The organism is Rhodococcus sp. BP-332 (assembly GCF_019836065.1).
Classification (GTDB): domain Bacteria; phylum Actinomycetota; class Actinomycetes; order Mycobacteriales; family Mycobacteriaceae; genus Rhodococcoides.
Genome location: NZ_JABUEC010000003.1, coordinates 453,497 through 510,588 on the forward strand (window position 1 = coordinate 453,497; position 57,092 = coordinate 510,588).

Annotated in this window: 53 protein-coding genes and 1 pseudogene (1 of these 54 cut by a window edge); 41 read left to right on the plus strand and 13 right to left on the minus strand. The window is 70.5% G+C overall.

From position 1 onward, the window contains the following. The first annotated feature begins 20 nt into the window (after window positions 1-20). Window positions 21-860 (plus strand): tRNA pseudouridine(38-40) synthase TruA, encoded by an 840-nt coding sequence (gene truA / locus HQ314_RS13375; RefSeq protein WP_222650508.1) that lies wholly within the window; start codon window positions 21-23, stop codon window positions 858-860. Between the two features lie 11 nt (window positions 861-871). Continuing rightward, entirely contained in the window at window positions 872-1,414 is a 543-nt protein-coding gene (locus HQ314_RS13380; RefSeq protein WP_222650297.1) for an NADPH-dependent FMN reductase, read from the plus strand. On the opposite strand, the gene HQ314_RS13385 is transcribed toward HQ314_RS13380, so the two are convergent. Then, a complete protein-coding gene (locus tag HQ314_RS13385; protein WP_222650298.1) occupies window positions 1,379-3,025 on the minus strand; it encodes a type VII secretion protein EccE in 1,647 nt (548 codons plus the stop codon). The two genes, HQ314_RS13380 and HQ314_RS13385, sit on opposite strands and share 36 nt — an antisense overlap. Before the next feature lie 116 nt (window positions 3,026-3,141). On the opposite strand from HQ314_RS13385, the gene eccB reads away from it, so the two are divergent. Next, complete coding sequence (gene eccB / locus HQ314_RS13390; protein WP_222627348.1) at window positions 3,142-4,530, plus strand: type VII secretion protein EccB; 1,389 nt, start codon at window positions 3,142-3,144, stop codon at window positions 4,528-4,530. On the opposite strand, the gene mycP is transcribed toward eccB, so the two are convergent. Both mycP and eccD read right to left on the minus strand, forming a co-directional pair. After that, window positions 4,515-5,834: a type VII secretion-associated serine protease mycosin gene (mycP, locus tag HQ314_RS13395; protein ID WP_222650299.1), complete on the minus strand. Its 1,320-nt coding sequence runs from the start codon at window positions 5,832-5,834 to the stop codon at window positions 4,515-4,517. The two genes, eccB and mycP, sit on opposite strands and share 16 nt — an antisense overlap. A 44-nt stretch (window positions 5,835-5,878) precedes the next feature. Then, window positions 5,879-7,357, minus strand: coding sequence for a type VII secretion integral membrane protein EccD (gene eccD / locus HQ314_RS13400; protein WP_222650300.1), 1,479 nt, complete (start codon window positions 7,355-7,357; stop codon window positions 5,879-5,881). Window positions 7,358-7,670: 313 nt separating this feature from the next. Between eccD and eccCa the strand changes: the two genes are divergently transcribed. The 8 genes from eccCa to glmM all read left to right on the plus strand — a co-directional run bounded on the left by eccCa (window position 7,671) and on the right by glmM (window position 16,869). Further along, window positions 7,671-11,585, plus strand: coding sequence for a type VII secretion protein EccCa (gene eccCa / locus HQ314_RS13405; protein WP_222650509.1), 3,915 nt, complete (start codon window positions 7,671-7,673; stop codon window positions 11,583-11,585). After that, complete coding sequence (locus HQ314_RS21760; protein ID WP_222650301.1) at window positions 11,582-13,018, plus strand: type VII secretion-associated protein; 1,437 nt, start codon at window positions 11,582-11,584, stop codon at window positions 13,016-13,018. The genes eccCa and HQ314_RS21760 overlap by 4 nt, the downstream gene beginning before the upstream one ends. A gap of 114 nt (window positions 13,019-13,132) precedes the next feature. Beyond that, window positions 13,133-13,435 (plus strand): WXG100 family type VII secretion target, encoded by a 303-nt coding sequence (locus HQ314_RS13415; protein WP_162246747.1) that lies wholly within the window; start codon window positions 13,133-13,135, stop codon window positions 13,433-13,435. Between the two features lie 51 nt (window positions 13,436-13,486). After that, entirely contained in the window at window positions 13,487-13,765 is a 279-nt protein-coding gene (locus HQ314_RS13420; RefSeq protein ID WP_027503812.1) for a WXG100 family type VII secretion target, read from the plus strand. 102 nt (window positions 13,766-13,867) lie between these two features. Further along, window positions 13,868-14,266 (plus strand): TraR/DksA C4-type zinc finger protein, encoded by a 399-nt coding sequence (locus HQ314_RS13425; RefSeq protein ID WP_222650302.1) that lies wholly within the window; start codon window positions 13,868-13,870, stop codon window positions 14,264-14,266. Window positions 14,267-14,438: 172 nt separating this feature from the next. Next, window positions 14,439-14,882, plus strand: a complete 444-nt coding sequence (rplM, locus tag HQ314_RS13430) for a 50S ribosomal protein L13 (protein WP_027503810.1) — start codon at window positions 14,439-14,441, stop codon at window positions 14,880-14,882. A gap of 50 nt (window positions 14,883-14,932) precedes the next feature. Further along, window positions 14,933-15,418, plus strand: a complete 486-nt coding sequence (gene rpsI / locus HQ314_RS13435) for a 30S ribosomal protein S9 (RefSeq protein ID WP_371831715.1) — start codon at window positions 14,933-14,935, stop codon at window positions 15,416-15,418. A gap of 113 nt (window positions 15,419-15,531) precedes the next feature. Then, the gene (gene glmM / locus HQ314_RS13440) at window positions 15,532-16,869 is read left to right on the plus strand and encodes a phosphoglucosamine mutase (protein ID WP_222650303.1); all 1,338 of its coding nucleotides are present in this window, start codon (window positions 15,532-15,534) and stop codon (window positions 16,867-16,869) included. 12 nt (window positions 16,870-16,881) lie between these two features. On the opposite strand, the gene HQ314_RS13445 is transcribed toward glmM, so the two are convergent. Next, entirely contained in the window at window positions 16,882-17,922 is a 1,041-nt protein-coding gene (locus HQ314_RS13445; RefSeq protein ID WP_222650304.1) for an LLM class F420-dependent oxidoreductase, read from the minus strand. 170 nt (window positions 17,923-18,092) lie between these two features. Between HQ314_RS13445 and HQ314_RS13450 the strand changes: the two genes are divergently transcribed. The 3 genes from HQ314_RS13450 to HQ314_RS13460 are packed head-to-tail and all read left to right on the plus strand — an operon-like array spanning window position 18,093 to window position 20,217. Continuing rightward, window positions 18,093-18,437, plus strand: coding sequence for a hypothetical protein (locus HQ314_RS13450; protein WP_204866875.1), 345 nt, complete (start codon window positions 18,093-18,095; stop codon window positions 18,435-18,437). After that, window positions 18,434-19,984: a hypothetical protein gene (locus HQ314_RS13455; protein WP_222650305.1), complete on the plus strand. Its 1,551-nt coding sequence runs from the start codon at window positions 18,434-18,436 to the stop codon at window positions 19,982-19,984. The genes HQ314_RS13450 and HQ314_RS13455 overlap by 4 nt, the downstream gene beginning before the upstream one ends. Continuing rightward, window positions 19,981-20,217 (plus strand): hypothetical protein, encoded by a 237-nt coding sequence (locus HQ314_RS13460; protein ID WP_222650306.1) that lies wholly within the window; start codon window positions 19,981-19,983, stop codon window positions 20,215-20,217. The genes HQ314_RS13455 and HQ314_RS13460 overlap by 4 nt, the downstream gene beginning before the upstream one ends. Here HQ314_RS13460 and HQ314_RS13465 read toward each other — a convergent pair. Then, the gene (locus tag HQ314_RS13465; RefSeq protein WP_027503804.1) at window positions 20,190-21,056 is read right to left on the minus strand and encodes a dienelactone hydrolase family protein; all 867 of its coding nucleotides are present in this window, start codon (window positions 21,054-21,056) and stop codon (window positions 20,190-20,192) included. The genes HQ314_RS13460 and HQ314_RS13465 overlap by 28 nt on opposite strands. Before the next feature lie 90 nt (window positions 21,057-21,146). Between HQ314_RS13465 and glmS the strand changes: the two genes are divergently transcribed. Beyond that, window positions 21,147-23,009 (plus strand): glutamine--fructose-6-phosphate transaminase (isomerizing), encoded by a 1,863-nt coding sequence (gene glmS / locus HQ314_RS13470; protein ID WP_056442516.1) that lies wholly within the window; start codon window positions 21,147-21,149, stop codon window positions 23,007-23,009. Here glmS and HQ314_RS13475 read toward each other — a convergent pair whose 3' ends face one another. Beyond that, window positions 23,010-23,378: a plastocyanin/azurin family copper-binding protein gene (locus tag HQ314_RS13475; RefSeq protein WP_037184149.1), complete on the minus strand. Its 369-nt coding sequence runs from the start codon at window positions 23,376-23,378 to the stop codon at window positions 23,010-23,012. Between the two features lie 56 nt (window positions 23,379-23,434). On the opposite strand from HQ314_RS13475, the gene HQ314_RS13480 reads away from it, so the two are divergent. From HQ314_RS13480 to tsaD, 7 genes are read left to right on the plus strand one after another with little or no spacing between them, the layout of a single operon-like run. Further along, entirely contained in the window at window positions 23,435-24,865 is a 1,431-nt protein-coding gene (locus HQ314_RS13480) for an NAD(P)H-hydrate dehydratase (RefSeq protein WP_222650308.1), read from the plus strand. Between the two features lie 40 nt (window positions 24,866-24,905). Then, window positions 24,906-26,096, plus strand: a complete 1,191-nt coding sequence (alr, locus tag HQ314_RS13485) for an alanine racemase (RefSeq protein ID WP_222650309.1) — start codon at window positions 24,906-24,908, stop codon at window positions 26,094-26,096. 20 nt (window positions 26,097-26,116) lie between these two features. After that, window positions 26,117-27,166, plus strand: coding sequence for an alpha/beta fold hydrolase (locus tag HQ314_RS13490; RefSeq protein WP_027503799.1), 1,050 nt, complete (start codon window positions 26,117-26,119; stop codon window positions 27,164-27,166). After that, window positions 27,159-27,629 carry a tRNA (adenosine(37)-N6)-threonylcarbamoyltransferase complex ATPase subunit type 1 TsaE gene (gene tsaE / locus HQ314_RS13495; protein ID WP_222650310.1) on the plus strand — a complete coding sequence of 157 codons (471 nt, stop codon included), beginning with the start codon at window positions 27,159-27,161 and terminating at the stop codon, window positions 27,627-27,629. Before HQ314_RS13490 ends, tsaE begins: the two co-directional genes overlap by 8 nt. A 21-nt stretch (window positions 27,630-27,650) precedes the next feature. Then, window positions 27,651-28,307, plus strand: coding sequence for a tRNA (adenosine(37)-N6)-threonylcarbamoyltransferase complex dimerization subunit type 1 TsaB (gene tsaB / locus HQ314_RS13500; RefSeq protein WP_222650311.1), 657 nt, complete (start codon window positions 27,651-27,653; stop codon window positions 28,305-28,307). Next, window positions 28,304-28,786, plus strand: coding sequence for a ribosomal protein S18-alanine N-acetyltransferase (rimI, locus tag HQ314_RS13505; RefSeq protein WP_027503796.1), 483 nt, complete (start codon window positions 28,304-28,306; stop codon window positions 28,784-28,786). The genes tsaB and rimI overlap by 4 nt, the downstream gene beginning before the upstream one ends. Continuing rightward, complete coding sequence (gene tsaD, locus HQ314_RS13510) at window positions 28,783-29,829, plus strand: tRNA (adenosine(37)-N6)-threonylcarbamoyltransferase complex transferase subunit TsaD (RefSeq protein WP_222650312.1); 1,047 nt, start codon at window positions 28,783-28,785, stop codon at window positions 29,827-29,829. The genes rimI and tsaD overlap by 4 nt, the downstream gene beginning before the upstream one ends. A gap of 7 nt (window positions 29,830-29,836) precedes the next feature. Here tsaD and HQ314_RS13515 read toward each other — a convergent pair whose 3' ends face one another. Continuing rightward, window positions 29,837-31,402, minus strand: a complete 1,566-nt coding sequence (locus HQ314_RS13515; protein ID WP_222650313.1) for an Hsp70 family protein — start codon at window positions 31,400-31,402, stop codon at window positions 29,837-29,839. Between the two features lie 173 nt (window positions 31,403-31,575). Here HQ314_RS13515 and HQ314_RS21400 point away from each other — a divergent pair. The 3 genes and pseudogenes from HQ314_RS21400 to groL all read left to right on the plus strand — a co-directional run. After that, window positions 31,576-31,818 (plus strand): annotated as a pseudogene (locus HQ314_RS21400) (LLM class flavin-dependent oxidoreductase); the annotation flags it as partial. Between the two features lie 316 nt (window positions 31,819-32,134). Then, window positions 32,135-32,434: a co-chaperone GroES gene (gene groES, locus HQ314_RS13525; protein WP_027503792.1), complete on the plus strand. Its 300-nt coding sequence runs from the start codon at window positions 32,135-32,137 to the stop codon at window positions 32,432-32,434. Window positions 32,435-32,521: 87 nt separating this feature from the next. After that, window positions 32,522-34,138, plus strand: a complete 1,617-nt coding sequence (gene groL / locus HQ314_RS13530; protein ID WP_027503791.1) for a chaperonin GroEL — start codon at window positions 32,522-32,524, stop codon at window positions 34,136-34,138. Between the two features lie 64 nt (window positions 34,139-34,202). Here the strand turns inward: groL and HQ314_RS13535 are convergent, their stop codons facing one another. Further along, on the minus strand, window positions 34,203-34,496 hold the full coding sequence (locus tag HQ314_RS13535) for a WhiB family transcriptional regulator (RefSeq protein WP_037183820.1): 294 nt from the start codon (window positions 34,494-34,496) through the stop codon (window positions 34,203-34,205). Between the two features lie 298 nt (window positions 34,497-34,794). Between HQ314_RS13535 and HQ314_RS13540 the strand changes: the two genes are divergently transcribed. From HQ314_RS13540 to HQ314_RS13550, 3 genes are all read left to right on the plus strand, one after another. Continuing rightward, entirely contained in the window at window positions 34,795-35,550 is a 756-nt protein-coding gene (locus tag HQ314_RS13540; protein ID WP_056695750.1) for a hypothetical protein, read from the plus strand. Between the two features lie 136 nt (window positions 35,551-35,686). Continuing rightward, window positions 35,687-36,265 (plus strand): sigma-70 family RNA polymerase sigma factor, encoded by a 579-nt coding sequence (locus HQ314_RS13545; RefSeq protein ID WP_027503789.1) that lies wholly within the window; start codon window positions 35,687-35,689, stop codon window positions 36,263-36,265. Continuing rightward, a complete protein-coding gene (locus tag HQ314_RS13550) occupies window positions 36,258-37,283 on the plus strand; it encodes an anti-sigma-D factor RsdA (RefSeq protein WP_222650314.1) in 1,026 nt (341 codons plus the stop codon). Before HQ314_RS13545 ends, HQ314_RS13550 begins: the two co-directional genes overlap by 8 nt. Window positions 37,284-37,370: 87 nt before the next feature. Here the strand turns inward: HQ314_RS13550 and HQ314_RS13555 are convergent, their stop codons facing one another. Continuing rightward, window positions 37,371-37,775, minus strand: coding sequence for a DUF5319 domain-containing protein (locus tag HQ314_RS13555; RefSeq protein ID WP_027503788.1), 405 nt, complete (start codon window positions 37,773-37,775; stop codon window positions 37,371-37,373). A gap of 287 nt (window positions 37,776-38,062) precedes the next feature. On the opposite strand from HQ314_RS13555, the gene guaB reads away from it, so the two are divergent. The 4 genes from guaB to guaA all read left to right on the plus strand — a co-directional run bounded on the left by guaB (window position 38,063) and on the right by guaA (window position 44,239). Beyond that, complete coding sequence (gene guaB, locus HQ314_RS13560; RefSeq protein ID WP_261781714.1) at window positions 38,063-39,529, plus strand: IMP dehydrogenase; 1,467 nt, start codon at window positions 38,063-38,065, stop codon at window positions 39,527-39,529. A 69-nt stretch (window positions 39,530-39,598) separates the two neighbouring features. Then, a complete protein-coding gene (locus tag HQ314_RS13565) occupies window positions 39,599-40,741 on the plus strand; it encodes a GuaB3 family IMP dehydrogenase-related protein (RefSeq protein ID WP_027503786.1) in 1,143 nt (380 codons plus the stop codon). An 80-nt stretch (window positions 40,742-40,821) separates the two neighbouring features. Further along, window positions 40,822-42,612, plus strand: a complete 1,791-nt coding sequence (locus tag HQ314_RS13570; protein WP_222650316.1) for an FAD-dependent oxidoreductase — start codon at window positions 40,822-40,824, stop codon at window positions 42,610-42,612. 28 nt (window positions 42,613-42,640) lie between these two features. After that, a complete protein-coding gene (guaA, locus tag HQ314_RS13575; RefSeq protein ID WP_056442621.1) occupies window positions 42,641-44,239 on the plus strand; it encodes a glutamine-hydrolyzing GMP synthase in 1,599 nt (532 codons plus the stop codon). A gap of 39 nt (window positions 44,240-44,278) precedes the next feature. Here guaA and HQ314_RS13580 read toward each other — a convergent pair whose 3' ends face one another. Further along, window positions 44,279-44,515: a hypothetical protein gene (locus HQ314_RS13580; RefSeq protein ID WP_222650317.1), complete on the minus strand. Its 237-nt coding sequence runs from the start codon at window positions 44,513-44,515 to the stop codon at window positions 44,279-44,281. Beyond that, window positions 44,505-45,773: a PspC domain-containing protein gene (locus tag HQ314_RS13585; RefSeq protein ID WP_222650318.1), complete on the minus strand. Its 1,269-nt coding sequence runs from the start codon at window positions 45,771-45,773 to the stop codon at window positions 44,505-44,507. The genes HQ314_RS13580 and HQ314_RS13585 overlap by 11 nt, the downstream gene beginning before the upstream one ends. Window positions 45,774-45,922: 149 nt before the next feature. Between HQ314_RS13585 and HQ314_RS13590 the strand changes: the two genes are divergently transcribed. From HQ314_RS13590 to HQ314_RS13600, 3 genes are read left to right on the plus strand one after another with little or no spacing between them, the layout of a single operon-like run. Beyond that, a complete protein-coding gene (locus HQ314_RS13590; RefSeq protein WP_374197838.1) occupies window positions 45,923-47,230 on the plus strand; it encodes a sensor histidine kinase in 1,308 nt (435 codons plus the stop codon). A gap of 2 nt (window positions 47,231-47,232) precedes the next feature. Continuing rightward, window positions 47,233-47,868, plus strand: a complete 636-nt coding sequence (locus HQ314_RS13595; RefSeq protein WP_222650511.1) for a response regulator transcription factor — start codon at window positions 47,233-47,235, stop codon at window positions 47,866-47,868. Then, on the plus strand, window positions 47,865-48,821 hold the full coding sequence (locus HQ314_RS13600) for an endonuclease/exonuclease/phosphatase family protein (RefSeq protein ID WP_222650320.1): 957 nt from the start codon (window positions 47,865-47,867) through the stop codon (window positions 48,819-48,821). Before HQ314_RS13595 ends, HQ314_RS13600 begins: the two co-directional genes overlap by 4 nt. 89 nt (window positions 48,822-48,910) lie before the next feature. Here the strand turns inward: HQ314_RS13600 and HQ314_RS13605 are convergent, their stop codons facing one another. Further along, complete coding sequence (locus HQ314_RS13605) at window positions 48,911-50,161, minus strand: serine/threonine-protein kinase (RefSeq protein WP_231476091.1); 1,251 nt, start codon at window positions 50,159-50,161, stop codon at window positions 48,911-48,913. Between the two features lie 186 nt (window positions 50,162-50,347). Between HQ314_RS13605 and HQ314_RS13610 the strand changes: the two genes are divergently transcribed. The 6 genes from HQ314_RS13610 (at window position 50,348) to HQ314_RS13635 (ending at window position 56,377) form a co-directional block, all read left to right on the plus strand. Then, the gene (locus HQ314_RS13610; RefSeq protein ID WP_222638771.1) at window positions 50,348-51,154 is read left to right on the plus strand and encodes a hypothetical protein; all 807 of its coding nucleotides are present in this window, start codon (window positions 50,348-50,350) and stop codon (window positions 51,152-51,154) included. Continuing rightward, complete coding sequence (locus HQ314_RS13615) at window positions 51,151-52,728, plus strand: DNA polymerase Y family protein (protein WP_222628090.1); 1,578 nt, start codon at window positions 51,151-51,153, stop codon at window positions 52,726-52,728. The genes HQ314_RS13610 and HQ314_RS13615 overlap by 4 nt, the downstream gene beginning before the upstream one ends. Next, window positions 52,725-53,960 (plus strand): DNA polymerase IV, encoded by a 1,236-nt coding sequence (dinB, locus tag HQ314_RS13620; protein ID WP_222650321.1) that lies wholly within the window; start codon window positions 52,725-52,727, stop codon window positions 53,958-53,960. The genes HQ314_RS13615 and dinB overlap by 4 nt, the downstream gene beginning before the upstream one ends. Before the next feature lie 28 nt (window positions 53,961-53,988). After that, window positions 53,989-54,768, plus strand: a complete 780-nt coding sequence (locus HQ314_RS13625; RefSeq protein ID WP_222650322.1) for an alpha/beta fold hydrolase — start codon at window positions 53,989-53,991, stop codon at window positions 54,766-54,768. Window positions 54,769-54,829: 61 nt separating this feature from the next. Then, entirely contained in the window at window positions 54,830-55,378 is a 549-nt protein-coding gene (locus HQ314_RS13630) for a hypothetical protein (RefSeq protein ID WP_051612916.1), read from the plus strand. Between the two features lie 42 nt (window positions 55,379-55,420). Next, window positions 55,421-56,377: a sensor histidine kinase gene (locus HQ314_RS13635; RefSeq protein WP_222650323.1), complete on the plus strand. Its 957-nt coding sequence runs from the start codon at window positions 55,421-55,423 to the stop codon at window positions 56,375-56,377. A 1-nt stretch (window position 56,378) separates the two neighbouring features. On the opposite strand, the gene HQ314_RS13640 is transcribed toward HQ314_RS13635, so the two are convergent. Continuing rightward, window positions 56,379-57,092, minus strand: the 3' portion of a protein-coding gene (locus tag HQ314_RS13640) for a helix-turn-helix domain-containing protein (RefSeq protein WP_308119400.1). 111 nt of this gene lie beyond the right edge of the window; only the last 714 of its 825 coding nucleotides appear in the window; the start codon falls outside the window, past its right edge; the stop codon is at window positions 56,379-56,381.

Consider the following 57,092-nt stretch of genomic DNA (forward strand, 5'->3'; position numbering starts at 1 on the left):
GGGGTGGCGGGCTCGCCCGTTTGCGTCTCGATGTCGCCTACGACGGCACTGCCTTCGCCGGCTGGGCTCGACAACGCGACCAACGGACCGTGTGCGGTGTGCTCGAGCAGCGACTGTCCGCCATCTTCGGTACCCCACTCGAACTCACGGTCGCCGGACGTACCGACGCCGGCGTGCACGCCGAGGGCCAGGTCGCCCACGTCGACGTGCCGCGAACCGCGTTGGCCCGCATCGATCCTCGCGATCCCGACCGCGCACCCGACCCGTCGTTGCTGGTGCGGCGACTCGCGCGTTTCCTGCCGACGGACGTCCGCGTCCTGCGTGTGACGTTCGTGTCCGACGATTTCGACGCCCGGTTCTCCGCACTGCGGCGGCACTACGAGTATCGATTGTCCACCGCGCCCTACGGAACTCCGCCCCTCCGAGCGGGTTTCGTGGTGCCGTGGACCCGCACACTCGACGTGGCGGCGATGCAGGAGGCATCGTCGACCCTCGTCGGCCTCCACGATTTCGTCGCCTTCTGCAAGCGCCGTGACGGTGCCACCACCGTGCGGGAGCTGCAGCGCTTCGACTGGGTGCGGGACGGCGACGATCTCACCGCGCACGTGAGCGCGGACGCGTTCTGCTGGTCGATGGTGCGTTCCCTGGTCGGGGCGATGCTGGCTGTGGGCGAAGGACGCCGGGACCTCACGTGGGTACGCGGCCTGTTGTCCAGCGATGCCAGGTCCAGCTCGATCACCGTGGCCCCTGCTCACGGACTGTCGCTGGTGCGCGTCGACTACCCGGCCGATACGGAGCTGGCCGATCGCAGTCGCACGACCCGGGCAACGCGGTCGTTGCCCGGTGCCTGCTGCGGCTAGCCTCTTCAGACATGGCTCCTGTTCTCGGCGTGATCATCGGCTCGGTCCGGACGGGGCGTGTCGGCCCCACAGTGGCTCAGTGGTTCGTGCGCCGCGCCTCGGCGGACGGGCGATTCGAGGTCCGGGTACTCGACCTCGCGGATGTCGTTCTGCCGATGGATCTCTCGGGTGGCCCCGGTGTCGACGAGCTGACGCGCTGGGTGGACGTCTGCGATGCCTTCGTGCTCGTCACTCCCGAGTACAACCACGGTTACCCGGCATCGCTGAAGCTGGCACTGGACTCGGTGAAGCTCGAATGGCGAGGTAAGCCGGTGGGTTTCGTCTCCTACGGCGGCACGGCCGGGGGAGTGCGCGCTGTGGAGCAGCTGCGCCAGGTGGTCGCGGAGCTGCACATGGCATCCGTGCGCGACGCCGTGCTGTTCCCCCGAGTGAAGAAGGCGTTCGACGCGCACGGTGAGACGTCCGACGGTGCCGCGATCGATGGCGCACAGCGGATGATCGATCAGTTGCTGTGGTGGTCAGAGGGCGCCGGTCAGCCCTACCCGCGCGGCTGAGCCCGGTCGTGGGAGACCCCGCGGTCGACCGATGGCCTCGGTCTCGGCCGCGGTGGTGACGAGCCGCAGGGTGATGCTCCGCGACGCCATCGTCAGGGACACCTCGTCGGTGACGTCCGGGGACTGGTCGATCACGATGTCGGTCCCGCCGGTCGACGAGGCAGGGTTCACCCGCAGCACCGTTCCCGGTACCGGAGTCGGTCTGTCTCCGGCATGATCGGCGACCACCAGATCCACCGCGGTGCCGGACTCGACGTCCGACACGGGAGTCACCACCGAGAGGGTGCCCGAATCCGCCACCGCGACGGCGAGATGGCGCCATGCATGGGGTCGGTCGGTCATCACCAGGACCACCGCACCGACGGCCACGGCGCGGAAGACGATCTGGTGGACCACGTACAGCTCGCCGTGGACGTCGACGGTGTCGACGTCCTTCCCGAACACACGTGCGGTGACGGTGGTTCCGTCGGAGTCGACACCGACGACCTGACCGCATCCCGCGACCGGCAGCACGAGGGTGCTCCACTGCGCTCCCTCGACGGGGTGCGTGGGCGTCGCCGGCCGGGCGGTCGACACGAGGACGTCCTCCAGGCCCTGTCGATGCAGGCCGTCGAGCGTGCTGGATCCCGCGACCCGGATCGATCGGCGCTGCGGCAATTCGGCCGACAGATAGCCGTAGGTGGCCGTCGCCGTCGCTTCGGTGGTGGTCGAGAGAGCCGCCCGGACGGCGAGACTCGTGACGTCCGCGTCGTGGTCGCCGATCGAGTCGACCGCCGCCGCGGTCCAGGCGGACGGTGCGAGCCGCCGTGAGCGCCAGGTCGATCCGCCGAGCCGGGCGAAGCGCCACTGCGGACGGACGTGACGGAGGGGAACCCCATTCGTCACCAGAAGATCCGCCGCACGGATCTGATCGGCGGTGAGAAGGCTGCCCACGAGACCGTGGGTGCGCAGGACGTGCTGCAGTCGGGCCATGGTCGTGGCGAGCATCTGCACCGGCCCAGCAGCAGTTCCGCCCCGACGCGCCGCGGCCGTCTCACCCTCGTGGACGTCGGTGGAGAGGGAGAGGAAGGTTCGCCGCCGCGCCACCGACGCGAGCGGTCCGGCCATGGACAGGTAGCAGTCCGCGGCGCGGCGACCCCGTGCCGGACGCGTGCCGACGGAGGTGACACCCAGGTGGGTGGGCGCGTCCGTGCCCTGCGACAGTCGGTGGACGAGGTCGCGGAGCGGCACCACGGCGTCGGGTGTCGCTCCGCGTGAGCCGACCGTCGACCATCCGGCCGCAGCCGGTTCGACGTGGAGTTCCGCGACGATCGTCAGGTCGGATCCGTTCCACACCACACCGATCGGACCGCCGGGACGATCGAACGACAGCACCGTGCGCGCGGGTACCGGTCGATGCGCGAGAAGCCGTGGCCACGCCGAGAGGTGACCCACGACAGGACGCCCGTCCCGGGGGAGGCAGAGTCCGATCACGACGACCACTGCGGCCGTGATCGCCCATCGTGCAGGCACTCCCGACGTCGTGAGCGCGACGGCCACGCCGAGCGCCACTGCCTGCGACACCACGACGTCGCGTGCGGCCGTCATCCCCGGGCGAGTCTCGGACACCATGGCTCCTTCTCTGCGGTCGATGTACTGTGCCCTCACGCGGGACCCCTCCATCGGGTCCGGCGTGTCCGGCGGGGGGCCGGGCCGCGTCGCCGCGGCACCGAGGGCAGGGGATATCGATGGCAGGAACACCGACCACGCGATGGCAGATCGGTGCGCATCGGTTCTCTGTGAGACGGCTCGATCACGCACTGGTCCTGGGCGACACGTCGATGCGGCACGAACCGCTGCGATCGACGGCGCGGGCCTCCGCGGTCGGCGTCGTCGTGGCGGTCCTGATCCTCGCAGGTTGCGCCGCACTCGCCTTCGTCCGACCGGCCGCACGTATCGGTGATGCCGTGATCGTGCTGGACGACGAGAGTGGCGCTCTGTACGTCGTCGAGGACGACACGCTCCACCCCGCGTCCGATCTGGCGTCCGCCCGGTTGTTCGCCGGTCGGCCGGACGAGCCCACCGCGGTCGGTCCGGACGAGATCGCTCGACGCGCCCGAGGCGCCGCGATCGGTATCGGCGGTGCGCCGCAGGCGCTTCCGGTCACGACCGGTGCGATGGTCTGGTCCGTGTGCGAGGAGTCGGACAACGGCACGACCGATGTGACCGTCGAACCGGTGGGGACGCAGTCCGTCGCACCGCGTCGCGCACTCGACCCCGACGACGCGCTGGTGTGGCGTCGGGACGGCGTCGACTACCTGGTGCACGGACAGGTGCGCGCGCGGGTGGACCTGCAGAACACCGCCGTGACCCGAGCCCTCGGCCTGGAGGACGCGGTACCCACTCCGGTGTCGGCGGGGCTCTTCGACGCGGTGCCCGAAGCGCCGGAGATCGTGACCCCCACGGTGATCGGGTCGGGCGCTGCTGCCCCGTACCCGATCGGGGGTCGGCCCGTCGGATCCGTGGTGACAGTCGATCTCGGGGATCGCAGCGAGCACTACGTCGTTCTGCAGGACGGCGTGCAGGCGATCGGAGCGGCCACCGCGCAGTTGCTGCGCTTCTCCGATTCGGCCGGTCGGGTGGGTGTCGACGCCGTCCCGCCCGATGTGATCGCCCGGGCTCCGAGAACCGCTGCACCTCTGGCGGTCGACACGTTTCCGGAGCGACCACCGATCATCGTGACGGGCGGCGACGCCACCTGCGTGGAGTGGGTCGGGCCGGACGAGTCGACGGGGCGCGGGGCGCAGACGAGGATGACGATCGGTGCGACTGCCGACTCGCGCGCCGTGGCGCTGGCCGGGGCGGACGGTGCAGGGGATGGGCTGGACACCTTCTTCGTGGCACCGGGGTCCGGGCTGTACGTCGCCACCACCGGGCAGGCCGCCGACGACCCGCGCCGCGATTCCGCCTTCTACGTCGCCGACACGGGAACCCGCTTCGGCGTCCCGTTCACGCAGGACGCGGAGGCACTCGGACTCGGCGATCCGGCACCGGCGCCGTGGCCCGTCGTGGGACTGCTGCCGCCCGGTCCGGCGCTGACCGTCGATGCGGCCCGTGTGGGTCACGACGGGTCCTGACGCCGGACCACCGCGCGTACCGCCAGTGCGCCGGACACGAGCAGCAGGATCCCGACGGAGGACGCCAGGGCGAGTAGTGCGTCGCGACGGTCGGTGACCGGCGGTGTCGTGCGCGGGGGCAGTCGCACGGACGCGTCGTCACCCCGTGCGACCGCGCTGCCCGTCACCGCCGCCACCGGATCCAGACTGCCGTGGCCGACAGCCGAGTCCCAGTCACCTGCCGGTGAGTGCGCCGTCGTCACGATGCGGTCGATGACATCTGCCGCGGACAGCTCCGGATGACGCGCCCGCACCAGGGCGGCCGTCGCGGAGACGAACGGTGTGGCGAAACTCGTTCCCGTGAAGGCTGTTCGGCGCCCCTCGTCGTCGAGGGTGCCGTCGGCCAGACCGGTACCCGTGGCACCGAGGGACGTGACCTCGGTACCCGGAGCCGCGACGTCGACCCACGGCCCGTTCAAGCTGAACGACGACGGCTGCCCGTCCGGGTCCAGCGACCCCACGGTGAGGACGTACTCGTCGAACCACGCCGGTGACGCGAGAGTCACCGGCAACGCCGTGTCTCGTCCGTCGATGCCGCGGATGAGGTCGTTCTGCGTCCGGCACCGACGGCCGTCCAGATTCCCCGCAGCTGTGACGATCACGGCATCCCTGTCCACCGCGGCGTACCGCACGGCGGCTCCCAGTGCGCCGTCGCCCATCGACGATCCAGCGCTCGCACAGGCGACCTCCGAGATGTTGACGACGTCCGCGCCCGCGTCGACAGCGGTGCGGATCGCCGCAGCCATCGACTCGACGTCGCCGTACCCCGCGGAGGTGGAACCGTTCTCGTCGGCCTCCCGCTCGGAGGACGTCGCGGCGAAGGCTGCACTGGACTGACGAATGGAGAGGATCGTGGCGTCCGGCGCTCCGCCGGCGAAGCCGGATCCCGCGACCGGCCGAGCAGCGATGAGTCCGGCGACGACGGTGCCGTGTGCATCGCAGTCCTCGAGCCCGTCGCCCGTCGAGACGTAGTCGCCGCCGGCGCGCAGAGTCGGGAGGAGCGGATGTGGTGCGACCCCGGTGTCGATGACGGCGATGATCTGACCGGCGCCTCGGGTGAGGCTCCACACGTCCGAGAACCGGAGCGTCCTCTGAGCCGCGGGTACCACCGACGTCACGGGCGCCTCGGAGGCGGCCGCGCACCGGGTGCGCTGCTCGGTCGGTTCGGACGGGGCCGCGGCAGCCGGCTCGGGGAGCAGTCCGGGATCGATCAACGGTGTGTCTGCGGTTGCCGTACCCGCCGTGGGCATGGCCAGAACGACCATTGCTGCGACGAGACATGCGGTCACCCCTGGTCGTCGCTGAGTCGTCACAGGCCGCGCGCTGCCGAGTAGGCCCCGACGACGAGACAGACGAGAGGAACGATCGAGACCACGACGGCGAGTTCGGCCAGTTCGGCCGCCCGGCGCGCGACGGGGGAGAATCGCCGACCCGGCGCGACGACACCGATCAGGATCGCGAGGACGCCGACCGCCACCGCAGCCCCGGTCCACCACGGCCACAGGTCGGCGCGAGTGGACGCACCGATTGCGAGGACGACGAGGACGGCCGCGACACCCGCGGTGACAGCGACGGCGCAGCGCAGACGATCGACACCCACGCGGCCCCGGCAGCACAGGACGGAGGCGATCGCGGCAGCGGCAGCGAGTCTGCCGGGATCGACGGTCGCGGCGATGTCGTGCGTGGCCACGACGATCGCCCCCGCCGAGGCGAGCAGGGACAACCCCGTCGTGTAGCCGGTGAGGTACTGCTGAGCTGTGCGAGCTCGTTCCGCGACGACGTCGACGTCGGCGAGAGCGGACTCGTGTGCGGCGACGAGGGCGGCTTCCGACGGCCGCGTCGGCGGTCCCTCGTGTCCCGGGTGGTCGAGACGAGCGCCGGCATCGGCGAGAGGTACCGGGGGAAGGCGTATTCCGGCTCGTGCGGCCGACAGTCGCGGGGCGCGGGTGAGCGCCAGGGTGCACACGCCGGCGGTGACCGCCGCGATCGTCACGGTGGGCACGTCGCTCAGCGCCTCGACAGCAGCGGCGACGGCGCCCACGAGGCTCACCGTCGACACCGCGGTGAACGTGGCGCGTCCCTCGCGGCCGGCGATCATCGAGGTGACGACGGACGCCGCCGCGCTCAGCGCGAATCCGAGCACTGCGTCGGCCGCGGCATCCTGGCCGGGAACGAGCATCGTGCCCGCGGCGAACGCGAGGAGACACCCGGTCGACCTGAGACCGAAGCTCAGGGCCGAGGGGACGCGCGCCGCAGTGCACACACACGCGGCCACGACGGTGAGCAGCGCGAGGACGGCGAGACTCGCTGCCGCAGGGACTCCGCTCGTTCTCGTCGCGGTCCATCCCGCGGTCGCCAGTGCCGCCGTCGACACGACGGTGGCTGCGACGACCGAGTCGGACCGGGTCCACGAGTGGCCGTTGCAGAGAACGGCCACCGCCTCCGTCAGATCGTCGAAGACCGGCGGTGAGGACTCTCGTCCGCGGTGGAGAACCAGCACGTCGCCGTCCCGAACACCGTTGTCCAGCAACGAGAGACGCGCGTCGAGCGGCACTCCCACCATCGTCGAGAGCGACCGTGGGCCCGGCGAACGATCCGAGTCCGCGCGCTCGTCGATCAGCGCCGTCAGAGCGGGCACCGTCGCGGCGACGGCGACTCCGCCGGGAACCGAGACGTCCACCTCGACGTCCCCCGTGATCACGGTGATGCGCAGCACGGCCGGCTCGATCCGGCGTACCGCGGATTCGCGCGTCGTGGACAGCGGCGCAGCGGTCGGCGCGATGGTCATCGAAAGTCCCCCCGAACTCTCTTCCCGCGGTCGCACCGCGGGTCGTGCGAGCACTATAGGTCAGTTCGGTGACATCGCCTCGCGATATGCACAGGCACGAGGGTTCGTCCACAACCCTCGTCGTCTTCCCTCCCGGTCGTCGGCGTCCGGCGCTACGGTCTGACCCGACTCGCCGAACGGGGCGGCGAGCCACTGGGGGGTGGACGTGGTGGTCGGACGTGAGGGCGAGTACGCGACGGCGGTGGACACGCGGGTGGTCCATGGTCGACCGCCGCGCGAGGACGCGCCGCGGGTGCCGGGCGGCACCGTCGAGATGGAGCCGCCACCGGAGATTCCGCGGGTGGTCCCGGGGAACCCGCTCCTGAAGATGCTGCCTCTGGTCATGGTGGTCGCGATGGTCGGCATGGTTGCCCTCATGATCACGTCGGGCGCGGCCGCCAACCCGATGACGCTGCTGTTCCCGGCCATGATGGTGGTGTCCATGCTGGGGATGTTCGCCGGTGGGGGCCGCGGAGGCGGGCCACGGACGGCCGAACTCGACGAATCGCGCAAGGACTATCTGACGTACCTCGGTGCGATGCGCGAGCGGGTCCGGTCGACGGCGTCGGCGCAGCACGAGGCACTGGCCTTCTCCCATCCTGATCCGTCGACGCTGTCCTCGTTCGCCGGAACCTCACGCATGTGGGAGAGGCGGTCGACAGACGACGACTTCGTCCATCTGCGGGTGGGCGTGGGCGACCAACGACTCGCCACTCGCCTCGTCACACCCGACACGGGTCCGCCCGAGGGTCTCGAGCCGGTGTCGGCCGCCCTCCTGCGCTCGTTCGTCCGGACCCATGCCATCGTGTCGGACCTTCCCACCGCGGTCTCGTTGCGCGCGTTCTCCGTGATCGGTGTCGACGGCCCCGTCGAGGCGGCGAGAGCGCTCGTGCGCTCGATGGTGTTGCAGGCGTGCACTTTCCACAGTCCGGACGACATCAGTGTGGTGGTCGTCGTGGACGACTGCATCGCGGCGACGTGGGACTGGACGAAGTGGTTGCCGCACCACGGGGACGAGACCGCGTCGGACGGTGGCGGGCGACGGCGGCTGACCTTCGGATCGCCGGCGGAGGCAGCGCGGGACCTCGCCGTCCCGGCGGCAGACTCGTCGACCGGTGCGCGGCCCCATCGCATCGTGGTCGTGGATCGCGGTGCCGAGGACGGTGTCGAGGATGCCGAGACATGGGAGACCGTGACGAGGGGCGGGGACGTGACGGTCCTGACCGTGTCCGGTGCGGGCCGGGACGGCACCGCGGATCGCACACTCGTCCTGGTCGTCGGCGACGGCGCGGACAGGCCTGCGCTCGGCGCACGGAGCGCGGCCGGAGTCGAGATGTTCGGTACCGCGGACGGTGTGGACGTGGTCACCGCCGCCGTGGTGGCGCGGGGACTCGCTCGATTCCGGACGGGCGACACCGTCGTGCGGGCGGAGGGTGGCCCGCGCGTCCGAGCATGGGAACACCTGCCCGGCATGACGTCTCCCGACAGTCTCGACCCCGGCGTCGCCTGGTCCTCCCGTTCCGGGCGGTCGCGACTGCGCGTCCCGTTCGGACTCGACGACGACGGTCGCGTCGTCGAGCTCGACCTGAAGGAGGCCGCCGAGGGGGGTATGGGACCGCACGGACTCTGTATCGGCGCCACGGGATCGGGAAAGTCGGAACTGTTGCGGACGCTGGTGCTCGGACTCGTCGCGACGCACCCGCCCGACGTCCTGAATCTCGTCCTCGTCGACTTCAAGGGTGGGGCCACGTTTCTCGGACTGGAATCGGCGCCTCACGTCGCGGCCGTCATCACCAATCTGTCCGAGGAAGCGCAGATGGTCGAGCGGATGCGCGACGCGCTCGCGGGCGAGATGACTCGACGGCAGGAACTGCTCAGGGCCGCCGGCAATTACGCGAACGTCTCCGATTACACCCGTGCGCGCGAGGGTGGTGCCGCACTCGCGCCTCTACCGGCGCTCTTCGTCGTCGTCGACGAGTTCTCCGAACTGCTGACCCGGTTCCCGGAGTTCGCCGAGCTCTTCGTCGCGATCGGGCGACTCGGGCGCTCGCTGCACATCCATCTGTTGCTGGCGAGCCAGCGGCTCGACGAGGGTCGGCTGCGCGGACTCGACAGTCATCTCTCCTACCGCATCGGTCTGAAGACGTTCTCGGCCTCCGAATCTCGATCGGTTCTGGGTGTCGCCGACGCGCATCACGTGACCGGGGGTCCGGGAGTGGGGTTCCTCAGAACGGACTCCAGCGAGCTGGTGCGCTTCACCGCGATGTACGTCTCGGGTCCCCGTCTGCGGAGCGACGAGCCCGCAGCGCTCTCGGTCGGCGCAGGCTCGACCGGGCCCCGTCTCTTCACGGCGGCGCCGGTGCCGCTGCTCGACGAGACCGCCCTCGAACCGGCGGGCGAACCGCCGTCTCCGTCCGAGTCGTCGGACGGCGGCACCGTCCTCTCCGCCGTCGTCGCGCGAGTGCGCGGTCACGGGCGTCCCGCACACCGGGTGTGGCTACCGCCGTTGGACCGGCCCGTCACACTCGACTCGGTGTCACCGGACACGGCGCTCGGCGGTGACCGGCCCGACGCGGCGGGGTCACTGCGCGCCGTGGTCGCACTGGTCGACCGGCCGTACGACCAGCGACGCGATGCACTCGAACTCGACCTCACCGGTGCGTCCGGGCACGTGGCGATCGTCGGGGGACCGCAGTCCGGCAAGTCCACCGCGCTCTGCACGCTCGTCCTCGATCTGGCTCTGCGGTACTCCCCGCACCACGTGCAGTTCCACGTCCTGGACTTCGGCGGTGGATCCGTCGGACGGCTGGTAGGCCTTCCTCACGTCGGATCCGTCGCGGTCCGCTCGGAGGCGGACGCCGTGCGACGCATCGTCGCCGACGTGGTCGGAACCGTTCGACGCCGCGAGGAGTTGTTCCGCACCGGCGAGATCCGGTCGATGGCCGACGCGCGGCGCAGGCGAGAGTCGGGTGGAGACAGTGCACCGCCGGTGCCGGACATCGTTCTGGTCGTCGACGGGTGGAGCACGATCCGAGCCGAGTTCGAGGCCCTCGAACCGTCCCTGCACCAGCTGGTGTCGAGCGGACTCTCCTACGGGGTGCACGTCGTCCTCGCCGCGAGTCGGTGGGCCGAGCTCCGTCCCGCGGTGAAGGATGCCGTCACCACGAGAGTCGAACTGCGCATGGGTGATCCGTCGGACTCGGACATCGGCCGAGCACGGGCGATGCACGTCCCGACGCGTCGGCCCGGTCGAGGCATCACCCCGGACGGGTTGCATCTGCTCGTCGCGCTCCCGCGTGTCGACGGCATCGCCGACACGGACGATCTCGGACACGGGACCGACCGAGCGATCGCCGAGTCGGTCCACCGGTGGCGGGGTGACGCACCGACGCCCCCGGTGCGACTGTTGCCGCGTCGACTCGAGCGCGACGACCTTCTGTCGTCCGTGTCGGCGTGGTGGCCACCGTCCGCCTCGGGGACATTCGTCGCCACCGTGCCGGTGGGTGTCGACGAGAACGATCTCGCGCCGGTCGTTCTGGATCTGGCCGAGCATCCGCACCTTCTCGTCCTCGGCGACTCGGGCTGCGGGAAGACCAGTCTGCTGCGATCGATCTCCCGTTCGCTCGCGCAGGCCAACGACGCCACGTCGCTGAGAATCCTCGCCGTCGACTACCGACGAACCCTGCTGGGCGACATCCCGTCCGATCGGCTCGCCGGTCACGCGTCCACGGCCGAGCAGGCCACGACGATGGTCGCCGAACTCGCGACCTACCTGCGTGCCCGCCGTCCGGGACCGGACACCACTCGTCGCGAACTCGCTGCGAGATCCTGGTGGACCGGTCCCGAGATCGTCGTGGTCGTCGACGACTACGACCTCGTCGTCACGCCGCACGGAAACCCGCTGACCGAGTTGCTGGAACTGCTGTCGCAGGCGCGGGACGTCGGTCTGCATCTCGTCGTCGCACGTCGGTGCGGCGGATCCGCTCGGGCACTGTACGAACCGGTCCTCGCGAGGCTCAAGGACCTGGCATCACCGGGACTGGTCATGAGCGGGAGCCGAGAGGAGGGCGTCCTGCTCGGCTCCGTCCGTCCGTCCGAACTCCCACCCGGACGCGGTGTGCTGGTCGGGCGCGGAACGGCGACACTGGTGCAGACCGCGCTGTGCGAGACCGCGCCGGACGAGCGGTGACGTCGCCCGTCGGGCTCGTCACGACCGTGGACGCGGTGTGGTGTTCACGGTTCGGGGTGCTGTCGAGAACTCCCGCAGACGGTTCCGCGTCCGTGGACGTCCTCGGCCACATCGACGACCGCGTCGTCACTCTCGCCGACGGACGCGAGGTCGAGGTGTCGACGATGGTGTCCGAGATGTTCACCGACGCTCTGCGCGATGCGGGGGTGCACGGTGGGGACCACGACCTGGTGCTGGTGCACCCACCGCACTGGGGAGTCGTGCGCTGCAGCGTCCTCACCGCGGCCGCGCGACCCCTCGCGCGTGACGTCCTCCTCGTGTCGTCGGCGCTCGTCGCGCGGGACGCGGCGCAGTCGGCCCGGCCCTGCCCGTGCGGTGGATCACGCTGCCGAACAGTGGTTCTCGACCGCACACCGCACCGCACCACGGTCTCGACCGTGGTGAGTACGGCCATCAGCAGCGACGTCGTGGACTGTGTTCTGACCGACCCCGCGATCGGAGGGGACGACGAGCTGACGGTGTCGCGCACTCGTGCCGCGGTGGACGGAGTTCTCGCTGCCGCGCCGGCCTGCCGACTCGTCGTGCACGGCGCGAGTGACACCTTGCCGCGAGCCGTACTCGACGAGATGAGCGATCTGACGGTGGTGACGGTGGACGACGAGGAGATGGCGGCAGCCGTGGTCCCGAGCGCGGGCGCGAGCCCCCTCCCGGTTCCGCCCGTCACATCGTCCGTACCGGCCGAGCTCACGCCCGGTAGGACGGGCGCGTGGCTGGCCGAACGAGCCGCCGCGGCGGCCGTGGACCGTCGGCGCACGACCCGACGGCCGGTCCTGGTGGCAGCGGTGGCGACCGCGGTGGTGTGCGTCAGCATCGGCGTCGCGGCACTGACCAGCGGACAGTCGCCCGCGCCTGCGACGGAGCGACCACGAGCCGCAGAACCGTCCATGGTCCCGGCCGGGCCCACTCGACCCACCGCGCCCACCACCGAGCCGGCCGCCGCGACGACGACGAGCGCCCCCGCCGGTACCGACTTCTCGATCGCCGGAACACACCTGATCGTGCCGGTGGGGTGGCATGTCGAGCCGGGTACGGAGCGGGTCGAGATCCGTCCCGACGCACCCGCCGGCATGCGACTGGTGCTGGTGGTCCGCGAACTCGGTGTGGGCGTCGGACTACCCGACGTGCAGGCCACCCTGTCGGCCGCGGTCGACGCCGCACCCGATCGACTCGGCGGGCTCGATCGACGGTCGGACGTATCCGATCGTCCCGCGCTCGTCTACACCGAGAAGGCGTCCGACGGCTCGACGGTGGCGTGGACGGTGATCGTGTCACCGGGGGAGCAGACGAGTCTCGGCTGTCAGAGCACCGAGGCCGCGAACCCTGTGATGGCGGAGGTCTGCACCGCGGTCCTCGCGTCCCTCGTCGTCGGGTGACGCGGTGGCGGAGACGGAACCGTTCGCCGAGTCGTCGCGTCGAAGGAGGTGCAGGGGAAGTTCCGGGTACCGGCCCGGACCACACCGAGGGGGGATCGAGAGACCATGTCGCAGATGAAGACCACCGTCGAGACGATGCACGTCACCGCAGGGAAGGTGGACCAGCTGACGCTCGAGATCAAGGCGCTGCTGGACCAGCTGCGTGGCGACGTCCAGGCCGTCGGAGGGAGTTGGGAAGGCGCGGCGGCGATCGCGTTCCAGAACGTCATGACCAGCTGGGACGGCAGCGCGAACAAGTTGCAACTCGCGCTGGGTTCGATCGGGGACGCCATCAAGTCGAGCGGGACCGCCTACGGCGCTGCCGACGACGACAACACGCGCACCGTCACCGCCGCGGGCGGTTCGCTCAACCTCTGACCCGCCGATCATCCGATCTGCCCATCACTCACGTCAGGAAGGACGTTCACCATGAGATACGTGTTCGGTGCCATCGACCAGGTCACTGCTCAGATCGACGCGAAGCAGGCCACTCTCAACAGCAAGCTCGACGAACTGCGCCAGATCATCTCGCCGCTGGTGGCGGAATGGGAAGGCACGGCGTCGGAGTCGTACCAGGACAAGCAGCGCCAGTGGGACTCGGCGGCCCTGGAGCTCAATCAGGTTCTCGAGGCGGTCGGCAGTGCCGTCGGTCAGGGCAACGCCGACATGCAGGCACGCGAGGCGGCGAACCGGGGAATGTTCGCCTGATCACGGACGAGGTGGGCAACCGGGGCGTGGGGGGTGTCCGGTTGCCCATCTCCGACGGTCCGTACGACTCCGGTCGGCGCGGGGCGGATACTGGACGTCGTCATGACACAGCCGGATCAGCCCGTCACCGACCCGAGCGACCGCGACCACGCGGCTCGGGCGATCGCCCGCAGCCGGGTCGCGGCGGAACGTGCGCTCACCGAGGCCCGCATCGTGTCGCTCGCACGACAGCACCAGGCCATCGTCGAAGGGTCCCGGTGGACCACGGACGACGACGAGCACGATCCCGAGGGGTCGACCATCGCGTTCGAGCGCGCCGCCATCGCATCGATGTCGAGAGAGGCGCGGGAGGAACTGCGCGAACTCGACGACGCGGAGATGCGGATCGAGCGCGGCACCTACGGACAGTGCGAGGTGTGCGGCGGGGCGATCTCCGACCCCCGCCTCGAGGCGCTGCCGACTGCTCGCCGCTGCATCGAGTGCACCTCTCGTCGGCGATGACGGTCGAGGGGTTTTGACCTGCCAGTACGTGGGCCGGTAAGGTACACCGTTGGCGTTCGGTACATCGAGTCGTCATGCACGACCGATACCGGTCCCTCGGGTCTCCACTGGCCGCCGAGACGATCGACCACGCGCCTGGCCAGCACCATCAGCGATGAGACAAGGAAGTTCTGTGTCCACGTACAGCCAAAAGGCCGGGGATGTCACCCGGACCTGGCACGTGATCGACGCCACCGACGTCGTTCTCGGCCGCCTCGCAGTCCAGGCAGCAACTCTGCTGCGCGGCAAGCACAAGCCCACGTATTCCCCCAACCTCGACGGCGGAGACTTCGTCATCGTCATCAACGCTGAGAAGGTCGCGATCAGCGGCAACAAGCGGACCGACAAGTTCCACTACCACCACTCGGGCTTCCCGGGCGGTCTCCGTGCGCGCAGCATCGGTGAGGTTCTGGACAAGAACCCCGACCGCGTCGTGGAGAAGGCCATCAAGGGCATGATCCCCAAGACCAAGCTCGGCAACCAGATCGCCGGCAAGCTCAAGGTCTACGCAGGTCCCGATCACCCCCACACGGCTCAGCAGCCCGTCCCGTACGAGATCAAGCAGGTGTCCCAGTGACCGCTCCCGAAGAGAACGTCGTGACCGAGACGGCCGAAGAGACCGTCCCCATCGGTGACTCCGTCGAGATCGCCGACGAGTTCGTCTCCGTCGAGGAGCCCGAGGTCGTCGCCGACATCGAGGCCGCCGCTCGTCCCGCCATCTACATCGATCGCCCCGTCACCACGGTCGGTCGTCGTAAGGAAGCCGTCGTGCGCGTGCGCATGACCCCCGGCTCGGGCGACTTCAAGCTCAACGGCCGCACCCTCGAGGACTACTTCCCCAACAAGGTGCACCAGCAGCTCATCAAGTCCCCGTTCGTCACCGTCGAGCGTGCGGACGGCTTCGACATCGTCGCCCTCCTGCACGGTGGCGGCCCGTCCGGCCAGGCAGGCGCCCTGCGTCTTGCCATCGCCCGTGCCCTCATCGAGGTCACCCCGGACGATCGCCCCGCCCTCAAGAAGGCCGGCTTCCTCACGCGTGACCCGCGTGCCGTGGAGCGCAAGAAGTACGGCCTGAAGAAGGCTCGTAAGGCATCGCAGTACTCGAAGCGCTGATCTCAGCACTTCTGGAGAAGCGGGCGCTCCGGCTGGTCCTCGGACCGCCGCGGGCGCCTGCTTCGTGTCACGGCACCTGCATACGCTCCACCTGCTCGGAAGAGGTAACTGTCATGGCCCGGTTGTTCGGTACCGACGGAGTTCGGGGACTGGCGAACGAGGAGGTGACGGCAGACCTCGCACTACGACTCGGCCGTGCCGCCGCAGCGGTGCTCGGCGAGGTCGCCTCGTCGACCACCCGCCCCCTGGCCGTGGTCGGACGGGACCCGCGCGCGAGCGGCGAGATGCTCGAAGCCGCGATCGTGGCCGGACTGTCCTCCGCCGGAGTCGACGTCCTCACGGTCGGTGTCGTCCCCACCCCGGCCCTGGCCTACTTGACCGACGACTACGACGCGCAGCTCGGCGTCATGATCTCCGCATCGCACAACGCGATGCCCGACAACGGCATCAAGTTCTTCGCGGCCGGCGGCCACAAGTTGGACGACGACCAGGAGGACCGCATCGAAGCGTTGCTCGACGCGCCCGCCACGGGCCCCGTCGGTGCCGCCATCGGCCGCGTGCGACAGGCCCCGGACGCCCTCGCCCGCTACGAGAGCCATCTCGCGACCATCGTCACCCGACGCCTCGACGGCATCACCGTCGTCGTGGACTGCGCTCACGGAGCCGCCTCGACCGCCGCGCCGGACGCCTACCGCGCCGCGGGTGCGACCGTGATCGCCATCAACGCAGACCCGGACGGCCTGAACATCAACGACGGATGCGGGTCCACCCACCTCGACGTGGTGCAGAAGGCCGTCGTCGAGCACGGCGCCGACCTCGGACTCGCCCACGACGGCGACGCGGACCGCTGTCTCGCGGTCGACGCGAACGGCGCCGTGGTCGACGGGGACGCCATCATGGCGATCCTCGCGATCGCGATGCACCAGCGCGGTGAGCTTCCCGACGACACGCTGGTCGCCACCGTCATGAGCAACCTCGGACTGCACATCGCGATGCGTGACGCCGGAATCACGGTGCGCACCACCGCTGTCGGCGATCGCTACGTTCTCGAGGAACTACGCGCCGGCAACTACGGACTCGGCGGTGAGCAGTCGGGCCACATCGTCCTGCCCGCATTCGGCACCACCGGTGACGGTGTGCTGACGGGCCTGCAGATCATGGCCAGGATGGCCGAGACGGGACGCACCCTCGAGGACCTCGCGTCCATCATGCGCACGCTGCCCCAGGTGCTGATCAACGTGCCCGTGCAGGACAAGTCCGCCGCGACGTCGGCTCCGCTGGTGCAGGACGCGGTGACCCGTGCGGAGGACGAGCTCGGACGAGAGGGTCGAGTGTTGTTGCGTCCCTCGGGAACCGAGCAGCTCGTCCGCGTGATGGTGGAGGCGGACACCGCAGACACCGCTCGCCGACTCGCCGACCACATCGCAGATGTGGTCGGCGCCGTCGGCTGACGTCTCGGCCCGTCAGCCGATGAGGGCCTTGAGCTGCTCCACCTGGCCCACCCGGCCCGCGGTGTCGGCCGCGATGGGGTGGATGTTCAGGGTGGTCACGCCCGCGGACTCGAAGGCGGCGAGGCGTTCCTTGACGTAGCTCTCGGTGCCGATCAGCGAGATCGACCGGACCAGCTCGTCCGGAACGGCGGCCGCGGCCTCCTCCTTCTTGCCGGCCAGGTACAGGTCCTGGATCTTCTCGGCCCCCTCCTCGTAGCCGTACCGCACCGCGAGGTCGTTGTAGAAGTTCTTGCCCTTGGCGCCCATGCCGCCGATGTAGAGGGCCAACTGGGGCTTGATCCACGGCAGGAACTGGTCGGCGTCGTCGCCGATTGCCACGGCAGGGCTGGCGTACACGTCCAATTCACCCAGTGACGGGTCGCGCTTCGCCTTGCCTGCCGCGAGCGACTCGCCCCACACCGACTCGGCCTTCTCCGGATGGAAGAAGATGGGCTCCCAGCCCTGGGCCAGCTCGGCTGTGAGCGCGACGTTCTTGGGTCCGAGTGACGCGATGACGATCGGAATGTCGGCTCGCACAGGATGATTGATGAGCTTGAGGGGCTTGCCCAGACCCGTGCCCTGATCGGCGGGCAGGGGGATCTGGTAGTACTTGCCCTCGAACTGCACCTTCTCGCGGCGCCACACCTGGCGGCAGATCTCGATGATCTCGCGGGTGCGGCCGAGCGGGGCGTCGTACTTGACGCCGTGGAAGCCCTCGATGACCTGGGGGCCGGACGCGCCGATACCCATGACGAAGCGGCCACCGGAGACGAAGTCGAGGCCGGCGGCGGTCATGGCCAGCAGCGACGGTGTGCGGGTGTAGATCTGAAAGATTCCCGACGCCAGTTCGATGGTGGACGTCTTCGCGGCGAGGAAGCCGATCTGGCTCACGGCATCGAACGAGTACGCCTCGGGGATGAACACGATGTCCATTCCCGCCCTCTCCAGAGCCCCGACCTCCTCGACCGTCTCGCTGAATCCGCCCGAGTAGTTCAACTGCATACCGATGCGCATGGGGCTCCCTGATCGCCGAAGTGTGTGTTACCCACCTGTGAAATCGGAGGTTACCGGTCCTACCGGTTGCGCCGACCGACGGCTACCGTTTCGCCGGGAACGCACGGGCGCGGTGATGCGTCTGATCCGTGAGGGTCGCGCTGTCGTGGGATCACTCGGGAGGGGAAGACATGAGCAGTGGAAGGTCGCCAGGCGGAACGGCGCTGGACGAGGGGGCGGCCCGAGAGGCGATCACGGCCCTCGAGGAGTCCGCGAGCGCCGTAGGAGTGTCCGCCGAGCGCGGTGTCGGCGGTCTGTTCGGGGTCGAGTCGGCGGGCCGGAACCACCGTGCGGAGGCCGCCGTCCTGCAGGACAGACTCGGGCGGCTGTCGGAGGGCCTGCGCTCCTGGTCCGAGGCCACCGCTGCGACGTCGGCCGCCCTCCGGGCATCGATCGAGGGCTCGGTGTCGCTCGACGATGTCACCGCCCTGCGCGTCGCGGCGCCGGGCGTGCCGGCACAACGAGGTGATCGGTGACCGCACCGGTGCCGCCCACGATCGACGGTCTGCTGGACCTCGGGAGCGAGGGCCTGACGTTCTTCGAGACGTTCCTCCCGATGGTCGGTGCGAGCGGTGCAGCGATGAGTACCTCCCACGTCGCTCTCTGCGCTCGCTACGACGAGCAACGCGGACTCGATACCGAGGCCCTCCGGGCGGACGCGGACCGCCTCCGTGCCGCGGCGGCCGACGCGCGCGTGGAGATCGGTCGACAGTCCGCCGCAGCGGACGCCCTGGGGGAGGCCTGGTCGGGAGATGCCGCCGACGCCGCGCTCGACATCCTTCGACGGCAGTGCGCAAGGTCCGCCGGCCACGCCGATCAGCTCGAGGCGATCGGATCAGCGATGGCCTCCGCGTCGACGGGGTTGCACGCGATCGTCGAGGACAAGTCGATCGCCGCCTCCGCGTTCCGCGCCGACCAGGTGGGCGGCCGCGACGCAGCGCAGGTCGCGGCCACCATCGCCGGCGCCGGAGGTCCGTCCGCACCGGACGCGGTGCGGACGCTGGCCTCGGTGTTCCCGGGTCTCGAGGCGATGCTGCTGTCCGCGTCGGATCCCGGCAGGCGGCAGGCCGAGGTCCTCGAACCGGTCGCGGCCCGATGCCGAGAGTGGTTGGACACCGTGTTCGTGCCGGCGATGACCGAGCGGGTGGCCGCGTTCGAGGAGCTGTGCACCTCGACGAAGACCGCGGTGTCGGAGGTCTACGCGGCACTCTGCGCCGCCGCGGCGGACATCGACGACTCGCCGTGGCCGAGTGGTCACCGGTTCGTCGAGGACGACGCGTGCGAGTGTGTGCCGGCGGAAGGCACCGTGCCGGCTGCAGCGACCGCGCCGGCGTCGGTGACGGCGCCGGCCGCTGCACCCGAGCCGCCGTCGCTCGCCGTCGCGCCCTCTCCTGTGGTCGCGGAGCCGCCCGCGACGCTGCCTGTCGCTCCCGTCGAGGATCGCTCACCGCTCGCCGACGTGATCGGGCGGGCGGTGCGGGACGCCATGACCGAGGTGATGTCGACCGCGGCGCCGTGCGACCCACCGCCCGCCGAGACGCAGATCTCACCGGAGGCGGCACTGACTGCGCCTGCCGAGGACGTCGAGCGCGGTCACCTTGAGGCGGAGCTCGACGGTCGCGGGGTGAGTGTCGCCCTCGGCGCGGACGGGGCCGTGGACATCCGCACCCACGACGCGGCGGGGGAGTCCCATCACTTCGCTCTCGCTGCCGGGCCTCTCGGACTGCCCGTCCTCACCGAGGTGATGGACGAGGCGGCGCCGCAATCGGAACAGCCGTCGGAGCCGTCGTCCGAGACCCCGGACACAGCGGAACGGGACGAGCCGCATCAGGAGGCAGTCGAACAGGAGGCAGCGGATCAAGGGCTCCCGGTCGTCGCACCACCGGACTGCATTCCCACTGCTGCGGAATCCGGCGATGTCACGGAACCCGCTGCGCCGCAACCGGTCACGGACCCGATCGGTGAGGCAGCGACGGTCGGCGAGCCGGCGCGACCCGAGCTCGCGGAAGCCGGTCCGCTGTGAACTCGCAGAACACCGCGGACATCATCGACGCCGTCGTCCGGGAGCACCGGCGGGCGACGCGACGTGTGCGGACCCGCCTCGCGGCCATCGACGAGGAGGCTCGGAAGCGCTCGGAGGCCGTGCGGGTGGTGCCGCGTCGCGCGGGAGTGATCCTGCGATCGGCCACAGAGGCAGTGGCCGGCGACGAGGCTCCGCCGGCGGCGCCTCAGCGACCGGCGAGGTGGCTCAGCTGACGGATCGCGCTGACTTTCTTGGGGGCGTCCGCGGTCGGCGCGTTCGGGTCGACCACCTCGGTGCCCTTGACGACGGCGTCGGGATCGGAGAAGTCGGAGTACGTGTCGTCGCCCGCGAGGCGGTGCAGGAGGAAGCCGGTGAGCAGAGCCTGCACCGAGCGCCGAGTCTTCGGCTGGGCGTTGCCGACGCCCAGGAAGCTGAGCAGCTTCCGGCCCTCGACCATGCCGTCACCCTCCGACTTGTCGATCACGCGGAGCAGGGTGGGGCCACCGAGCGCATCGGCGAGCGCCACGGGCTCGGCGGTGAGGGAGTTCAGTTCGGACGGACTGCCGAGAACCAGAGCGGGCGCCGTGACCGCGTCGGCGATCCCGGGCGACAGGGCGCGCGGGGAGGTGGGCGCCGGATAGAGCGCACCGAGAGCGGCGACGTCCGATCGCTGAGCCGCGGCGATCACCGCGGCGCCGGCACCCATCGAGTGGCCCACCAGGCCGAGCTTGGCGGGGTGCACGCTGATGTCGCCGGTGCCCAGACGGATGCCGGTGCACACGTCGAGCGCGACGAGGAGATCCTGCGCCAGGGCGCTGTGGGAGGGCACCGGTCCGCGCTGCGTGTTCGGCGCGACGACGACGATGCCCCACGACGCGAGATGCCGCAGCGTCGAGTCGTAATGGGAGGCGCCGGTCATCCAGCCGTGCGCGAAGGCGATCGCCGGCAGGCCCGTGCCCTCACTGGGCGTGTAGATCACACCGGGCAGGCCCGCGAGAGCGAGGTCACCGCGCAGCACGCGATGGGGACCCCGCTTGGTCAGGTCGGCGACCAACTTCTGCGTCTTCGGCACAGCACTGACCGTAGTCGACGCGGCGTTTCGCCATGCCGTCGACGTGCGGGCGGCCGGAGCGCCGCCCGCGCCGAAGTAGGCTGTCGTCCCATGTGCGGAATCGTCGGGTACGTCGGACATCGTCGAGCCCTACCGGTGGTGGTGGAGGCGTTGCGCCGGATGGAGTACCGCGGATACGACTCGGCCGGCATCGCCGTCCTGGACGGGTCCGGGGGAATGGCCGTCGAGCGCAAGGCCGGAAAGCTGGCCAATCTCGAGGCCGAACTGGACGAACTCGGGCGGGACACCTTCGTCGGCACCAGCGGGATCGGCCACACCCGGTGGGCGACCCACGGACGGCCCACCGATCGCAACGCCCACCCGCACCGCGACCGCGCCGACCGCGTCGCCGTCGTGCACAACGGCATCATCGAGAACTTCGCGCCGCTGCGCGCCGAGCTCGAGAACGCAGGCGTCGAGTTCGAGTCGGACACCGACACCGAGGTGGCCGTCCATCTGGTCGCCGCCGCCTACGACGAGGGCCCCACGGCCGGAGACTTCGTCCAGAGCGCCCTCGCGGTGCTGCAGCGCCTCGAAGGCGCCTTCACGCTCGTGTTCACCCACGTCGATCACCCCGACACCATCGTCGCGGCCCGTCGCTCCACCCCGTTGGTCGTCGGCGTCGGCGAGGGCGAGATGTTCGTCGGGTCCGATGTCGCCGCCTTCATCGAGCACACGCGCGACGCGGTCGAGCTCGGGCAGGACCAGGTCGTGGTGATCACCGCCGACGGCTACGACGTCATGAACTTCGACGGGTCCGAGGCCGAGGGGCGTCCGTTCCGCATCGACTGGGACCTCGCCGCCGCCGAGAAGGGTGGTCACGACTACTTCATGTTGAAGGAGATCCAGGAGCAGCCCGCGGCGGTCGCGGACACCCTCCTCGGACACTTCACCGACGGTCGCATCGTCCTCGACGAGCAGCGACTGTCGGATCAGGAGCTGCGCGACGTCGACAAGGTGTTCGTCGTCGCGTGCGGCAGCGCGTACCACTCGGGGCTGCTGGCGAAATACGCGATCGAACACTGGACCCGCCTCCCCGTGGAGGTGGAGCTGGCCAGCGAGTTCCGTTACCGCGACCCCGTTCTCGACCGCTCGACACTCGTGGTGGCCATCTCCCAGTCGGGCGAGACCGCCGACACGCTGGAGGCGGTCCGGCACGCGAAGGAGCAGAAGGCCCGAGTCCTGGCTGTCTGCAACACCAACGGTTCCCAGATCCCGCGCGAGGCCGACGCGGTGCTCTACACGCGGGCGGGACCGGAGATCGGTGTCGCGTCGACCAAGGCGTTCCTCGCCCAGGTGACGGCCAACTACCTGGTCGGTCTGGCGTTGGCGCAGGCTCGCGGTACCAAGTACCCGGACGAGGTCGCACGGGAGTACGCGGATCTCGAGGCCATGCCGGACCTGGTGAGGAAGGTGCTCGAGACGGTCGAGCCCGTTCGCGCTCTGGCCCGCGAGTTGGCGTCGTCACCGACGGTGCTGTTCCTGGGTCGCCACGTCGGTTACCCGGTCGCCCTCGAGGGTGCGCTCAAGCTCAAGGAGCTCGCGTACATGCACGCCGAGGGCTTCGCCGCCGGCGAGCTCAAGCACGGTCCGATCGCCCTCATCGAGGACGACCTGCCCGTGATCGTCGTGATGCCGTCGCCGAAGGGCCGAGCGGTGCTGCACTCGAAGATGCTCAGCAACATCCGTGAGATCCAGGCGCGCGGCGCCCGGACCGTCGTGATCGCCGAGGAGGGCGACGAGACGGTGCGGCCGTTCGCCGATCACCTCATCGAGATTCCGGCCGCGCCGTCACTTCTGCAGCCGCTGTTGTCGACGGTGCCGCTGCAGGTGTTCGCCGCCGAGGTCGCGCAGGCGCGCGGCTACGACGTGGACAAGCCGCGCAACCTCGCGAAGTCGGTCACCGTCGAGTGATCAGCTCTCTCGGACGATGACGGTGCCCGTCATGTTCGGGTGCACCGAGCAGAAGTACGGGTACGTGCCGGGGTCGTCGAACGTCTGACTGAACTGACCCGACGAGATCATCGGGCTGTGCAGCAGACGGGACGCAGCGTCGATGCCGATCACGTTGTGCGCGACACCGGTGTCGTCGAAGAACCACGTGACGGTGTCGCCGGGCGAGATGGTGACGCTGGCAGGGGAGTAGGCCATCGCGGCGACCGTGACGACGTTCGGCCCGGTCGGACGTTCGGCGGTGGGGGCGTCCTCGGTGCACGATGTGAGCGACAGTGCCAGTGCGGCAGTGACTCCGATCGTCGCCGCGAGTGTTGTCAGGCGAGCCATGATTCCCACGGTAGACCTGCCGTGCATCGTGGCCGGTCGGCGCTACCGTGGGACGCATGCGTCACTTCCACACCGCCGACGAGGTGCGAGCGGCGGAAGCCCCGCTGCTGGCCCGACTGCCCGAGTACGCGGCGATGCGTCGCGCGGCCCACGGACTGGCGACGGTCGTCGCTCGTGAACTCCGGGCCCGCACCGGCGGGGTGGTCGGCAGACGGGTGCTCGTTCTCGCCGGATCCGGGGACAACGGCGGCGACGCGCTGTTCGCCGGCGCCGAACTACGTCGGCGCGGTGTCGCCGTGGAGGCACTGCTGCTCCGCCCCGATCGCGCCCACCCCGCCGCACTGGCGGCGTTCCGGGCCGCCACGGGACATGTGGTGACGCGGGCCGGCGACCCCGATCTGGTGATCGACGGCATCGTCGGCCTGTCCGCGCGGGGGTCGCTCCGACCGGACGCGGCCGCGATCGTCGACGGACTCACCGCCCCCGTCGTGGCTGCGGACCTGCCGTCGGGTGTCGACCCGGACACGGGCGACGTCGACGGTCCCGCCGTCCGTGCCGCCGTGACGGTGGCGTTCGGCGCCTACAAGCCGGTGCACGTGCTCGCGAGCGCGTGGTGCGGCGAGCTGCACCTGATCGACATCGGCCTCGTTCAGGACGCCGCGACGATCACGTCTCCCGACGACGGCGAGGTGGGCCGCGCGTGGCCGGTACCCGGACCTGCGGACGACAAGTACTCCCAGGGCGTCACTGGAATCATGGCGGGCAGCGAGAAGTATCCCGGCGCGGGCGTGCTGTGCACGGGCGCTGCGGTGGCGGCGACGTCCGGCATGGTCCGCTACGTCGGGCAGGGCGGCGCCGAGGTGGTGCATCACTACCCGGAGGTGGTCACCGCCCGTTCGGTCGACGAGGCAGGACGTGTACAGGCCTGGGTGGTCGGGCCTGGCTTCGGCACCGACGACGACGCGGCCGACCGGCTGCGCTCCGTCCTGGAGTCCGACGTCCCGGTCCTCGTCGACGCCGACGGACTGACCGTGCTGTCGCGGCGACCCGAGCTGGTGCGCGGACGGTCGTCGGCGACCGTGCTGACACCGCACGCGGGAGAGTTCGAGCGACTCACCGGGTCCGCGCCCGGACCCGATCGTGTCCGGTCCGTCCGCGCCCTCGCGGCCGACTGGAACGTGACGGTGCTGCTCAAGGGGCGAGCGACGGTGATCGCGGATCCCGACGGCGCCGTCTCCGTCGACGACGCGGGGTCGTCCTGGTCCTCGACGGCCGGGTCCGGCGACGTGCTGTCCGGCATGATCGGAGCGCTCCTCGCGGCGGGCGTGCCGGCCCGCACCGCCGCCGTCATGGGCGCTCGCGCGCACTCGCGGGCGGCCGCGCTCGCCGCCACCGATCGAGGTCGGCGTACCGCTGCTCCCATCTCCGCCTCACCGCTGCTCCGCGCCGTTGCGGACGCGGTCGGCGACCTCCGCGCACAGGCCTGACACCCGCCACCGCACGTCGGTGCGGGGTGTCGATGGCAGAATGACGCCGGTGAACAGCGCGCAGGAGGTGCCGACGAGTCCGGTCGCACCGGCTCCGACTTCTCGCCCGCAGGCCGAGGCGCTGATCGATCTGGACGCCGTCGCGCACAACACCCGCATCCTGATCGAGCACGCCGGCGATGCTGCGGTGATGGCCGTCGTCAAGGCGGACGGCTACAACCACGGCGGAGTGGAGGTCGCTCGGGCGGCGCTCGCGGCCGGTGCTCGCGAACTCGGTGTCGCCACGGCTGCGGAGGCGCTCGGACTGCGCACCGCGGGTCTCACGGCGCCGGTGCTGTGCTGGTTGCACGCCCCCGGCACCGACTTCACGGGACTGATCGACTCGGACGTCGAGATCGGCGTGTCCTCGCCCCGTCAGATAGCGGAGGTCGCCGACGCCGCACGCCGTGTCGGCCGTCCCGCCGTGGTGTCCCTCAAGGTCGACACCGGCATGAATCGCAACGGGGTGGGTGCGGACGAGTTCGACGCGGCCGTCGACGCCCTGGTGGCGGAGCAGCGTGGTGGCGCGCTGCGCGTGCGCGGCCTGTTCTCCCACCTGGTCGATGCGGACGTACCCGGCGATCCGATCAACGACCGGCAGAAGGAGCGCTTCGACGCCGCCGCGGACGCGATGGCCCGAGCGGGCGTGGCACCCGAGGTACGGCACATCGCCAATTCCGCCGGTGCCCTTATCCGCCCCGACCTGGCCTACGACATGGTCCGACCGGGCATCGCGCTGTACGGCCTGTCCCCGGCACCCGATCTCGGATGGTTCGGACTGCGCCCCGTGATGACGCTGCGCGCCACGGTGATCCTGCTCAAGCGGGTGGCTGCCGGCGATGGCGTCTCCTACGGCCACGAGTGGATCGCTCCCGTCGACACGACGGTGGCGTTGCTGCCCGTGGGCTACGCCGACGGCATCACGCGTGCGCTGAAGAACCGATACGAGGTGTCGATCCACGGCGTGCGGTATCCGGCGGTGGGCCGGGTGTGCATGGACCAGATCGTCGTCGACCTCGGACCCGGCCGCCCCGACGTCGCCGAGGGGGACACCGCGTACCTCTTCGGACCGGGCGACCACGGGGAGCCCACGGCCCAGGACTGGGCGGAGACGCTCGACACGATCAACTACGAGGTGGTGACCGGTATCCGCGGTCGAGTACGACGGACGTTCGCCGGAGGGGTCTCGTGATCAGCGCCCGTCTCGCCGGAATGGCCGGGGGCGCAGCGAGTATCGCGGCCGTGGCCGCCGTGGCCGGCATCACGGCGGTGCGGCGCCGGGTGGGCCCGCCGGTGCCCGACGCCGGTCGGCGTGAGGACTTCGAGTCGATGGAGTTCGATCGCGGGTGCGTCGTCGCCAGCGGAGACGGAGTGCCGCTGGCGGTGCGCGAGGTCGGTCCACTCGAGGCGCCGCTGACCGTGGTGTTCGTGCACGGATACTGCCTGCGCATGGAGTGCTGGCACTACCAGCGTCGCGAGCTCGCCCGCCGGTGGGGCGACGACGTGCGGATGGTGTTCTACGACCAGCGCGGTCACGGCCGATCCGGTGACGTCTCGCCGGACGAGTGCGACATCGCCCGCCTCGGCATCGATCTCGCCGACGTGATCCGGGCCGTCGCACCGCGTGGGCCGCTGGTGCTGGTGGGCCACTCGATGGGCGGCATGTCGGTGCTCGCGGCCACTCGCCAGTTCCCCGACGCGGTGGCCGAGCGGGTCGTCGGAGTCGCGCTGATGTCCACCACCGCAGCGGGTCTCGCGCGTACCGGTCTCGGACGGAACCTCCAGAATCCGGCCGTCGACGCGTTCCGGCTCGCGGTGCGGACCGCTCCGGGTGCGGTCCAGTTCGGCCGCGGTGTCGTGCGCGGGGTCATCGCCCCGGTGCTGCGCGCGGCGTCGTTCGGCACCGCGGTCAGTCCCGCCCTCGAGGCGTTCGCCGAGCAGATGATCCACGACACCTCGGTGGTGACGATGGTCAACTTTCTCCAGGCGCTCGAGCTGCACGACGAACTGGAGGCGCTGCCCGTCATCGCGGACACGGCGACCCTGGTGCTGTGCGGCGACGACGACTGGGTCATCCCGTTCGACAAGTCGGAGCAGCTGGCCGACGCGCTCCCGCACGCCGAGATGGTCCGGGTCCGCCGCGCCGGTCACCTGGTGCAGCTCGAGTTCCCCGACGAGGTGAACGACGCCCTGGACCGTCTGGTACAGCGTGCACGCGACGGACGGGTCCGCGCCGAACCGACGAGGCGAACCGTTGGCTGACGCGGTGCCGGTCGAGGGCCAGGCCGTCCTCTCGACGGCCGAGGACACCGAGCTCCTGGGCGAGCGCCTCGCCGCGGAGCTCGAAGCGGGCGACGTCGTGGTGCTCGACGGACCCCTCGGCGCAGGTAAGACGACGCTGACGAAGGGTCTCGCCCGCGGACTCGGCGTGCTCGGCCGCGTGAGCTCGCCGACGTTCATGATCGCGCGCACCCACCGCGCCGGCGGGGACACCGGCCCCGGGCTCGTGCACGTCGACGCCTACCGGCTGGGGCTCGGAACCGGCGCCTCGGCGATGGACGAGCTCGACGCCCTCGACCTCGACACCGAGCTGGCGGACTCCGTCGTCGTCGTGGAGTGGGGCGAGGGCATCGCGGAGGCCCTCGCCGACCGGCACCTGCTGATCCGGCTGCGGCGCGAGCCGGAGTCCGACGTCCGCACCGCCACGTGGCAGTGGATCGGGTGAGCACGGGTAATCTGGATCCCCGTGCTGATACTCGCCGTGGACACCTCCACTCCCGCCGTGACGGCCGGGGTGGTGCGGCTCGACGACACCGGCCCGCAGCCGCTCGCGACGCGCGTCACCGTCGACGCCCGTAAGCACGCCGAAGTTCTCACCCCACACATCCTCGAGTGCCTCGCCGACGCCGGCATCACCGCGGACGACCTGTCCGCTGTCGTCGTCGGCACCGGACCGGGGCCGTTCACCGGCCTGCGCGTGGGCATGGCGACGGGAGCCGCCTTCGGTGACGCCCTCGGCATCCCGGTGCACGGTGTCGGCAGTCTCGATGCCATCGCCGCGGCCGTGCCCGGTGATCGCGAGGTCCTCGTCGTCACGGATGCGCGTCGCCGGGAGGTGTACTGGGCACGGTTCCGCGGCGCCGAGCGCATCGCCGGACCGTTCGTCTCGCCCGCCGCGGACATCGTCGTGGGGGAGTCGACGGTGGTGGCCGGATCGGCACTGCACGTCGATCTGGTGGACCTGCCCGTGGAACCGGTCGAGAGTCCGTCCCCGGAATGCCTCGTCGCCGTGGCCGCGCAGGCGCTGCGCTCCGGCGCGGAGCCGACGGCACTTGTGCCGCAGTATCTCCGGCGTCCCGACGCGGTGGCGACGGCCGATAGAGCGGCGAAGACCCGCGCATGATCGGCACGGTCGAACCGATGCGCGTCGAGGACGCGGACCGGTGCGCGGAGCTCGAGGCCGTGCTGTTCCCCACCGACGGGCCCTGGCCCGCATCGGCCTTCGTCGAGGAATTGCGCGGCCCGCACGTGCGGTACTTCGTCGTGCGAGAGGACGACGGTCGGGCCGTCGGGTACGCCGGGATCGCGTTGCTGGGCAAGGGCGAGGACACCGAGTCCGAGGTCCACACCATCGGCGTCGATCCCGCCGCGCAGCGTCGCGGTATCGGCAGGGCACTGCTCGACGCGTTGCTGCACGAGGCGGACCTGCACGGCGGTCCGGTGTTCCTCGAGGTGCGCACCGACAACGAGCCGGCCATCGAGTTGTACCGCCGGGCGGGCTTCGACATCGTCGGGACGCGCCGCCGCTACTACCAGCCCAGCGGTGCGGACGCGTACACCATGACCAGGCCCGCCCCGACTACGAGAGGTGGTCACCCGTGATCGTCATGGGAATCGAGAGTTCGTGCGACGAGACCGGTGTCGGCATCGTCCGCTACACCGGAGACGCGTCGGGCACCGGCACGTGCGAGATGCTCGCCGACGAGGTCGCGTCCAGTGTCGACGAGCACGCCCGCTTCGGTGGTGTCGTCCCCGAGATCGCATCGCGCGCACACCTCGAGGCCATCGTGCCCACGATGCGACGAGCGTTGGCGCAGGCGGGTATTCATCGCCCGGACGCCGTCGCCGTCACCATCGGACCGGGCCTCGCCGGAGCGCTCCTCGTCGGTGTCGCGGCGGCGAAGGCCTACGCGGCCGCGTGGAACGTGCCCTTCTACGCGGTCAACCATCTCGGTGGTCACGTCGCGGTGGACACCCTCGAGCACGGCCCGATGCCGGAGTGTGTCGCGCTGCTGGTCTCGGGCGGACACACGCATCTGCTCGAGGTGTCCTCCCTGGCCGAACCGATCGTCGAACTGGGCAGCACCGTCGACGATGCGGCGGGAGAGGCCTTCGACAAGGTCGCCCGGCTCCTCGGACTCGGGTATCCCGGCGGTCCCGTGCTCGACGCGCTCGCCGCAGAGGGTGATCCGCGCGCCGTCGCGTTTCCTCGCGGCATGACCGGACCACGCGACTCCCGCTACGACTTCTCGTTCTCCGGCCTCAAGACCGCGGTGGCTCGCCACGTCGAGTCGGCGCAGCGCGTCGGCCGTCCGATCGTGGTGGCCGACGTGGCCGCGTCGTTCCAGGAGGCCGTCGCCGATGTCCTGACGATGAAGGCGCTGCGCGCTGTGACCGACCGGGGGATCGGCACCCTCGTCCTGGGCGGCGGTGCCACTGCGAACTCGCGTATCCGATCGCTCGCCGAGGAGCGGTGCGCCGCGGCCGGGGTGACGTTGCGCGTGCCCACTCCGCGTCGATGCACCGACAACGGCGTCATGATCGCCACGCTCGGGGCGCACATCGCTGCATCCGGAGCCGAGCCGTCACCACTGACGGCGGCGACCGATCCGGGCCTGCCCGTCTCGGTCAGCCAGGTCGTCTGACGGCCCGTCAGGCGGGTGGTGCAGTCGACGGTGTGACCGCCGGAGCGGACGTGGTCGGTACGGGAACGAGGCCCTCGGGGAGCACGGACTCCGGCACCACGGCACCGGGCGCGGGCGACACCGGTGTCGATCCGGACTCGGGCGTGCTCTCCGGCGTCGTCACCGGCGGGGTCGGCAGCACACTGGTCAGGTCCGTCCACCACGGCGGGATTCCGGGAACGTCCGGCAGGACGATGACCGGAAGATCGGGAGCCGGGCGGAGTGTCGGGGTGGTGGATGTCGGCGGCGCCACGGTCGTCGTCGCCGTGGCCGACGGTGACGACGAGCGAGTCGGGTAGGGACGCACATCGGGGGTGTAGGTGTAGTCGGTCGTCGGCCACGGTTCCGCGGCCGTGGGCTCCGGCGCGTCGTCCTCCCAGCCACCGGTCAGAGCGGGCGGCGCCGCCTCGGGTGCCGACGCGCTGGTGGCCGTCTCCTCCGTGGTCGAGTTCGGGAGTTCCGAGGTGGCCACCGTGGTGACGGCCGGCTCGCTCGACGGGGTCAGGGCCTGGACGCCGTACGCGAGCACGACGGCCATGGCCGCGCACGCCGCGGCGAGCAGCCCGACCGTTCGCAGGCCCCCGGCGATCGAGGTGGGCGGCCGGGTGGACGCGGGCAGCACCGAGTGGCCGAGGTCGCGGGCCAGCAGGGCTGCGCCCTTGGCCACGGCGGCATCGGGTTCGGACGTCGGCACCGCGGGCACGTCGGCGGCGTGGGTGATGGTCTCGACCACGGCGGGCACGTGGGCGCCGCCGCCGACCACGGCGGCCGCCTCGGGGCGTGCGGTCGGGCCGGCCTCGTCGAGCACCTCGAGAACCAGCTCGCGCAGCGCAGCCAACGGTGCGGCGATGGCGACGACCATCTCGGCGCGAGTCACGGTGAGCGTCTCGGCTCCGGGCAGATCCACGGTGACGGACTGGTGGAAGGACAGTTGCTCCTTGGCCGTGCGCAGACGTGCCGCGACCACCGGGCGATCCGAGGTGGTGACCGCGGGCAGCCTCTCGGCGGTCAGGGCGAGGAGGTGCGCGTCGAGGACGGCTCCGCTGACCTCGTCGGTGCGCCGGACCGCGCGCACGGTGCCGTCGACCTGATCGATCACCGTCGTGGTGGTGCCCGAGGCGCCGACGTCGACGAGCAGGACGTGGCCGTACCGCGCCACCTCGCCGGTGTGCCGGAGCCAGCACAGCAGAGCGTCGGTATCGGTCACCAGATGGTCGTCCGTCACGTGATGACGACGGGTCGCCGACAGAATGGACCGCGACCCGAGACCGCCGCGATGCGCCACGGCGATACGTCCGCCCGACGTGGCGGGGCGGGTGTCGTCGTCGACGAGGTGGTGGGACGCGAGATCGAGCGAGGTGGCGACCAGGTCACCGATGTCGGAGCGGGCGCCCTCGGCGGTCACGGTGCGGTAGTCGAAGGTCTCGGTGCCGTCGGGAGCGGTGGTGAGGACGGCGCAGCACACCACCTCGGATCCTGCCGAGACCCCGATGGTGGGTTCGGGGACCACACTCTCCTGCTGTGTGTCCGACACGTGCATGCACCTCCTCGGGCGGTCGTTCCTACGCTGCCGTTATACGAATGTTACCGAACTCCGCCGGAAATAGTGCAGATCCCGCGCTGGTTCCGGCCGCGGAGGGACACCGAACCCCTTCCTGACCAGTGCAATGACGAGACGTCACGAAAGTGAGAAAGGGGCGCGTCACCGTGTCTGCGAGCGTCGAGATCGGCATCACCACCTTCGCCGAGACCTACCCGGAGGAGGGAGTCCAGGAGGTGCGCGGCAACGGTCGACGACTGCGCGAGGTGGTCGAGGAGGCCCAGCTCGCCGACGAGGTGGGACTGGACGTGTACGGCGTCGGTGAGCATCACCGCGAGGACTTCGCCGCGTCCGCGCCCGCCGTCGTGCTCGCGGCGATCGCGGCGCGGACCGAGCGCATCCGTCTGACGCATCAGCGTCGGCACGCTGCCCCACGAGACGGTGCTGCGCTCCATCGAACTTCTGGGCCGTGAGGTCGCGCCTCTGGTCCGCGAGGCGATGGCGTCCTCGACGCGACACGAGAATGTGCACTCGTGAAGGTTGAGTGCTGGCACTCGCGTGTATAGAGTGCTAGTCGACGACAGGTTCAGTGACCCGGCACCCGCGACGACGGGCCACCGCAATCGTGCGTCGTGAACCAGAGCAGTACCCAGCAGGACGAACACCAGCACAATCCGTGCCGGGGACCAGCCCCGGACCGACAATCGTGAAAGTGGAGGGCTCATCGTGGCAGGCGTGAACATCAAGCCGCTCGAGGACAAGATCCTCGTCCAGGCCGTCGAGGCCGAGACGACGACCGCCTCCGGCCTGGTCATCCCCGACACCGCCAAGGAGAAGCCCCAGGAGGGCACCGTGGTGGCCGTGGGTGAAGGCCGAGTGACCGACAAGGGAAATCGCATCCCTGTCGACGTCAAAGAGGGTGACACCGTCATCTACAGCAAGTACGGCGGCACCGAGATCAAGTACGCCGGCGAGGAGTACCTGATCCTGTCCGCACGCGACGTGCTGGCAGTCATCTCCAAGTAAGCCCCACGCCCTCCGCCCCGGTGTCCTTGTCTCGAGGACCCGGGGCGGAATGCGTCACGCCGTACTGATGAGGAGTTGGTAGGCCACATGTCCAAGCAAATCGAATTCAACGAGGTCGCACGACGCAGCCTCGAGAGGGGCGTCGACAAGCTCGCCGACGCCGTCAAGGTCACCCTCGGGCCCCGCGGCCGGCACGTGGTGCTGGCCAAAGCCTTCGGTGGTCCCACCGTCACCAACGACGGCGTGTCCATCGCCCGTGAGATCGACCTCGAGGATCCCTTCGAGAACCTCGGCGCACAGCTCGTCAAGAGCGTCGCCACCAAGACCAACGACGTCGCCGGTGACGGTACGACGACGGCGACGGTACTGGCACAGGCCCTGGTCAAGCAGGGGCTCAAGAACGTCGCCGCCGGTGCCAACCCCATCGCGCTCGGCGCCGGCATCACCAAGGCCGTCGAGCACGTGTCCGAGGCACTGCTCGCCGCCGCGGTTCCCGTGCAGGGCGAGAAGTCCATCGCGCAGGTCGCCACCGTGTCGTCCCGCGACGAGGTCATCGGCCAGATGGTCGGCGAGGCGCTCACCCGCGTCGGCGCCGACGGTGTCGTGACGGTCGAGGAGTCGAGCTCGCTCGTCTCCGAACTCGTCATCACCGAGGGCGTGCAGTTCGGCAAGGGCTACCTCTCGCCGTACTTCGTCACCGATCCGGACAGTCAGGAAGCGGTCTTCGAGGACGCGCAGATCCTGCTGTACCGCGAGAAGATCTCGTCCCTTCCCGATTTCCTGCCGCTCCTGGAGAAGATCGCGGAGTCGGGCAAGCCGGTTCTCATCATCGCCGAGGACATCGAGGGCGAGGCACTGTCCACGCTCGTCGTGAACTCGATCCGCAAGACGGTCAAGGCCGTCGCGGTGAAGGCGCCGTTCTTCGGAGACCGCCGCAAGGCGTTCCTCGAGGACCTCGCCATCGTCACCGGTGCCACCGTCATCAACTCCGACATCGGCCTCAGCCTCAAGGATGCGGGCCTCGACCTGCTCGGCAGCGCACGCCGCGTCGTCGTCACCAAGGACGAGACCACCATCGTCGAGGGTGCGGGCACCGCGGAGGCCATCGCCGACCGCGTCGGACAGCTCCGTCGCGAGATCGAGGCGACCGAGTCCGACTGGGACCGCGAGAAGCTCGAGGAGCGTCTGGCGAAGCTGGCCGGCGGAGTCGCGGTCATCAAGGTCGGTGCCGCCACCGAGACCGACCTCAAGGAGCGCAAGTTCCGCGTGGAGGACGCCGTCAACGCCGCCAAGGCAGCTGTCGAGGAAGGCATCGTCTCCGGTGGAGGCGCCGCGCTCGTGCACGCCAGCCGCGGCCTGAAGGACCACCTCGGTCTGACGGGCGACGAGGCCATCGGCGTCGAGGCAGTGCGCCTCGCGCTGCGGGCCCCGATGTACTGGATCGCGAGCAACGCCGGTATCGACGGTTCCGTCGTCGTCGGCAAGCTCGTCGACGCGGACGACGGCACCGGCTTCAACGCCGCCACGCTGACGTACGGCGACCTGGTCGCCGACGGCGTCATCGACCCGGTCAAGGTCACTCGCTCGGCCGTGGTGAACGCCGCGTCCGTCGCGAAGATGATCCTCACGACCGAGTCGACCGTCGTCGACAAGCCCGAGGTCGTCGAGGACGAGGGCGGCCACGGTCACGGCCACAACCACTGACCACCCTCTCGACGAGCGAGGCCCCATCGGACACTGTCCGGTGGGGCCTCGCTCGTTCGTGGGGTCAGGAGGCCAGACGGCGACGGTTGCGCCGCGCGAAGACCTCTCGCTCGGTCTCGGACATGCCGCCCCAGATGCCGTACGGCTCGCTCACGGCGAGCGCGTGGCTCCGGCACTGGGCGAGGACGGGGCACGCGCGGCACATCTCCTTGGCCTTCATCTCGCGTTGCGCTCGCGCTCGTCCTCGTTCACCATCGGGATGGAAGAACATCGACGAGTCCTCGCCGCGGCACGATCCGTGCATCTGCCAATCCCAGATATCGGCATTGGGTCCGGGAAGGTGATTGGGCTGGGGCATTGTGTACTCCTAGGACTCTCACGCACGGTCGTGAATTCTTCTGGTGCAGTTCACGATCTGTCGCAACCGTAGAGCCGGGCGAGTTTCACCGTCAACAGTCTCGATCGTGGTGATCTGCATACTCCGAGCAGGCATTAATTAACTCGGACGACACTTTTCTCTGGTGTCGAGCCGGTAGGGGAGTCCTCGTAATGTCCCTGTCACATCGTCGACAAGACACCGACACACTGTGCCCGGAAATGTCGTGACATTTCGTGTGTAAATTCCTGGATAACGCCCGAAGACTATTCTGTTTCCCGTGCAGTCCTCGTGTCCTCCCGTGCCCGGTCCGGACTTCCTGACACGGTGGTCGGAGGCCGTCGACGCCGGGGCCCGCGGGTGGTACGCCGCCTCGCTCACCGGGGCCCGGTCGCTGCGGCGCGACGCCGATCCGGCCGTGCGGTCCCTGGGCGCGAGCCTCGAGGGGTCGCTGCTGCGCCAACTCGGCCGCCACACCGACGCCGCGGTGCGTGACGGCGCGGCGCTCGTCGACAGCGGCTTCTCCCGTGGGACAGGTCCGCGCCGGGCGATCGACGTCGACGCCGCCGTCGACGCCCTCGTCGGTCTCGCCGCCGATGCCATCGGTCCCCGCCGCCTCGCGCGGGCCGACGTCCTCCTCGCCCGGGCGGAGTCGGTGCTCGCCACCCGGCCCGGGCACCAGCGAGTGTCTCTCCGCGTGCTGTGGGTCCGTGCGGAGGTGGCGATGGCGTCGGGTGACGCGCGGCGCGCCCTCGACGCGGCGGAGGCATCCGTTCGGGCGGCACGGGAGTTCCGGTCGCCGCGGCACCTCGTCAAGTCCCGTGTGGTGCACGCCGCGGCCCTGCTGGTGGGGGGTGATCACGCGGGCGCCGCGACGGCAGCGCGCGCGGTGCGCGACGACGCCGTCGCCGCAGACCTGCTCCCGCTCGCGTGGGCCTCCGCCTGCTTGTCCGAAGCGTGCGGTGACCGCGACGCCGGCGCTGTCCGACGAGGGTTCGAGGTTGCGATCCGGTCACGCGGTGGGCAATTCTCGTGACCGAACCGTACGGTTCGGTCGAGCCGCGTCGGGCGGCGACTATCCTTGAGAGGTTCCGCACCGGGCCGTCGGGGACCGGGAGGAAGCGCGCTCGATTCCGGAGCGGGCCCGATGTGAGGTGGGAAACACTCTGACGATGATTGCCACGGGTGAGGGGCTGGACTCGGCCGTCGCCGCAGCTGCTCGCGGCGACCGAAGGGCTCTCTCCGTCGTCCTCGAAACCATCAGGCCGATCGTGGTCCGGTACTGCCGGGCGCGCGTCGGTGCAGGTGAGAGGGGTCAGCTGTCTGCTGACGACGTCGCCCAGGAGGTGTGCCTCGCGGTCATGACAGCGCTGCCGCGCTACGAGGACCAGGGCCGCCCCTTCATGGCGTTCGTGTACGGGATCGCATCGCACAAGGTCGCGGACGCCCATCGCAGCTCGTCGCGTAACAAATCCGAACCGATGGCCGATGTACCGGATGTCATGTCCATCGAGGACGGCCCCGAGCAACGGGCGCTGGATTCGGAGGCAGGACGCCGCATGAACGAACTGCTGTCGACGCTGTCGGAGAAACACCGCGAGATCCTGGTGCTCCGGTTGGTGGTCGGGTTGTCGGCAGAGGAGACGGCCGCCGCCGTGGGTAGTACCGCAGGCGCCGTTCGTGTGGCGCAGCACCGGGCAATAGCGAAGCTGAAGAACGAAGTAGTGGGAGCAGGTGACAAGTATGGCTAGGGACTCGTGGCGCGGCAGCGCTGGAGATTCTCGGCACGGCGCCTCCGGACACGGAGCCACCGGCCGCCCCGACGCCTCCGGCGCAGGTGGCGTCGATCCCCGAGCCGTCGACGACCTCGAGTCGTCCGGCCCCGTCGACATCATGGCCGTGCGCCGTGACGACGCGCTCATCGATGCGATCGCGAGCGACGGTCCCGTCGCGACCGTCGACTCCGACGAGTATCGCCTGGCCAGTCTGCTGGCCGAATGGCGTTCCGACATCCTCGCCGACCCGCTCCCCGAGAGTCCCGATCTCGATCAGGTCGCCGCGGCGATCGATCTCGCGCTGGCCGAGGACGCGCTGCACCGTCAGCGCACGCGGAGCCGGATGCGTTTCCTGCGCCCCGTCGCCGGTGCCGCGGCCGCCGTCGCGTTCCTCGCGGGTGGTGTCACGGCGTTCTCGTACAGCGCGATGCCGGGCGATCCCCTGTGGAAGGTGAAGGAGGTCGTCTTCACCCAGCAGGCCGATTCGACGGTCGCGCAGGTCGACACCACGTCGGCGCTGCAGGAGGTCGAGGATCTGCTCGCTCGTGGTGACGCGGAGACGGCCAAGACTCGTCTGGCCGAGGCCGCACAGCGCACGGAGAGCATCCGCGACGAGGACGAGCGTGCCCAGCTGCAGATGTGGTGGACGCGCCTGTCGGACGAGTTGGCGAAGCTGACCGCACCGGCTGCCGTTCCGCCGCCGCCGGTGCCGACGACCACGTCGGTCACCACGGTGCCGACCGTGCCGCAGGACATCATCCCGGAGATCCCCGTCGATCCGAGTCTGCAGCTCCCGGAGGTCCCGTTCCCGACGGAGATTCCGCAGCTGCCGACGGACATCCAGTTGCCGTTCCCGGTGCCGACGGACCTGCCGTTCTTCCCGCAGGCGCCCACCACCACGGTCACGCTGTCGCCCGAGATCCTGCGAGCCCCCGCGCCCGCGCCCTCGACGACGGCTGCGGTCACCCCGGACACGCCCGTGGTGCCCAACTGAGCTCTGATCACGACTCGCGTTCACGACGAAGGCCCGCAGACACTGTCTGCGGGCCTTCGTCGTGACGTGATGGTGTGGGCCGACGTCCTAGGAGTCGTACCCGTCGCCCTGGAGCGCGTCGTTCATGGACGCGTCCGCGTATCCGCGGCAGTAGTCCCACGTGACGTACGCGTCGGGAATCGGGTCGTACGCGGGCTCGTGGGGACGCACCGTGCCGTCGACGAGAAGCTGCAGAAGGTTCGCGCGCAGCATGTCCCAGTCGTGGTAGTGGTCCTGCTGGCAGTCCTCGCAGCACACGACGAGGCCTCGCACGCCGCGGTGGGCGAGCAGTGCCTCGTAAACGGCGAGATCCGCGAGATCCTCCTCGACCGCCAGGCGTTCCTGGGGATCGAGGGGCTGTCCGGGCTCGATGGCGTCGAGGGCGGCCGAGGGGTCGGCTGGATCGCCGGCGAAGGGATCCGGCGGCAGACCTGGAGGCAGTTGATCGCGCACACGTCCACGGTACGCAGCAAGTGCCGGTCTGCGCCAGCGCTACACGGCTCCGCGGGGGTCCGGCGGCCTCCGGCGCACGGGGTGACCTGCGCCGGGCGGGGGACCGATACGATGTATCGCGAGCGGACGAGGGAAGTCCCCGGCTCGCACATCGATCGACCGCAGCTCAGGAGGGCCCGATCCGTATGAGTACCCCCGACAGGCCCGTGACCGCCGCAGAGGACTCGACCGCCCGCGTCGAGGCGACCCGTGTCCGCACCGGTGGCGACGACCCGAACAAGGTTGCCATGTTGGGCCTCACCTTCGACGACGTTCTCCTTATACCCGCCGCATCGGATCTCATTCCGAGCAAGGTGGACACGTCCAGCCAGCTCACCCGCGAGATCCGGCTGCGCGTCCCCCTGGTGTCCAGCGCCATGGACACCGTCACCGAGGCACGCATGGCCATCGCCATGGCTCGCGCCGGAGGTATGGGCGTCCTGCACCGCAACCTGTCCGCGGCCGATCAGGCGGCGCAGGTCGAGGTGGTCAAGCGATCCGAGGCCGGCATGGTCACGGATCCGGTGACGTGCTCGCCGTCGGACACGCTCGCCGAGGTCGACGCGCTGTGCGCCAAGTTCCGCATCTCCGGCCTGCCCGTCACCGACGAGCGCGGCGAACTGGTCGGCATCATCACCAACCGCGACATGCGGTTCGAGGTCGACCAGAACCGCACCGTCGCGGAGGTCATGACCAAGGCTCCGCTGGTCACCGCGCGCGAGGGTGTCACGGCCGACGCCGCGCTGGGCCTGCTGCGTCGTCACAAGATCGAGAAGCTGCCCATCGTCGACGGACACGGCCGGCTCACCGGTCTGATCACCGTCAAGGACTTCGTCAAGACCGAGCAGCACCCCTACGCCACCAAGGACCGCGACGGTCGCCTGCTGGTCGGTGCCGCCGTCGGCGTCGGCGACGACTCCTGGTCCCGCGCGATGCTTCTCGCGGAGGCAGGGTGCGACGTGCTCGTCGTCGACACGGCGCACGGGCACAACTCCCAGGTCCTCGAGATGGTCAGCAAGATCAAGGCCGAGGTGGGCGAGCGTGTCCAGGTCGTCGGCGGCAACATCGCCACCCGCTCGGGAGCGCGCGCCCTGGTCGAGGCGGGTGCGGACGCCGTGAAGGTGGGCGTGGGTCCCGGTTCCATCTGCACCACCCGCGTCGTCGCCGGCGTCGGTGCCCCGCAGATCACGGCCATCCTCGAGGCGGTCGCGGTGTGCAAGGCCGCCGGTGTGCCCGTCATCGCCGACGGCGGACTGCAGTTCTCGGGTGACATCGCCAAAGCTCTCGCCGCCGGCGCTTCCACCGCGATGCTCGGATCCCTGCTCGCGGGCACCGCCGAGTCGCCCGGTGAGCTGATCCTGGTGGGCGGCAAGCAGTTCAAGAGCTACCGCGGCATGGGTTCGCTGGGCGCCATGCAGGGACGCGGCGCGTCGAAGTCCTTCTCCAAGGACCGCTACTTCCAGGACGACGTGCTGGCCGAGGACAAGCTGGTGCCCGAGGGCATCGAGGGGCGTGTGCCCTTCCGAGGCCCGCTGTCCCAGGTCATCCATCAGCTCACGGGCGGACTGCGGGCCGCGATGGGCTACACGGGGTCGAACTCGGTGGAGGAGCTGCAGGAGGCGCAGTTCGTGCAGATCACCTCTGCCGGACTCAAGGAGAGCCACCCGCACGACATCACCATGACCGTCGAGGCACCGAACTACACTGCCCGCTGACTCGATTCCGGCCGGAGTCGAGCGCCTCCCGACCCACGAGGTCCGGGAGGCTTACGAGAGAGGACGCGCGTGCGCGACCTGGTGGAAATTGGCATGGGCCGCACGGCTCGACGGACGTACGAGCTCGAGGACGTGGACATCGTCCCGTCCCGGCGTACCCGGTCGTCGAAGGAGGTGTCGACGGCATGGCAACTGGACGCCTACCGCTTCGACATCCCGATCGTCGCGCACCCGACCGACGCGTTGGTGTCTCCGTCGTTCGCGATCGAGCTGGGCAAGCGCGGTGGCCTCGGCGTCATCAACGGTGAGGGCCTGTGGAGCCGCCACGCCGACGTGGAGTCGGTGATCGATCAGCTCGTCGAGCTCGCGGAATCGGACGTCGACGCGGACGCGCCGGTGAAGATGCTGCAGAAGCTCCACGCCGCACCCCTGCAGCCGGATCTGCTGGCCGCCGCCGTCGCGCAGGTGCGGGAGGCCGGTGTCACGGTCGCCGTGCGCGTCAGTCCCCAGAACGCACGGTCGCTGACTCCGGCACTGGTGGCCGCGGGCATCGACCTGTTGGTCGTGCAGGGCACGATCATCTCTGCGGAGCACGTGGGGCACCCGAGCGAGGAACCGCTCAACATGAAGACGTTCATCGCCGAGCTCGACGTTCCCGTCGTGGCCGGCGGCGTGAGCGACCACCGCACCGCCCTGCACCTGATGCGGACCGGCGCCGCGGGTGTCATCGTCGGGTACGGATCCACCGAGGGTGCCACCACCACGGGCGAGGTCCTCGGTATCGGTGTCCCGATGGCCACCGCGATCGCCGACGCCGCCGCCGCCCGTCGTGACTACCTGGACGAGACCGGCGGCCGGTACGTGCACGTGCTCGCCGACGGCGGGATCTCGACATCGGGTCATCTCGCGAAGGCCATCGCCTGCGGTGCGGACGCCGCCGTGCTCGGCGCACCGCTCGCCCTGGCCGACGAGGCTCCCGGCCGCGGCTGGTACTGGCCGTCGGCAGCGGCGCACCCGTCGATGCCGCGCGGTGCGTTCCTGCCCGTGTCGTTCGGCGAGGACCGTCCGTCGCTGGACCGCGTCCTGTCCGGTCCGTCGACGGACCCGTTCGGTTCGCTGGACCTGGTCGGCGGCCTGCGACGGTCGATGGCCAAGTCGGGCTACTCCGATCTCAAGGAGTTCCAGAAGGTGGGCCTCAACATCCGCGGATAGTCGCGACCAGTTCCTGTCACCCGGATTCACACGTACGGTATCGTGGTGCCGATCACGTCCGGGTCTATCAGGAGGTCTCGATGAGCGACGCAACCACGACGAGCGCCACCCCGCACTACGACGTACTCGTCGTGGGGTCCGGCTTCGGTGGCAGTGTCACGGCGCTGCGGCTCGTCGAGAAGGGGTACTCGGTCGGCGTTCTCGAGGCCGGGCGTCGGTTCGAGGACGACGATTTCGCGTCGACCAGCTGGGACCTGAAGAAGTTCCTCTGGGCGCCGAAGCTGGGCTGTTTCGGCATCCAGCGCGTCCACCTGCTGCGTGACTGCCTCATCCTTGCCGGCGCCGGCGTCGGCGGCGGGTCGCTGAACTACGCCAACACGCTCTACCAGCCGCCGCGGACGTTCTTCCAGGACCAGCAGTGGTCGCACATCACCGACTGGCACTCCGAGCTGACGCCGTTCTACGAGCAGGCGCAGAAGATGCTCGGTGTCGTGCAGAACCCGCACATGACCCCGGCGGACCACGTCATGAAGTCCGTCGCGGACGACATGGGCGTCGGCCACACCTTCATCCAGACGCCCGTCGGCGTGTTCTTCGGCGACGAGCCCGGCAAGACCGTGCCGGATCCGTACTTCGGCGGCATGGGCCCGGACCGCACCGGCTGCATCGAGTGCGGCGAGTGCATGACGGGCTGCCGCCACAACGCCAAGAACACGCTGCTCAAGAACTACCTCGGCCTCGCGGAGAAGGCCGGCGCGGACATCGTGCCGATGACCACCGTCACCGACCTGACACCGCGACCGGACGGTTCGTGGGTCGTGTCCACCGAGCGGACCGGCGCGCGCCTGCGCAAGGGCCGTGCCACCTACACCGCGGGGCACGTCGTCCTCGCCGCCGGCACGTGGGGCACCCAGCAGCTCATGCACAAGTTCCGCGACACGGGTTCGCTGCCGAACCTCTCGCCCACGGTCGGGCGCCTGACGCGCACCAACTCGGAGTCCATCGTCGGCGCGGGCAAGCTGACCTACGACCCGTCGATCGACCTCACCCGCGGTGTCGCGATCACCTCGTCGTTCCACCCCAGTGCGGACACGCACATCGAACCGTGCCGCTACGGCAAGGGCTCCAACGCGATGGGCCTGCTGCAGACGCTCATGACGGACGGCGGCGGCCGCACCCCGCGGTGGCTCAAGTTCCTCGCCGAGGTGGTCAAGAACCCCGTCCGGTTCCTGCGCATGATGAACACGCGGCACTGGAGCGAGCGCACCATCATCGCGCTGGTGATGCAGAACCTCGACAACTCCATCACCACCTTCACCAAGCGTGGTCCGTTCGGGCGTCGCCACGTCAGCAGCCGGCAGGGACACGGCGAGCCGAACCCCACGTGGATCCCGATGGGCAACGAGGCCACCCGGCGCATCGCGAAGAAGATCGACGGGATCGCCGGCGGGACGTGGGGAGAAGTCTTCAACATCCCGCTCACCGCCCACTTCCTCGGCGGCTGCGTCATCTCCGAGGACGTCGAGAACGGCGTCATCGACCCCTACCACCGCGTGCACAACTACCCGACGCTGAGCATCGTCGACGGCTCGTCGGTGTCCGCCAACCTGGGCGTCAATCCCTCGTTGACCATCAGCGCGCAGGCCGAGCGGGCCGCGTCGCTGTGGCCGAACAAGGGGGAGAAGGACCTTCGGCCCGCGCAGGGTCTGCCGTACGAGCGCATCGAACCCATCGCACCCCGCAGCCCGGTGGTTCCCGCGCACGCACCGGCGGCGCTCGTGCTGCCCATCGTCGAGATCCGGACGCCGACGAGTACGCCGCCGTCCTCGACGCGGGTCGCCAGCCACGCGGGCAGCACCGGCGCGGCATGAGGGCGGACGCGCTCTCTAGACTGTGCGCGTGACCGACTCCCCGCAGCAGGATCCCGTCCCGCCCCTCGAGAACGCGAATCCGGTGCTCGTTGTCGACTTCGGCGCGCAGTACGCCCAGTTGATCGCGCGGCGCGTCCGTGAGGCACGGGTGTTCTCCGAGGTCGTGTCACACACGATGACGGTCGACGAGATCGCGGCGAAGAAGCCCGCGGCGATCGTGCTGTCCGGTGGTCCGTCGAGCGTCTACGCCGAAGGTGCGCCGCAGCTCGATCCGGCGCTGTTCGACCTGGACGTCCCGGTCTTCGGTATCTGCTACGGGTTCCAGGCAATGGCGGGCGCGCTGGGAGGCACCGTCACCCACACGGGCACCCGCGAGTACGGGCGCACCGACATCGACGTCTCCGGCGGAACGCTGCACGACGGGCTGCCGTCGACGCAGCCCGTGTGGATGAGTCACGGCGACGCCGTCACCGAAGCTCCCGAGGGCTTCGAGGTCGTGGCGACCAGTGCCGGCGCCCCCGTCGCCGGCTTCGAGAACCGGGCACGACGCCTCGCCGGGGTGCAGTATCACCCGGAGGTCCTGCACTCGCCGCACGGTCAGCAGGTGCTGTCCCGGTTCCTGCACGACATCGCCGGCATCGCGCCGACGTGGACGGCGGCGAACATCGCGGACGCGCTGGTCGAGCAGGTGCGCGAGCAGGTGGGCGACGGCCGGGCCATCTGCGGTCTCTCCGGCGGTGTCGACTCCGCGGTCGCCGCGGCGTTGGTGCAGCGCGCGATCGGTGACCGCCTGACGTGTGTGTTCGTCGATCACGGACTGCTGCGAGCGGGAGAGCGCGAGCAGGTCCAGCAGGACTTCGTCGCCGCCACCGGCGCCCGATTGGTGACGGTGGACGCCGTGGACACCTTCCTGCGCGAGCTCGACGGCGTCTCGGATCCGGAGACCAAGCGCAAGATCATCGGCCGCGAGTTCATCCGATCGTTCGAGGGTGCGGTGAGCGCGGAACTGGGTGACAGTGCGGCGCACGGGGAGTCGATCGACTTCCTCGTCCAGGGCACGCTCTACCCGGACGTGGTCGAGTCCGGCGGCGGGAGCGGTACCGCCAACATCAAGAGCCATCACAACGTCGGCGGTCTGCCCGAGGATCTGCAGTTCTCGCTCGTGGAGCCGCTCCGGCTGCTGTTCAAGGACGAGGTCCGCGCCGTCGGCCGGGAGCTCGGCCTGCCCGAGGAGATCGTGGCGCGGCAACCGTTCCCCGGCCCGGGTCTGGCCATCCGCATCATCGGATCCGTGACGCCCGATCGCCTGGCGACGCTGCGCCATGCTGACGCCATCGCCCGCGAGGAGCTGACGATGGCGGGTCTGGACTCCCAGATCTGGCAGTGTCCCGTGGTGCTGCTCGCCGACGTCCGCAGTGTGGGTGTGCAGGGCGACGGCCGGACCTACGGTCATCCCATCGTCCTGCGTCCGGTGTCGAGCGAGGACGCGATGACCGCGGACTGGACCCGGCTGCCGTACGACGTGCTCGAACGGATCTCCACCCGGGTCACCAACGAGGTGCGCGAGGTGAACCGGGTGGTGCTCGACGTGACGAGCAAGCCGCCGGGCACCATCGAATGGGAGTGAGCCCGGCGGCGGACCGCCTGCGGTCGAACGGCGAGAGCTCTACTGCGAGCGTGACTTCCGGCGCCTGACGGGTGCCAGGACGAGGGCCACGCCGACGACGATCGCGGCGATCACCAGGGTCCAGCCCGACGCGGCGCCGGCGACGATCGCGGTGGGGTCCGCGCCGACGAGCGTCGGGATCGCCAGCAGCAGTGCCGCCACACCGGCGATCAGCAGGACCGGTGAGGGTCCGCGGCGATCGGTACCGCTCGTGTCGTGTCCGGTCTCATCGGTCACGGTGCACCTCCAGGTTTCCCAGCGCAGTGCTGGCCTCGATGGTCAGGGTCGGTCCTGCCGTCCCGTCGGATCCGCCGTCGACCCCGCCGGCGCCGATGCAGTTCGCGTTGCCGACGGCGCTACTGCAGTCGGTGACGACGTTCATGGTCGGTGACAGCAGGATCTCGGTGTTGCCGACGGCCTTCTCCACGGTCACGGTGCGGTCCTCGGTGAGGTCGAGCCCGCGCAGGTCGAGGACGAAGTTCCCCACACCGGACTCGTACGCGGGCGCCAGCGCGGCCATCGACGTGGGCGCGATCGTCACGTTGCCCATGTTCGGCGACTCGACACCGCGCAGGTCCTGCACGTCGACCAGGGACGACACGAGGACGAACCCGGCGAGCGGGGCCGCGAGAACGAGCAAGCCGTAGCCGCGCCGCAGGAACGCGCCGATGATCAGTCCGATGCCGACGACGGTCAGCGCCACCGCGCCGACACGGGGAGCGGTCACGACGGCGGCGCCCGTGGCGGCGCCGATGCCGATGGTCACGGCGGAGGCGATGATGGCGAGGCCGATCACCGTGGACGTCAGGTGCGACTTCCGCGTCGGTGCGGGGACCGGGAGAACGGGCCGACCCGGTTCGGGGAGGTCCCAGGCGAACGGGGCGACTCCCAGAGGATCCCAGCTCGGAGGCGGCGGAGTGGACGGTGTGTCCGGGTCGTCCTTCGACAACGAGACGGGCGCGGGGTGGGCGGCGGGTTCCGGAACGTACTGGTCGGGGAGCGTCGAGTAGGCGTTCCACTGCTGTGCGGCCGGATCGTGCGCGGAGAGGGGAGCGCCGGCGAGCTCGGCCGGTGTCGGCGCGTTCGGAGTCCGACGGAACAGCAGGTACAGGGCCCCCAGCATGGCGATCGTGGACACCAGCCCCGATCCCATTCCGAGTGGTCCGACCGTGAGGACCGAGATGACGAGAGCGACGGACAGCACCACGGCCGTCGTGTGGGAGTCCGATGTGCGGCCGCGGCCGAGCAGCGACTCCGCCGGCGACACGACATCGCCGCGGCGCGGAAGCACCAGCCAGGCAGCGAGATACAGGACCAGGCCGGATCCACCGAACAGGGTGGAGACGACGAACGCGACACGGACGAGAACGGGGTCGACGCGGTAGCGGTGGCCGATTCCGGCGGCGACACCGGCACCGGGGCCCTGATCGGGCAGGCGCACGGGTCGGGTTCGCCAGATCTCGGACAGCTGGGCGGACGCGGTGGCGTGGGTCATGGATACATCCTGGGCTGCCGAGGCGTCCCGGCACATCGGGGCGAACCCTGATTTCGCCGGTGTCCACGCGTCGCGCGACTCGACCGAGATGGGGGAGAACCCCGATACCGCGGAGCCGTGAGCCGTGCCAGTATCGAGGCGTGTCCACCCTGCCCGCACAGCCTCCGCACACGCGGGAGCCCCCCGGCCGTCCGCCGTTGCCGACGCCGGCGCTCCGTCGCCGTGCCGCCGGACGTGTCGTCGGCGGTGTCGCGGGCGGTGTCGCCGATCACTTGGACGTCGACGTGTTCCGGGTGCGGGTCGTCTTCGCGGTGCTGTGCGCCGCGGCCGGCGCCGGTGCCGTCGCCTACGGACTGCTGTGGATCTTCACCTCCGCGGGTACCGACGTCCGCAGGCCGGACCGCTCGGAGAAACGTCGCGCGTACGGGCTGATCGCCCTCGGGATCGGCGGCGCCGTCGCGCTGGGGTCGGGGCTGACGGGCAGCTCGTCCACGATCATCGCCCCTGTCGTCGTCGTCGCGCTCGGCGCCGCGCTGGTGTGGCGGGAGTTCGACGCGGCCGGGACCCGGACGGCGGACACCCGGCCTCGGCACGCACGCACGTCGGTACTCGGGTGGGCGCGCATCGTCGCCGGGGTCACGCTCGTGATCATCGGGCTCTGTGTCGTGCTCGTCGCCCGCGTGGACGTGCGGGCGCTGCAGTCGTCCCTGCTCGCCGTCGTCGTGACGCTGGTCGGGGCGGTACTGCTCACCGTCCCGCTCTGGATGCGGTTGTGGCGCGCCCTCGGTGACGAGCGCGCGGCACGCATCCGGAACGACGAACGCGAGGAGATCGCGTCGCACCTGCACGACTCCGTGCTGCAGACCCTCGCCCTGATCCAGAAGCAGTCCACCGACTCCGCCGAGGTGATGCGCCTCGCGCGCAGTCAGGAACGAGAGCTGCGCAAGTGGCTGTTCGGGGGAGACCGGGACGACCACGCGTCTCTCGTCCGCGCGTTGGCCACCATCGCCGGTGAGGTCGAGGACCACTACGGTGTGACCGTGGATCCCGTGACCGTGGGCGACGTGGCTCTGGACGAGCCGGTCGAGAGTTCGGGGTTGAACCGTGAGGTCGCCACCGCTCTGCTCGGAGCCACGCGCGAGGCACTCGTCAACGCCGCCAAGCACTCCGGGGTGACCTCCGTCGACCTGTACGCCGAGGCGGGCTGCGACACCGTCGAGGTCTTCGTCCGCGACCGCGGGTGCGGATTCGATCCGGACAGCGTGCCGCAGGATCGCCAGGGCCTGGCGCGCAGTGTGCGGGCACGCATCGAACGCCGCGGCGGCTCTGTGCGGGTGCGGTCCGCACCCGGGCAGGGTTCCGAGATCCACATCTGTGTGCCGCGGGTGCGCGGCACGGGTACCACCGGGCACGCGGACTCCGTGCCCGACACCGCGAGAGAGGAACGGTCCGCGTGACCCTGCGAGTCTTCCTGGTCGACGATCACGGAGTGTTCCGGTCGGGGGTGCGCGCGGAACTGGGGCGCGAGACCGACATCGAGGTGGTCGGTGAGGCCGGGGGCGTCGCGGACGCGGTCCGCGGTATCGACGAGATCCGTCCCGACGTCGTCCTGCTCGACGTGCACATGCCTGACGGCGGTGGGGTCGCCGTTCTGCAGTCCATCGCGGAGGGCCCGGTGTGCCTGGCGCTCAGCGTGTCCGACGCCGCCGAGGACGTCATCGCCGTGATCCGCGCCGGTGCTCGGGGTTACGTCACCAAGACCATCTCGGGGTCCGATCTCGCCGACGCGGTGCGCCGCGTCGCGGGCGGTGACGCCGTGTTCGGACCGCGGTTGGCGGGGTTCGTCCTCGACTCGTTCACCGGTCGCTCCGCGGCACCGGAACCGCCGCTCGATCCGGAGCTCGACTCCCTGACGCCGCGCGAGTTGGAGGTGCTGCGCCTGCTCGCCCGCGGCTACACCTACCGCGAGATCGCCGAGACGCTCTTCATCTCGATCAAGACCGTCGAGACCCATGCCTCGAACGTGTTGCGGAAGACGCAGCAGTCCAACAGGAACGCCCTCACCCGCTGGGCACACCGACGGCGCATCGAATGAGGGCCCGTGCGGTCGCGGCCGTCGTCGTCGGCCTCGGTGGGCTCGCCGCGGGTCTGGTGGCCGTCGTCTCGTCGATGCTCGAGACCCGCAGCATGGTGGTCGTGGGTCCCGCCTCCGCAGCGCCGATCCTGTTGTGCGTGACCGTCGTCGGAATCCTGGTGTGCCTGCTCGCGCGGCGGTGGTGGATCGCCGCGGCGTCCGCCGTTCTCCTGGGGTCGGCCGCAGTGGTCGTGGTGCCGTTGTACGTACCGGGCGCCGCGGGAGTCGCCGATGCCGCCCCCGGTGAGCCGCTGCGCGTGATGCAGGCGAACGTCAAACTGGGAGAGGCGGATCCACAGGCACTGGTGGCGTCGGTGCGGGAGCGCCGCATCGACGTCCTGACCGTGCAGGAGCTCACCGAGGAGTCGGTGGGGGCGTTCGACGCCGCCGGGCTCTCCGCCGCGTTGCCCTACCGGTTCGTGGCGCCGTATCAGGGCGGCGCGGGCGCCGCGATCTACAGCCGGTTCCCGCTGTCGAACGGCCGGGAACTGCCCGGTTACCTGCTCGCGAGCGTGACGGCAGATCTCGATGTCGGTGCGGCGCAGCCGCTCCGGGTCTACGCGGTGCATCCGGTGCCGCCCTGGCCGACACCCACCCCGGTGTGGGCGTCGGAGCTCGACATGCTCGGTGACGAGTTGGCGCAGGCGTCGCCGGGAGCGGTGATCGTCGGCGGTGACTTCAATTCCACGCACGCACACAAGCGGTTCCGCGATCTGCTCACCGGTGGATACGTCGACGCCGCGGACGCTGTCGGTGCAGGGCTGATCCCGACCTACCCGATGGACACGTGGTACCCACCGGTGGTCGGGATCGACCACGTCGTGGTGCGGGACGCGCAGGTGCGCTCCCTCGAGCCCGTCGACATCGTGGGATCGGATCACCGGGGGCTCGTCGCGACCGTCGACGTCCCCTGACCCACCTCGATCTCGCGAGTACGTCCGAACTGTCGTCCTGTGGTGGATGTTCGCGACAGTACGGCCGTACTCGCCGGGTCGGGAGCGGGTCAGAGCACCAGGAGCAGGACGATGAGCAGGAGCAGCACCGCGCCGCCGATCGCGAGGTAGAGCGGCAGCCCGGCGGGGGCGCTGAAGGACTTGGGTTCCTTCGTCTCGAACGCGGGCGGCGAGTACGTCGGGCGTGGGGCCGGCCCGGGTGCCGGCGTGGTGGACGCCGCGGTCGGACGCGGAACCCGATCCAGAGGGGTGGCGGTGTCCGCTGCCGGGAGCCCCGTCATGGTGCGGCCGTGGATGCGTTCGCCTCGCCGGGAGGTGCCCGGGACTCGGGAGCCGCGCAGCGCCCAGAACGGGACCTGACCGTCGGCCGCGCGCAGCGGGTGGTTGATCACCGATCCGGCGTTGCCGTTCTTGCCCACGGCGAGGGTGACGAAGCGGGTGCGGACCTCGGCCATGGTGGGGCGGCGCGCGGGGTCGGGTTCGAGCATGTGCAGCAACGTGGCCGTCATCGGTCCGCTCTTGCGCGGTGGGATGATGCGCCCCCCGGCGACGCGGTGCAGCAGGGCGATGGAGTCGGCGTCGATGCCGAAGGGTGGTTGTCCCTCGGTCGCGGTGTACAGCGTGGCGCCGAGCGAGAAGACGTCGCTGGCCTCGGTGGGGTCCGCGCCGCGCGCCACCTCGGGTGCGAAGTACGCGGGGGTGCCGGTGATGACGGCGCTGTTCTCCTCGTGCGTGTCCGTCTTGGCGCGCGAGATGCCGAAGTCGCTGATCTTGACCATGCCCAGCGCGCTGCCGCGATCGGCGACCAGGATGTTGCCCGGCTTGATGTCGCGGTGCACGATGCCGGCGGCGTGGGCGGCGGTGAGGGCGTCGGCGATCTGGGCACCGATCTGGATGACCTCGTCCGGGGGCAGCGACTCGGCGATGTTGAGGGCCATCGCGAGGCTGCGGGCGGGGAGGTACTCCATGATGAGCCAGGGCTCGCCGCTGTCGAGTGCGACGTCGTGCATGGCGATGGCGTGCGGGTTGTTCAGCTGGGCCGCCATCCGCCCCTCGCGCATGGCGCGTTCGCGGATCTCGCGGGCGGCCTCGGGAGTGAGGTCCACGGTCGAGGTGGCCTGTTTGACGGCCACCTTGCGGCTGAGCAACGTGTCGCTCGCGAGCCACACCGCGCCCATTCCGCCGCCGCCGAGCTTGGAGTCGAGTCGGTAGCGACCGGCGAGGAGGTAGTCGGGTCCGATGACCGGTCGCGTGCGCCCCGAGCCGGCCACCGCTCCGCTGGGCTGCTGGTGATCAGTCACGGTGTTCGAGGTTATCGGACGAGCCGATCGAGTGCCGGGCAGGGCTGTCACCAGGACGTTTCCGGGCGTCTTGACGTTCGAACGGGCAGCGGCTTTACTGGTGTGAGCGTTCGAAAGTATGTTCGAATTCTCGGTCTTCCCCCGGGTCTCCAACGCAGTCTCGACCGTCCCGACCGGGGAGTGAGTATGCCTGTTTCCGTTGATCTCGAAGGCCTCGAAGGGCTGTCCCGCACCGAGCGGATCGAGTTCCTGCGGCGTCGTATCCGGTCCTCACCTGCGCGTGTGGCCGATGCCCCCGCTCCTGCCGCACCGGTCACCCTCACGGCCACCGCGCCTGCCCCGGATCCTGCGCCGGCCCGGGTCCGCCCGGTTCTCCCGGTCCCGGAGGCGTTGTCGGCGCTGCTCCCCGAGGGTGGGTTGGCCCGCGGCACGGTGGTCTCGGTGTCCGGCGCCGGATCGTTGCTCCTCGGGATCCTGGCGTCGGTCACCGGATCGGGACGGCACGCCGCCGTCATCGGTCTGCCGCGGCTGGGACTGTTGGCGGCGTCGGAGATGGGGGCGCATCTGCAGCGGGTGGCGCTGGTCCCGGATCCCGGGCCGGACCCGGTGGAGGTCGCCGCCGTGCTGCTCGACGGCATCGATCTGGTGGTGCTGGGGCTGGGCGGCATGTCGGTGCCGCCGTCGCGAGCGCGGGCGGTGGTCGCTCGGGCGCGCAACAAGGGCGCCACGCTGATCGTCACCGACGGACGCTGGGACGGCGCCGAGCTCCGGTTGGACGCCCGCATCCGCGGGTACGGCGGGCTCGGCTCGGGGGCCCGTACGGGTCACGGCCGGGTGCGCGCCGTGCATCTGGGCGTCGAGGTGCAGGGCCGTGCCGTCCGGCCACGGACCGGCCGGTTGACCCTGACGTCCACGGGCGACGGGGTCGAGTGGGGATCGGCCGACTCCACCGTGTCGCATCAGGATCCGGTGCTGGAAGCGCTGCCGTCGTGAGCACCGACCGTCGGAGCCGGGTGCTGGCTCTGTGGTGCCCCGACTGGCCGGCCGTGGCCGCTGCCGCCGCGGCGGAGATCCCGGCCTCGTCGCCGGTGGCGGTGGTCTCCGCCAATCGTGTCGTCGCCTGCTCCGCGACGGCACGCGCCGAGGGGGTCCGTCGCGGCGGCCGACGCCGTGAGTCGCAGGCCCGCTGTCCGGAACTGTATGTGGCGCGGGCGGATCCGGATCGTGACGCGCGACTGTTCGAGCCGGTCGCCTCGGCGGTGGACGAGGTGGTGCCCGGTATCGAGGTGCTGCGGCCCGGCCTGTTGCTGCTGTCGGCGCGCGGTGCGGCGCGGTACTTCGGTTCGGAGGAGGCCGCGGCGGAGCGACTGGTGGACACCGTCGCGGCGGTCGGTGTCGAGTGCCAGGTGGGGATCGCCGACGAGGTGTCGACAGCCGTCGTCGCGGCTCGGCACGGCGCGATCGTGCCGCGGGGGAGCGGCGCGCAGTTCCTCGCTCCGCTCCCGGTGGCCGAGTTGTCGGCGGAACCGTCTCTCGCGGCGCCGGACCGGGTGGACCTGGTGGATCTGCTGGTGCGGCTGGGTCTGCGCACGGTGGGGGACTTCGGGGCACTGTCACCGGTGGACGTGGCCTCCCGCTTCGGCACCGACGCGGTCCTCGCGCACCGCAGCGCGCGAGGTGAGCCGGAGCGGCCGCCCTCGGCGCGCGTGCTTCCTCCCGATCTCGAGGTCGAGTACCGCTGCGACCCTCCGATCGATCGCGTCGACGCGGCGGCGTTCGCGGGTCGCGCCCTGGCCGAGAGACTGCACGTGACGCTGTCGGCCGCGGCCGTGGCCTGCACCCGGTTGCTGGTGCAGGCCACCACGGCCAACGGTGAACACCTCTCCCGCACGTGGCGATGCGCGGAACCGCTCACTCCCGAGGGCACCGCGGATCGCGTGCGATGGCAGCTCGACGGCTGGCTCACCGGCCGCAGTGAGAACAAGCCGACCGCCGGCATCGTCCTGCTGCGTCTCGAGCCGGTGGAGGTGGTGTCGGCGGGTGCGCTGCAGCTGGGACTGTGGGGCGGAGTCGGCGACGAGGACGAGCGGGCCCGCCGTGCCCTGGTGCGGGTGCAGGGTCTGCTGGGCGGCGACGCCGTCCAGGTGGGTGTGCTCAGCGGTGGTCGGGGGCCGGGTGAGCGCGTGACGATGCTGCCGTGGGGCGACGAGCCGGTGCCCGATGCCGATCCCTCCGCTCCGTGGCCCGGCCGGTTGCCGTCCCCGTCGCCCTCGGCGCTGATGCCGACGCGTCCGGAGATCGCCGTGACCGACGAGTCGGGAGTGGCGGTGCAGGTCACCGAGCGCGGCATGTTCGATCGCGTGCCCGGCCGGGTCGACTGGGGATCGCGGAGCTGGGTGCTGCACGGCTGGGCGGGACCGTGGGCGGCGGACGAGCGGTGGTGGGATCTCGGCGCCACCTCCACGGCCCGCCAGGTGGCACGGGCGCAGGTGCTGCTGGAGGACACCCGTGCCCTGCTGGTCCTGCACGACGGTGGACGATGGTTCGTGGAAGGGATCTACGAATGACGGCGGAACGCGCACGGGAACGCACGGGCGAGGCCACGATCCTGCATGCGGACCTCGACTCCTTCTACTCCTCGGTGGAGCAGCGGGACGACCCGTCGCTGCGCGGGCGACCCGTCATCGTCGGCGGTGGTGTGGTTCTGGCGGCGAGCTACGAGGCCAAGGCCTTCGGCGTGAAGACGGCCATGGGTGGCCGGCAGGCGCGCGCTCTGTGCCCGCAGGCGGTGGTGGTGCCGCCCCGGATGGCCGCCTACTCGCAGGCGAGCAAGGACGTCTTCGAGGTGTTCGAGAACGTCACCCCGCTGGTCGAGGGCATCTCCATCGACGAGGCCTTCCTCGACGTCACCGGGTTGGCGCGGCTGTCCGGATCGCCGTCGGACATCGCTCGGGACCTGCGTCGCACGGTGGCGGAGGACGTCGGTCTCCCCATCACCGTCGGGGTGGCGCGCACCAAGTTCCTCGCCAAGATCGCCAGTGCCGTCGCCAAGCCAGACGGCCTGCTGGAGGTTCCGCCGGACCGTGAGCTCGAGTTCCTGCATCCGCTTCCGGTGGAGCGCATGTGGGGCGTCGGCAGGATCACCGCCGACAAGCTGCACGCGCAGGGCATCCGCACCATCGGTGACCTCGCCGCGCACCGCGAGGGCGCGCTGGCCGCCGTCCTCGGATCGGCCGCCGGTCGGCACCTGCACGCCCTGTCGAACGGTATCGACGCGCGCCGGGTGAGCACCGGCAGGAGCCGGCGGTCGGTGGGCGCCCAACATGCTCTGGGGCGTCGTCACAAGACCCCGGCGGACATCGACGCAGCCCTTGTCGGACTGGTCGACCGTGTCACTCACCGCATGCGGAAGGGTCACCGGGCAGGTCGCACGATCACGCTGCGCCTGCGTTTCGACGACTTCACGCGAGCGACGCGATCCACGACGCTGAGCCGCGCGACGGCCGACACCCACGTCGTGCTCACCGCGGCCCGATCGCTGCTGGGCGCATCGATGTCGACCATCACGATGCAGGGCCTCACCCTTGTCGGCGTGGCGGTGTCGAATCTCGAGAGCGCCGCCGCGATGCAGCTCGAGCTGCCGTTCGAGACGCCGGAGGACGAGCATCCGACCATCGACCGGACGGCCCTGGACGAGGCGCTCGACGGAGTGCAGCGCCGGTTCGGCACCTCCGCGCTCACACGCGGTGTGCTGCTCGGGCGAGAGGAGCAGACATCGGTGCCCATGCTCCACGAGTGAGGGTCGGCGCCTCTGGGAGGATGGCTCGATGATCATGACGGACGGCGTGGTGGACGCCGAGGGCGTGCGGCTGCACTATCGAGATTCCGGTGGTGCCGACGTGCTGGGGTCGCCCGTCGTGCTGGTGCACGGCATGGGCGGCGACGGCCACACCTGGGACACGTTCGCGCGCACGCTGGTTCGGCGGGGCCGCCGTGTCGTCGTCCCCGACCTCCGCGGGCACGGCCGCAGTGGACGCGCACGGAGTTACCTGTTCGGTGAGTTCGGCGACGACCTCGAGGCGCTCCTGGATCATCTCTCGCTGACTCGCGTCGACCTCGTCGGCCACTCCCTGGGAGGCCACGCCGCGACGCTCGTCGCCCAACGCCGTCCGACGACGGTGCGCAAGCTCGTGGTCGAGGAGGCTCCACTCCCCATCCGTCCTGGTGACGAGACCCCGTCGATCACGACGAAGTTCCCGTCCGCGCGCGAACTGTTGCACGCCACGACCAGCGTGATCCGACACCCCCGCGCCGTGCTGGCCTTCGATCGGTCGATGACCTCGTCCGCGCTCACCCAGTTCCGCGCCCCCGATCCGCTGTGGTGGGAGTCGCTGGCCCACATGGAGAGTGATGTGCTGTTGGTCGTGGGTGGTCCCACCGGCATGGTCGACCGCGCGCGCCTCGAGGCGATGACGGCGCTGGTGCCGCGCAGCCGGGTCGTCGCCGTGGACAGCGGCCACAGTGTGCATCGGGATCGGTTCGCCGAGTTCGACGCCGCGGTCGGCCCGTTCCTCGCCGAGCACCAGGAAACTCCCCGCGCCCTGTGAGGCGTCCAGAACCGACGACGTCCTCGCCGTCCCTGGCGGCCACAGTCGTTACCGTCGGCGCATGACGGCACCCACCCAGCAGTTCACCGTGACCCGGACCGACGGCGAACTCGCTGCTCGGGCCCTGATGTACGCCGTGTCCGAGCTCAGCCTCATCAGGGTCACCGGCCAGGGCGGGGCCGCCTACGCGCAACTGCAGGTGTGTCCGTCGGGTGCGCGCTACCGGTCGGTCGTCGACGGGATGAGTCCACGCGCCGCGCGGGAGCTGACCAACGGATACCACGCCAACTTCCACCACCCGGTGCTCTACGCGGCGGCGCTGCGGCTGGGCGCCGTGCGGCTCGCCGAGCTGGTTCCCATGTCGCGGTCGTTGCGCGCGGTGCTCGTCGCCGCCCCGGCCGTCGCGGCCACCGCGGACATCACCGAGAACGTCGTCAACCTCTACCTCCACCGCGACACCCGCCGCATCACCGACACGACCGCGACCGTGTCGAGTGCGCTCAGCATCGTCAAGTGGGGCGGGACGGTGGGACCGTTGGCCTACATGACGGTCGGCTTCCTCCCGATCTGGGGCCGAGCCGTGCGGGACCGGTTCGCACGCGGTCGATAGGACTGCACAGCCGCCGAGCGATCCGCCGGTTACCGTCGTGTCATGACCGTCACCCGGCCCCGCGCGGCGACGCTGTCGCTGCGGAGTCGCATCCGACTTCTCACGGTGAGCGTGGCGGCGCTGGCCGTCGCGATCTGCTCCTGCGTGATCTACATGGTCACCGAGGACGCTCTGCGTGCGCAGCTCGCCGATCGGGTGGGCCGGGACGCCGACAAGTTGATCGCCAGTGACTCCTCCGGACTCTCGCCCGCGGCCTTCGGTTTCGCTGCCGGACCTCGCGCGGGACGCTATCTGCAGGTGGGCATCGTCAGCGAGGACGGTGACGTGTACTCCGCGTCCGGAAGTTTCACTCCGTTCGCCTCTCCCGACGGCGTGCTGGAACCGGTGGTCGCGTCGGTGGTCGCGGGGGAGTCGGACCGCGTCGTCACCGACCTGAACGGCTACGCGGTGGCCATCGAGAAGGCGCCGAGCGGGTCGACGGTGCTGGTCGGAGAGTCCTACCGGTCGCTCGACGGGGTGATGAGTGGACTGCTCCTCATCTTCGTCACGGTGGGCGGCGCACTGGTGGTGCTGGCAGGGTTGTCGGGGTACCTGGTGGCGCGGACGGGCCTGCGCCCGGTCGGAAGACTCACCCGCGCCACGCGGCGGATCACCGAGACCGGCGACCTCAGTCCGGTGGCCGTGGTGGGTGACGACGAGCTGGCGCATCTCGCCGATCGGTTCAACGACATGCTGGCGGCCCTGCAACGCTCGCGGCTCGCACAGAACCACCTCATCGTCGACGCGGGTACCGAGCTGCTGGCGCCGCTCACCGCCTTGCGCACCAACATCGAGTTGCTCATCGAGATCGGTGACCCCGATCGTGCGCCCGCGGTGCCGCTGGATCAGGATGCGGTGGACCAACTTCGGCGCGACATCGTCGATCAGCTGGACGAGGTCGCACGCCGTATCCACCGCCTCGTCGACGAGGCGCGGGAGGCGCACACGCGGGACGGGTGAGTCAGGTGTCCGCTCGGTAGCGCGCGGGGGGACCACCCACCAGGGTGGTGAACGCCCGGATCAAATGGCTCTGATCCGCGTATCCGAGGTCGGCGGCGAGCGCCGCCCAGTCCACCGTGCCGTCGGTGTGCGCGGCACCCGCCACGTCCAGGAGTCGGCACCGCTGCACCACCCACTTGGGCCCGACGCCGACATGGTCGGCGAACTGTCTCTGCAGCGTCCGCAGGCTCACTCCCGCACGATCCGCGAGCTGCTGCGCCCGGATGACCGTCGTGTCCGTCTCGGCCAGCTCCACGAGGTCCGCGATGTCGGCGGCCACGGGGTCGGCCGTCGCGGTCCGCTCGATCAGCCACGAGGAGAGTCGGTCCACACACGTGGTGACGTCCGCGTCCGGGTCGAGGAGGAGACCGGCGAGTCGGCGATCGTCGGTGCCCAGCACGTCCGCGACGGTCCCGACCCGATCGGTCATCGAGCTCACGGGCCGGCCGAGAACGGGGCGGAAACCTGCGGGACGGAACGCTGCGGCGACCGTGCGCCCGTCGCCGACGAGGGTGCGCTGGAAGCGACGTCGCATCACGCCGTGCACCAGCAGCCGCGGAGCGCCGTCCCGAGATTCCGCCGTCAGATGGACCACCGGGCGCGGGACGACCTCCTGCACGTGCGGTTCGGGGCAGTGCCACTCCACCCACCAGAAGTAGTCGACGAGGGTCGAGAG

Excerpts from the sequence above, each read along its gene's own strand:
- HQ314_RS13385 (WP_222650298.1), bottom strand. The coding sequence starts at position 3,025 with ATGGTGTCCGAGACTCGCCCGGGGATGACGGCCGCACGCGACGTCGTG.
- HQ314_RS13585 (WP_222650318.1), bottom strand. The coding sequence starts at position 45,773 with ATGACCCACGCCACCGCGTCCGCCCAGCTGTCCGAGATCTGGCGAACC.
- HQ314_RS13480 (WP_222650308.1), top strand. The coding sequence starts at position 23,435 with ATGCGTCACTTCCACACCGCCGACGAGGTGCGAGCGGCGGAAGCCCCG.
- HQ314_RS13415 (WP_162246747.1), top strand. The coding sequence starts at position 13,133 with ATGAAGACCACCGTCGAGACGATGCACGTCACCGCAGGGAAGGTGGAC.
- eccB (WP_222627348.1), top strand. The coding sequence starts at position 3,142 with ATGGCAGGAACACCGACCACGCGATGGCAGATCGGTGCGCATCGGTTC.
- HQ314_RS13550 (WP_222650314.1), top strand. The coding sequence starts at position 36,258 with ATGGCTAGGGACTCGTGGCGCGGCAGCGCTGGAGATTCTCGGCACGGC.
- HQ314_RS13600 (WP_222650320.1), top strand. The coding sequence starts at position 47,865 with ATGAGGGCCCGTGCGGTCGCGGCCGTCGTCGTCGGCCTCGGTGGGCTC.
- rimI (WP_027503796.1), top strand. The coding sequence starts at position 28,304 with ATGATCGGCACGGTCGAACCGATGCGCGTCGAGGACGCGGACCGGTGC.
- HQ314_RS13625 (WP_222650322.1), top strand. The coding sequence starts at position 53,989 with ATGATCATGACGGACGGCGTGGTGGACGCCGAGGGCGTGCGGCTGCAC.
- HQ314_RS13445 (WP_222650304.1), bottom strand. The coding sequence starts at position 17,922 with ATGCGCATCGGTATGCAGTTGAACTACTCGGGCGGATTCAGCGAGACG.
- HQ314_RS13570 (WP_222650316.1), top strand. The coding sequence starts at position 40,822 with ATGAGCGACGCAACCACGACGAGCGCCACCCCGCACTACGACGTACTC.
- groL (WP_027503791.1), top strand. The coding sequence starts at position 32,522 with ATGTCCAAGCAAATCGAATTCAACGAGGTCGCACGACGCAGCCTCGAG.
- guaB (WP_261781714.1), top strand. The coding sequence starts at position 38,063 with ATGTTGGGCCTCACCTTCGACGACGTTCTCCTTATACCCGCCGCATCG.
- HQ314_RS13450 (WP_204866875.1), top strand. The coding sequence starts at position 18,093 with ATGAGCAGTGGAAGGTCGCCAGGCGGAACGGCGCTGGACGAGGGGGCG.
- glmM (WP_222650303.1), top strand. The coding sequence starts at position 15,532 with ATGGCCCGGTTGTTCGGTACCGACGGAGTTCGGGGACTGGCGAACGAG.
- HQ314_RS13380 (WP_222650297.1), top strand. The coding sequence starts at position 872 with ATGGCTCCTGTTCTCGGCGTGATCATCGGCTCGGTCCGGACGGGGCGT.
- HQ314_RS13420 (WP_027503812.1), top strand. The coding sequence starts at position 13,487 with ATGAGATACGTGTTCGGTGCCATCGACCAGGTCACTGCTCAGATCGAC.
- mycP (WP_222650299.1), bottom strand. The coding sequence starts at position 5,834 with ATGGTCGTTCTGGCCATGCCCACGGCGGGTACGGCAACCGCAGACACA.
- alr (WP_222650309.1), top strand. The coding sequence starts at position 24,906 with ATGACGCCGGTGAACAGCGCGCAGGAGGTGCCGACGAGTCCGGTCGCA.
- HQ314_RS13425 (WP_222650302.1), top strand. The coding sequence starts at position 13,868 with ATGACACAGCCGGATCAGCCCGTCACCGACCCGAGCGACCGCGACCAC.
- HQ314_RS13490 (WP_027503799.1), top strand. The coding sequence starts at position 26,117 with ATGGCCGGGGGCGCAGCGAGTATCGCGGCCGTGGCCGCCGTGGCCGGC.
- HQ314_RS13630 (WP_051612916.1), top strand. The coding sequence starts at position 54,830 with ATGACGGCACCCACCCAGCAGTTCACCGTGACCCGGACCGACGGCGAA.
- HQ314_RS13475 (WP_037184149.1), bottom strand. The coding sequence starts at position 23,378 with ATGGCTCGCCTGACAACACTCGCGGCGACGATCGGAGTCACTGCCGCA.
- HQ314_RS13635 (WP_222650323.1), top strand. The coding sequence starts at position 55,421 with ATGACCGTCACCCGGCCCCGCGCGGCGACGCTGTCGCTGCGGAGTCGC.
- HQ314_RS13610 (WP_222638771.1), top strand. The coding sequence starts at position 50,348 with ATGCCTGTTTCCGTTGATCTCGAAGGCCTCGAAGGGCTGTCCCGCACC.
- eccD (WP_222650300.1), bottom strand. The coding sequence starts at position 7,357 with ATGACCATCGCGCCGACCGCTGCGCCGCTGTCCACGACGCGCGAATCC.
- glmS (WP_056442516.1), top strand. The coding sequence starts at position 21,147 with ATGTGCGGAATCGTCGGGTACGTCGGACATCGTCGAGCCCTACCGGTG.
- dinB (WP_222650321.1), top strand. The coding sequence starts at position 52,725 with ATGACGGCGGAACGCGCACGGGAACGCACGGGCGAGGCCACGATCCTG.
- HQ314_RS13535 (WP_037183820.1), bottom strand. The coding sequence starts at position 34,496 with ATGCCCCAGCCCAATCACCTTCCCGGACCCAATGCCGATATCTGGGAT.
- HQ314_RS13545 (WP_027503789.1), top strand. The coding sequence starts at position 35,687 with ATGATTGCCACGGGTGAGGGGCTGGACTCGGCCGTCGCCGCAGCTGCT.
- eccCa (WP_222650509.1), top strand. The coding sequence starts at position 7,671 with ATGGAGCCGCCACCGGAGATTCCGCGGGTGGTCCCGGGGAACCCGCTC.